The organism is Jiangella anatolica, from assembly GCF_003236295.1.
Taxonomy (GTDB): Bacteria; Actinomycetota; Actinomycetes; order Jiangellales; family Jiangellaceae; genus Jiangella; species Jiangella anatolica.
This window is the reverse complement of record NZ_POTW01000008.1, coordinates 56,362-110,349: the sequence shown is the minus strand read 5'-3', so window position 1 is coordinate 110,349 and position 53,988 is coordinate 56,362. Positions and strand designations below refer to the sequence as shown.

At 72.8% G+C, this 53,988-nt stretch carries 63 protein-coding genes and 1 tRNA gene (2 of these 64 cut by a window edge); 24 read left to right on the top strand and 40 right to left on the bottom strand.

All coding sequences use genetic code 11. The annotated features are described in order from the left end of the window. Nucleotides 1-41, bottom strand: the 5' portion of a protein-coding gene (locus C1I92_RS05190; RefSeq protein WP_199520966.1) for a winged helix-turn-helix transcriptional regulator. 613 nt of this gene lie to the left of the window's left edge; 41 of the gene's 654 nt are visible here — the first part of the coding sequence; its start codon is at nt 39-41; its stop codon lies beyond the left edge, outside the window. A gap of 66 nt (nt 42-107) precedes the next feature. On the opposite strand from C1I92_RS05190, the gene C1I92_RS05185 reads away from it, so the two are divergent. After that, on the top strand, nt 108-965 hold the full coding sequence (locus C1I92_RS05185; protein ID WP_111253602.1) for an alpha/beta fold hydrolase: 858 nt from the start codon (nt 108-110) through the stop codon (nt 963-965). A gap of 43 nt (nt 966-1,008) precedes the next feature. After that, nucleotides 1,009-1,875, top strand: a complete 867-nt coding sequence (locus C1I92_RS05180; RefSeq protein ID WP_111253601.1) for a GNAT family N-acetyltransferase — start codon at nt 1,009-1,011, stop codon at nt 1,873-1,875. 875 nt (nt 1,876-2,750) lie between these two features. Here the strand turns inward: C1I92_RS05180 and C1I92_RS05175 are convergent. After that, the gene (locus tag C1I92_RS05175; protein ID WP_111253600.1) at nt 2,751-3,884 is read right to left on the bottom strand and encodes a glycosyltransferase family 4 protein; all 1,134 of its coding nucleotides are present in this window, start codon (nt 3,882-3,884) and stop codon (nt 2,751-2,753) included. Nucleotides 3,885-3,979: 95 nt separating this feature from the next. On the opposite strand from C1I92_RS05175, the gene C1I92_RS05170 reads away from it, so the two are divergent. The 5 genes from C1I92_RS05170 to trxA all read left to right on the top strand — a co-directional run bounded on the left by C1I92_RS05170 (nt 3,980) and on the right by trxA (nt 8,269). Then, nucleotides 3,980-4,720, top strand: a complete 741-nt coding sequence (locus tag C1I92_RS05170; protein WP_111253599.1) for an FkbM family methyltransferase — start codon at nt 3,980-3,982, stop codon at nt 4,718-4,720. A gap of 72 nt (nt 4,721-4,792) precedes the next feature. Beyond that, nucleotides 4,793-6,742: an ABC transporter ATP-binding protein gene (locus tag C1I92_RS05165; protein WP_111253598.1), complete on the top strand. Its 1,950-nt coding sequence runs from the start codon at nt 4,793-4,795 to the stop codon at nt 6,740-6,742. Between the two features lie 481 nt (nt 6,743-7,223). Further along, nucleotides 7,224-7,553 carry a hypothetical protein gene (locus C1I92_RS05160; protein ID WP_199520965.1) on the top strand — a complete coding sequence of 110 codons (330 nt, stop codon included), beginning with the start codon at nt 7,224-7,226 and terminating at the stop codon, nt 7,551-7,553. 48 nt (nt 7,554-7,601) lie between these two features. Continuing rightward, nucleotides 7,602-7,949, top strand: a complete 348-nt coding sequence (locus C1I92_RS05155; RefSeq protein ID WP_111253597.1) for a MerR family transcriptional regulator — start codon at nt 7,602-7,604, stop codon at nt 7,947-7,949. Next, complete coding sequence (gene trxA / locus C1I92_RS05150; RefSeq protein WP_111253596.1) at nt 7,946-8,269, top strand: thioredoxin; 324 nt, start codon at nt 7,946-7,948, stop codon at nt 8,267-8,269. The genes C1I92_RS05155 and trxA overlap by 4 nt, the downstream gene beginning before the upstream one ends. 10 nt (nt 8,270-8,279) lie before the next feature. Here trxA and C1I92_RS05145 read toward each other — a convergent pair whose 3' ends face one another. Then, nucleotides 8,280-9,062, bottom strand: a complete 783-nt coding sequence (locus C1I92_RS05145) for a class I SAM-dependent methyltransferase (RefSeq protein WP_111253595.1) — start codon at nt 9,060-9,062, stop codon at nt 8,280-8,282. A gap of 70 nt (nt 9,063-9,132) precedes the next feature. On the opposite strand from C1I92_RS05145, the gene C1I92_RS05140 reads away from it, so the two are divergent. Further along, nucleotides 9,133-9,819 (top strand): GH25 family lysozyme, encoded by a 687-nt coding sequence (locus C1I92_RS05140; protein ID WP_111253594.1) that lies wholly within the window; start codon nt 9,133-9,135, stop codon nt 9,817-9,819. Beyond that, nucleotides 9,819-10,061: a class I SAM-dependent methyltransferase gene (locus C1I92_RS34295; RefSeq protein WP_199520964.1), complete on the top strand. Its 243-nt coding sequence runs from the start codon at nt 9,819-9,821 to the stop codon at nt 10,059-10,061. Before C1I92_RS05140 ends, C1I92_RS34295 begins: the two co-directional genes overlap by 1 nt. A 170-nt stretch (nt 10,062-10,231) precedes the next feature. Here the strand turns inward: C1I92_RS34295 and C1I92_RS05130 are convergent, their stop codons facing one another. Further along, nucleotides 10,232-10,762, bottom strand: coding sequence for a pyridoxamine 5'-phosphate oxidase family protein (locus tag C1I92_RS05130; RefSeq protein WP_233506850.1), 531 nt, complete (start codon nt 10,760-10,762; stop codon nt 10,232-10,234). A 148-nt stretch (nt 10,763-10,910) separates the two neighbouring features. On the opposite strand from C1I92_RS05130, the gene C1I92_RS34290 reads away from it, so the two are divergent. Continuing rightward, nucleotides 10,911-11,312: a hypothetical protein gene (locus C1I92_RS34290; protein WP_199520963.1), complete on the top strand. Its 402-nt coding sequence runs from the start codon at nt 10,911-10,913 to the stop codon at nt 11,310-11,312. 5 nt (nt 11,313-11,317) lie between these two features. On the opposite strand, the gene C1I92_RS05120 is transcribed toward C1I92_RS34290, so the two are convergent. The 9 genes from C1I92_RS05120 to C1I92_RS05080 form a co-directional block, all read right to left on the bottom strand. Next, nucleotides 11,318-12,274 (bottom strand): phosphoenolpyruvate carboxykinase (ATP), encoded by a 957-nt coding sequence (locus C1I92_RS05120; protein ID WP_111253592.1) that lies wholly within the window; start codon nt 12,272-12,274, stop codon nt 11,318-11,320. After that, nucleotides 12,271-12,723 carry a lasso peptide biosynthesis B2 protein gene (locus tag C1I92_RS05115; RefSeq protein ID WP_158564002.1) on the bottom strand — a complete coding sequence of 151 codons (453 nt, stop codon included), beginning with the start codon at nt 12,721-12,723 and terminating at the stop codon, nt 12,271-12,273. Before C1I92_RS05115 ends, C1I92_RS05120 begins: the two co-directional genes overlap by 4 nt. Then, nucleotides 12,720-13,901, bottom strand: coding sequence for an asparagine synthase-related protein (locus C1I92_RS05110; protein ID WP_111253590.1), 1,182 nt, complete (start codon nt 13,899-13,901; stop codon nt 12,720-12,722). The genes C1I92_RS05115 and C1I92_RS05110 overlap by 4 nt, the downstream gene beginning before the upstream one ends. A 73-nt stretch (nt 13,902-13,974) precedes the next feature. Beyond that, on the bottom strand, nt 13,975-14,109 hold the full coding sequence (locus C1I92_RS33650) for a lasso RiPP family leader peptide-containing protein (RefSeq protein ID WP_267896708.1): 135 nt from the start codon (nt 14,107-14,109) through the stop codon (nt 13,975-13,977). 130 nt (nt 14,110-14,239) lie between these two features. Next, nucleotides 14,240-14,374 (bottom strand): lasso RiPP family leader peptide-containing protein, encoded by a 135-nt coding sequence (locus C1I92_RS05100; protein WP_146605025.1) that lies wholly within the window; start codon nt 14,372-14,374, stop codon nt 14,240-14,242. A 73-nt stretch (nt 14,375-14,447) separates the two neighbouring features. Beyond that, nucleotides 14,448-14,711 carry a PqqD family protein gene (locus C1I92_RS05095; protein WP_111253587.1) on the bottom strand — a complete coding sequence of 88 codons (264 nt, stop codon included), beginning with the start codon at nt 14,709-14,711 and terminating at the stop codon, nt 14,448-14,450. Nucleotides 14,712-14,757: 46 nt separating this feature from the next. Next, a complete protein-coding gene (locus tag C1I92_RS05090) occupies nt 14,758-15,672 on the bottom strand; it encodes a glycosyltransferase (RefSeq protein ID WP_158563998.1) in 915 nt (304 codons plus the stop codon). 11 nt (nt 15,673-15,683) lie between these two features. Further along, nucleotides 15,684-16,343 (bottom strand): polysaccharide deacetylase family protein, encoded by a 660-nt coding sequence (locus tag C1I92_RS05085; RefSeq protein ID WP_111253585.1) that lies wholly within the window; start codon nt 16,341-16,343, stop codon nt 15,684-15,686. Then, a complete protein-coding gene (locus C1I92_RS05080) occupies nt 16,340-17,209 on the bottom strand; it encodes a glycosyltransferase (protein ID WP_111253584.1) in 870 nt (289 codons plus the stop codon). The genes C1I92_RS05085 and C1I92_RS05080 overlap by 4 nt, the downstream gene beginning before the upstream one ends. Before the next feature lie 41 nt (nt 17,210-17,250). Here C1I92_RS05080 and C1I92_RS05075 point away from each other — a divergent pair, with 41 nt between their 5' ends. Further along, a complete protein-coding gene (locus C1I92_RS05075; protein WP_199520962.1) occupies nt 17,251-18,117 on the top strand; it encodes a hypothetical protein in 867 nt (288 codons plus the stop codon). A gap of 5 nt (nt 18,118-18,122) precedes the next feature. On the opposite strand, the gene C1I92_RS05070 is transcribed toward C1I92_RS05075, so the two are convergent. The 7 genes from C1I92_RS05070 to soxR form a co-directional block, all read right to left on the bottom strand. Then, on the bottom strand, nt 18,123-18,380 hold the full coding sequence (locus C1I92_RS05070) for an acyl carrier protein (protein WP_111253583.1): 258 nt from the start codon (nt 18,378-18,380) through the stop codon (nt 18,123-18,125). A gap of 21 nt (nt 18,381-18,401) precedes the next feature. After that, the gene (locus C1I92_RS05065) at nt 18,402-19,628 is read right to left on the bottom strand and encodes a pyridoxal-dependent decarboxylase, exosortase A system-associated (RefSeq protein ID WP_111253582.1); all 1,227 of its coding nucleotides are present in this window, start codon (nt 19,626-19,628) and stop codon (nt 18,402-18,404) included. Further along, nucleotides 19,625-21,193 (bottom strand): acyl-CoA ligase (AMP-forming), exosortase A system-associated, encoded by a 1,569-nt coding sequence (locus C1I92_RS05060; protein WP_111253581.1) that lies wholly within the window; start codon nt 21,191-21,193, stop codon nt 19,625-19,627. Before C1I92_RS05060 ends, C1I92_RS05065 begins: the two co-directional genes overlap by 4 nt. Nucleotides 21,194-21,361: 168 nt before the next feature. Then, nucleotides 21,362-22,612: a sulfate adenylyltransferase subunit CysN gene (cysN, locus tag C1I92_RS05055; RefSeq protein WP_111253580.1), complete on the bottom strand. Its 1,251-nt coding sequence runs from the start codon at nt 22,610-22,612 to the stop codon at nt 21,362-21,364. A gap of 1 nt (nt 22,613) precedes the next feature. After that, nucleotides 22,614-23,522 carry a sulfate adenylyltransferase subunit CysD gene (cysD, locus tag C1I92_RS05050; protein ID WP_111253579.1) on the bottom strand — a complete coding sequence of 303 codons (909 nt, stop codon included), beginning with the start codon at nt 23,520-23,522 and terminating at the stop codon, nt 22,614-22,616. Beyond that, nucleotides 23,519-24,283 carry a 3'(2'),5'-bisphosphate nucleotidase CysQ gene (locus C1I92_RS05045; RefSeq protein WP_111253578.1) on the bottom strand — a complete coding sequence of 255 codons (765 nt, stop codon included), beginning with the start codon at nt 24,281-24,283 and terminating at the stop codon, nt 23,519-23,521. Before C1I92_RS05045 ends, cysD begins: the two co-directional genes overlap by 4 nt. A gap of 99 nt (nt 24,284-24,382) precedes the next feature. Then, entirely contained in the window at nt 24,383-24,763 is a 381-nt protein-coding gene (gene soxR, locus C1I92_RS05040; RefSeq protein WP_111253577.1) for a redox-sensitive transcriptional activator SoxR, read from the bottom strand. Nucleotides 24,764-24,814: 51 nt separating this feature from the next. On the opposite strand from soxR, the gene C1I92_RS05035 reads away from it, so the two are divergent. Beyond that, nucleotides 24,815-25,675: an SDR family oxidoreductase gene (locus C1I92_RS05035; protein ID WP_111253576.1), complete on the top strand. Its 861-nt coding sequence runs from the start codon at nt 24,815-24,817 to the stop codon at nt 25,673-25,675. On the opposite strand, the gene C1I92_RS05030 is transcribed toward C1I92_RS05035, so the two are convergent. The 8 genes from C1I92_RS05030 to C1I92_RS04995 form a co-directional block, all read right to left on the bottom strand. Further along, the gene (locus C1I92_RS05030) at nt 25,669-27,093 is read right to left on the bottom strand and encodes an exopolysaccharide biosynthesis polyprenyl glycosylphosphotransferase (RefSeq protein ID WP_158563996.1); all 1,425 of its coding nucleotides are present in this window, start codon (nt 27,091-27,093) and stop codon (nt 25,669-25,671) included. The two genes, C1I92_RS05035 and C1I92_RS05030, sit on opposite strands and share 7 nt — an antisense overlap. A gap of 241 nt (nt 27,094-27,334) precedes the next feature. Continuing rightward, complete coding sequence (gene pth / locus C1I92_RS05025; protein WP_111253574.1) at nt 27,335-27,916, bottom strand: aminoacyl-tRNA hydrolase; 582 nt, start codon at nt 27,914-27,916, stop codon at nt 27,335-27,337. 30 nt (nt 27,917-27,946) lie between these two features. After that, complete coding sequence (locus C1I92_RS05020) at nt 27,947-28,597, bottom strand: 50S ribosomal protein L25/general stress protein Ctc (protein ID WP_111253573.1); 651 nt, start codon at nt 28,595-28,597, stop codon at nt 27,947-27,949. 187 nt (nt 28,598-28,784) lie between these two features. Next, the gene (locus C1I92_RS05015; protein WP_111253572.1) at nt 28,785-29,765 is read right to left on the bottom strand and encodes a ribose-phosphate diphosphokinase; all 981 of its coding nucleotides are present in this window, start codon (nt 29,763-29,765) and stop codon (nt 28,785-28,787) included. Continuing rightward, complete coding sequence (gene glmU / locus C1I92_RS05010; RefSeq protein ID WP_111253571.1) at nt 29,762-31,216, bottom strand: bifunctional UDP-N-acetylglucosamine diphosphorylase/glucosamine-1-phosphate N-acetyltransferase GlmU; 1,455 nt, start codon at nt 31,214-31,216, stop codon at nt 29,762-29,764. The genes C1I92_RS05015 and glmU overlap by 4 nt, the downstream gene beginning before the upstream one ends. A gap of 92 nt (nt 31,217-31,308) precedes the next feature. Continuing rightward, a tRNA-Gln gene (locus C1I92_RS05005) sits at nt 31,309-31,379 on the bottom strand. Nucleotides 31,380-31,424: 45 nt separating this feature from the next. Then, a complete protein-coding gene (locus C1I92_RS05000) occupies nt 31,425-32,048 on the bottom strand; it encodes a hypothetical protein (protein WP_146605024.1) in 624 nt (207 codons plus the stop codon). A gap of 261 nt (nt 32,049-32,309) precedes the next feature. Then, nucleotides 32,310-32,717: a DUF1801 domain-containing protein gene (locus C1I92_RS04995; protein WP_111253569.1), complete on the bottom strand. Its 408-nt coding sequence runs from the start codon at nt 32,715-32,717 to the stop codon at nt 32,310-32,312. Between the two features lie 112 nt (nt 32,718-32,829). Here C1I92_RS04995 and C1I92_RS04990 point away from each other — a divergent pair, with 112 nt between their 5' ends. Both C1I92_RS04990 and C1I92_RS04985 read left to right on the top strand, forming a co-directional pair. Continuing rightward, nucleotides 32,830-33,831 carry an acyl-CoA desaturase gene (locus C1I92_RS04990; RefSeq protein ID WP_111253568.1) on the top strand — a complete coding sequence of 334 codons (1,002 nt, stop codon included), beginning with the start codon at nt 32,830-32,832 and terminating at the stop codon, nt 33,829-33,831. A 22-nt stretch (nt 33,832-33,853) separates the two neighbouring features. Beyond that, nucleotides 33,854-34,513: a TetR/AcrR family transcriptional regulator gene (locus tag C1I92_RS04985; RefSeq protein ID WP_111253567.1), complete on the top strand. Its 660-nt coding sequence runs from the start codon at nt 33,854-33,856 to the stop codon at nt 34,511-34,513. Nucleotides 34,514-34,516: 3 nt separating this feature from the next. Here the strand turns inward: C1I92_RS04985 and C1I92_RS04980 are convergent, their stop codons facing one another. Next, complete coding sequence (locus C1I92_RS04980; RefSeq protein ID WP_111253566.1) at nt 34,517-35,128, bottom strand: hypothetical protein; 612 nt, start codon at nt 35,126-35,128, stop codon at nt 34,517-34,519. Between the two features lie 162 nt (nt 35,129-35,290). Further along, nucleotides 35,291-36,055 (bottom strand): trans-aconitate 2-methyltransferase, encoded by a 765-nt coding sequence (locus tag C1I92_RS04975; RefSeq protein WP_111253565.1) that lies wholly within the window; start codon nt 36,053-36,055, stop codon nt 35,291-35,293. A gap of 84 nt (nt 36,056-36,139) precedes the next feature. Between C1I92_RS04975 and C1I92_RS04970 the strand changes: the two genes are divergently transcribed. Together C1I92_RS04970 and C1I92_RS04965 are read left to right on the top strand one after the other, a co-directional pair. Beyond that, nucleotides 36,140-36,640, top strand: coding sequence for a MarR family winged helix-turn-helix transcriptional regulator (locus C1I92_RS04970; RefSeq protein WP_111253564.1), 501 nt, complete (start codon nt 36,140-36,142; stop codon nt 36,638-36,640). Between the two features lie 37 nt (nt 36,641-36,677). Beyond that, nucleotides 36,678-37,922 carry a D-alanyl-D-alanine carboxypeptidase family protein gene (locus tag C1I92_RS04965; protein ID WP_146605023.1) on the top strand — a complete coding sequence of 415 codons (1,245 nt, stop codon included), beginning with the start codon at nt 36,678-36,680 and terminating at the stop codon, nt 37,920-37,922. Here C1I92_RS04965 and C1I92_RS04960 read toward each other — a convergent pair. Genes C1I92_RS04960 through C1I92_RS04945 form a run of 4 tightly spaced genes read right to left on the bottom strand, consistent with a single transcriptional unit; the run spans nt 37,910 to nt 41,876 of the window. Continuing rightward, nucleotides 37,910-38,947, bottom strand: a complete 1,038-nt coding sequence (locus tag C1I92_RS04960; protein ID WP_111253562.1) for a YihY/virulence factor BrkB family protein — start codon at nt 38,945-38,947, stop codon at nt 37,910-37,912. The genes C1I92_RS04965 and C1I92_RS04960 overlap by 13 nt on opposite strands. Continuing rightward, complete coding sequence (locus tag C1I92_RS04955) at nt 38,944-39,492, bottom strand: 2'-5' RNA ligase family protein (protein ID WP_111253612.1); 549 nt, start codon at nt 39,490-39,492, stop codon at nt 38,944-38,946. The genes C1I92_RS04960 and C1I92_RS04955 overlap by 4 nt, the downstream gene beginning before the upstream one ends. A gap of 5 nt (nt 39,493-39,497) precedes the next feature. Beyond that, nucleotides 39,498-40,508: a tryptophan--tRNA ligase gene (gene trpS, locus C1I92_RS04950; protein WP_111253561.1), complete on the bottom strand. Its 1,011-nt coding sequence runs from the start codon at nt 40,506-40,508 to the stop codon at nt 39,498-39,500. 48 nt (nt 40,509-40,556) lie between these two features. Continuing rightward, the gene (locus C1I92_RS04945) at nt 40,557-41,876 is read right to left on the bottom strand and encodes a hemolysin family protein (protein WP_111253560.1); all 1,320 of its coding nucleotides are present in this window, start codon (nt 41,874-41,876) and stop codon (nt 40,557-40,559) included. A 74-nt stretch (nt 41,877-41,950) separates the two neighbouring features. On the opposite strand from C1I92_RS04945, the gene pgm reads away from it, so the two are divergent. Both pgm and C1I92_RS04935 read left to right on the top strand, forming a co-directional pair. Then, nucleotides 41,951-43,606 carry a phosphoglucomutase (alpha-D-glucose-1,6-bisphosphate-dependent) gene (gene pgm, locus C1I92_RS04940; RefSeq protein ID WP_111253559.1) on the top strand — a complete coding sequence of 552 codons (1,656 nt, stop codon included), beginning with the start codon at nt 41,951-41,953 and terminating at the stop codon, nt 43,604-43,606. Continuing rightward, complete coding sequence (locus tag C1I92_RS04935; protein ID WP_111253558.1) at nt 43,603-44,430, top strand: helix-turn-helix domain-containing protein; 828 nt, start codon at nt 43,603-43,605, stop codon at nt 44,428-44,430. The genes pgm and C1I92_RS04935 overlap by 4 nt, the downstream gene beginning before the upstream one ends. Here C1I92_RS04935 and C1I92_RS04930 read toward each other — a convergent pair. From C1I92_RS04930 to C1I92_RS04915, 4 genes are all read right to left on the bottom strand, one after another. Beyond that, nucleotides 44,419-45,279 carry an SDR family NAD(P)-dependent oxidoreductase gene (locus tag C1I92_RS04930; protein ID WP_111253557.1) on the bottom strand — a complete coding sequence of 287 codons (861 nt, stop codon included), beginning with the start codon at nt 45,277-45,279 and terminating at the stop codon, nt 44,419-44,421. The two genes, C1I92_RS04935 and C1I92_RS04930, sit on opposite strands and share 12 nt — an antisense overlap. Nucleotides 45,280-45,395: 116 nt before the next feature. After that, complete coding sequence (locus tag C1I92_RS34285) at nt 45,396-45,914, bottom strand: DUF2087 domain-containing protein (RefSeq protein WP_199520961.1); 519 nt, start codon at nt 45,912-45,914, stop codon at nt 45,396-45,398. A 157-nt stretch (nt 45,915-46,071) separates the two neighbouring features. Continuing rightward, nucleotides 46,072-46,431 carry a hypothetical protein gene (locus tag C1I92_RS04920; RefSeq protein ID WP_146605022.1) on the bottom strand — a complete coding sequence of 120 codons (360 nt, stop codon included), beginning with the start codon at nt 46,429-46,431 and terminating at the stop codon, nt 46,072-46,074. Nucleotides 46,432-46,443: 12 nt separating this feature from the next. After that, nucleotides 46,444-46,710 carry a hypothetical protein gene (locus tag C1I92_RS04915; RefSeq protein WP_111253555.1) on the bottom strand — a complete coding sequence of 89 codons (267 nt, stop codon included), beginning with the start codon at nt 46,708-46,710 and terminating at the stop codon, nt 46,444-46,446. Between the two features lie 102 nt (nt 46,711-46,812). Between C1I92_RS04915 and C1I92_RS04910 the strand changes: the two genes are divergently transcribed. The 5 genes from C1I92_RS04910 to C1I92_RS04890 are packed head-to-tail and all read left to right on the top strand — an operon-like array spanning nt 46,813 to nt 51,626. Next, on the top strand, nt 46,813-47,601 hold the full coding sequence (locus C1I92_RS04910; RefSeq protein WP_111253554.1) for a DeoR/GlpR family DNA-binding transcription regulator: 789 nt from the start codon (nt 46,813-46,815) through the stop codon (nt 47,599-47,601). Beyond that, nucleotides 47,598-48,671 carry a galactose-1-phosphate uridylyltransferase gene (galT, locus tag C1I92_RS04905; protein WP_111253553.1) on the top strand — a complete coding sequence of 358 codons (1,074 nt, stop codon included), beginning with the start codon at nt 47,598-47,600 and terminating at the stop codon, nt 48,669-48,671. The genes C1I92_RS04910 and galT overlap by 4 nt, the downstream gene beginning before the upstream one ends. Then, on the top strand, nt 48,668-49,624 hold the full coding sequence (gene galE / locus C1I92_RS04900) for a UDP-glucose 4-epimerase GalE (RefSeq protein WP_111253552.1): 957 nt from the start codon (nt 48,668-48,670) through the stop codon (nt 49,622-49,624). Before galT ends, galE begins: the two co-directional genes overlap by 4 nt. After that, entirely contained in the window at nt 49,603-50,718 is a 1,116-nt protein-coding gene (galK, locus tag C1I92_RS04895; protein WP_111253551.1) for a galactokinase, read from the top strand. Before galE ends, galK begins: the two co-directional genes overlap by 22 nt. Further along, nucleotides 50,715-51,626, top strand: a complete 912-nt coding sequence (locus C1I92_RS04890; RefSeq protein ID WP_111253550.1) for an aldose 1-epimerase family protein — start codon at nt 50,715-50,717, stop codon at nt 51,624-51,626. The genes galK and C1I92_RS04890 overlap by 4 nt, the downstream gene beginning before the upstream one ends. A gap of 3 nt (nt 51,627-51,629) precedes the next feature. Here the strand turns inward: C1I92_RS04890 and C1I92_RS04885 are convergent, their stop codons facing one another. Continuing rightward, nucleotides 51,630-52,511: a hypothetical protein gene (locus tag C1I92_RS04885; protein WP_111253549.1), complete on the bottom strand. Its 882-nt coding sequence runs from the start codon at nt 52,509-52,511 to the stop codon at nt 51,630-51,632. 60 nt (nt 52,512-52,571) lie between these two features. After that, nucleotides 52,572-53,318, bottom strand: coding sequence for a GNAT family N-acetyltransferase (locus C1I92_RS04880; protein WP_111253548.1), 747 nt, complete (start codon nt 53,316-53,318; stop codon nt 52,572-52,574). A gap of 104 nt (nt 53,319-53,422) precedes the next feature. Between C1I92_RS04880 and C1I92_RS04875 the strand changes: the two genes are divergently transcribed. Then, nucleotides 53,423-53,988 carry the 5' portion of a siderophore-interacting protein gene (locus C1I92_RS04875; RefSeq protein WP_111253547.1) on the top strand. It continues 388 nt past the right edge of the window, so the window shows 566 of its 954 coding nt (coding positions 1-566); its start codon is at nt 53,423-53,425; its stop codon lies off the right edge, out of view.

The window sequence follows — 53,988 nt, the reverse complement described above, 5'->3', positions numbered from 1 at the left end:
GACAGGGCGATCGGACAACCCTCGCCGTACGTCCTGGTCACTTGCGCCTCCTCCGTTTCTATGAAAAGAATAGCACTAGCTATGTTTTTCATATCAAGGAGGAAGCGATGACCGAGCGGATGGTCCCGGCGGGCGACGCCCAGCTGTGCGCGGAGGCGTTCGGTTCGCCGGCCGACCCGACGATCCTGCTGATCGGCGGCGCGGCTGCCTCGATGGACTACTGGGAGGACGAGTTCTGCTCGCGGCTGGCCGCCGCCGGGCGCCACGTCATCCGGTACGACTTCCGCGACACGGGCCGGTCCAGCCACTACCCCGCCGGCGCGCCGGGCTACACCGGCGATGACCTGGTGACCGACGCGCTGGCCGTGCTCGACGGCTACGGCGTCGCGGCCGCGCACCTCTACGGCGTCTCGATGGGCGGCGGCATCGCGCAGGAGCTGGCCGTCGAGTACCCGGAGCGGGTGCTGTCGCTGACGCTTCAGTCGACGAGCCCGGCCGGTCCCGGCGGCCCGGACCGGCCGGACCTGCCGCCGATGTCGCCGCGGCTGGCCGAGCTGTTCGCGTCCGAGCAGCCCGCTCCGGACTGGTCCGACCGCGACGCCGCCATCTCGGCCCTGGTCGACGGGCTCCGTGCGTTCGACGGCACGATCGCACCGGACGCCGAGGAGCGCGCCGTCGCCGCCCGGATGTACGACCGCACGATCGACGTCGCCGCCAGCCAGACCAACCACTGGATCCTCGACGGCGGCGGGCTCGACCGCGGCAAGCTGGCCGAGGTCACCGCGCCGACGCTGGTGCTGCACGGCACCGCCGACCCGCTGCTGCCGTACCCGCACGGCGAGGCGCTGGCCAACGAGATCCCCGGCGCCCGGCTGGTGCCGCTGGCCGGCATGGGCCACCAGTACCCGCTGCGCGCGGTCTGGGACACCGTCGTCGCCGAGGTCGCCGCGCACACCGCCCGCTGAAAACCCGGTGCGCCGGGCGCGGCGCGGTGATAGCACTCGGGGCATGGCGATCGTCATGAGCACACCGGACGTCGACGGGCTGGCCCGCGTGACCGGCGCACTGCGGGACTGGCAGGCCGACGACGCGCCGGCGCACCTGCATCCGGGCGACGTCGGCTGGTTCTGGCGGTACGGCGCCGCGGCGACTGCGGCGGCCGTGCGCACGTGGAGCCGCGACGGGCGGGTCCTCGCCGCCGGGCTGCGGGACGGCGCCACGCTGCTGCGGCTGACGACGGCGCCGGACGCCCGACGGGACGAGGAACTGGCGCTGCGGCTGGCCTCCGACCTGACCGATCCGGACCGCGGCGTCCTGCCCGCGGGACGCGTCAACGTCGAGGCGCCCGCGGACGCGCTGCTGCAGGACCTGCTGGCCGAGCGCGGCTGGGACACCGACGAGCCGTGGCAGCCGTCGAGTCGCGACCTGACCGCGCCGGTGGAGGACCCGGGCCTGCGGGTCGAGGCGATCGGGCCGGACCGAGCGCACGAGCGGACGGCGGTGCAGCGCGCCGCGTTCACTTCGTCGACGTTCACCGACGAGCGCTGGCGGGCGATGGCATCCGGCCCGCTCCACGCCGACGCCCGCTGCCTGGTCGGCTACGACGAGCACGGCGTCCCGGTCGCCGCCGTCACGGTCTGGTCGGCCGGTCCCGGGCGGCCCGGGCTGATCGAGCCGATGGGCGTGCACCGCGACCACCGCGGCCACGGGTACGGCCGGGCGATCACCGTCGCAGCGGCGGCCGCGCTACGGGAGCTGGGCGCCAGCAGCGCGGTCGTCAGCACCCCGAGCGCCAACCACGCCGCCGTCGCCACCTACCGGTCGGCCGGCTTCCGCGACCGCCCCGAGGTGAGGGACCGCTACCGGGCGGGCTGAAGTCGGCTCGAGGGGCTGCTTCTCGTCGGCTCGAGGGGCTTCTACCGTTGGCCGTCACCCTGCTGCCCATTCTCTTGGCCGCGGGACCGCGCCTCAAGTCCGCGGCCTCTGGCTGTTCGCTGTTCGCTGGTGTTGGGGGCCACGTACTTGACCCGCGGTCCCGCGGCCAAGAACGGGCAGCTATCAGGGGGACGGGGGAGTGTGGCGACGCCCGTCGGGGCACGGCGTCGTGTTCGCGGGTCGTCCGGGTCGACTGGCCTCTCCCGACGCCTGGCCGGGCGCCGTGTTGGCGCTTCATCAGGCTCGCTGGCCTCTCCCGGCGACCGGTGGGCTGGATCGATGTGACGTTGCTGTCGCTGGGCGTCCACGTGGTGAGATCTCGCCGCGTTTTTCGGGCCGCCCACCAGGCCTACTCCCACACCCCTAGGCATGCATGGGTGGTAAAGCGGGAGAACGCCTAGTGCGAGACCAAAAGGTTGATGATCATGGGTATCCACAACGTCGCCAACGTCGCAAAACGGGCATACGCGGGCCGCTGAGGCGCGAACGTCGGCCGGAACGGCCGCGAAAGCGAGCCGGAGAGGCCCGAACGCGGGCCGGGAAAGCCAGCGCACGTGGGCCGCCGGCGATGCGGCGTGCCCACACTCCCCCCGTCCCCCTGATAGCTGCCCGTTCTTGGCCGGGACGACGCGGGTCAAGTCCGCGGCCCCCAACCACAACCCCACAATGACCAGCAGAGGCCGCGGACTTGAGGCGCGCCGGCCCGGCTAAGAAAATGGCCAGCAGGGGGACGGCCAACGTTCGCAGCCCCTCAATGCCAACGGCAGCACCGTCGTCAGCCACGGACCGACGACGCCGCCGACACAGTGCCGTTGCTAGGCGACGGCCTCGTCGACGAAGCCGGCGACGCGGGCCGCGACCGTCGGCCAGGTGTAGTTCGCCAGGACGTACGCGCGCCCGGCGGCGCCCATGGCTCGCATGCGGTCCGGGTCGGCGCCGAACTCGAGCAGGGCAGCCGCCAGCCGGTCGGGGTCGCCGTCGGGCAGCACGACGCCGCCGTCGGCCGGGAACAGCGACTCCCGGCCCTGCCCGGCCAGCATGACGACCGGCAGCCCGTACATCGCCGCCTCCATGTAGACGATGCCGGTGCTCTCCCACTCCGAGGGCAGGCAGAACACCGTCGCCCGGCGGATCGCCGCGTCGAGCTTCGCGGCGGCGGCGGGGTCCTCCTTGTCGAGGTAGCCGAGCACGGTGACGCCGGGCTCGTCGAGGCGCGGCTCGGCGCCGACGACGGTCAGCTCGGCCCGCGGGTCGGCAGCCCGGACCTGCCGGAACGCGTCGACCAGCCGCGGCCCGCCCTTGCGCTCCCAGTCCTTGCCGATGAACAGCACCGACAGGCGGTCCCAGTCGCGCTCGATCTCGCCCGGGTCGGCCACCCCGCATCCCGGCGGGTACCACCGGATCTTGCTCTCCGGGCAGTCCTCGGACACCAGCAGCGACGCCGTCCAGGGCGAGTTGGTCCACACGATGGAGCAGGCGCGCAGGAAGGCGCGCTCCCCCGCGATCGCCGCCGCGATCTCGCGGTCGGTGAACCGGTCGAACCCGTAGGAGCGCGCGAACACCCGAGTGGAGACGGCCGCCTCGACCGGGATCTCGACGTGCGCCACCAGTGGCACGCCGTCGGGGATCCCGGCGACGCCGAACTGCAGGACGGCGTCGTGTGCGGGCAGCCGCGGCGTCAGCTCGGCGAACCGGCGGCTCAGCCGTTCGATGTTGCCCGGCAGGTAGCGCCACAGCGCGTTGCGCCGCGGCCGCCGGGCCTGCAGCGTCCGCCGCACGTCGACCACGCCGCGGAACACGTCGCTGATCCGCGTCTGGTTGGCGTCGGCCCGCCCGGCCAGCACCGACATGCGGTCCAGCTCGGCGAACAGGTGCCACGGCACCCCGCTGTAGGTGAACGCCGCGTACGGATCCCCCCAGGTGACGCCGAGCGTCGCCGTGTGTGTCATCTGCCATCCCCCCGCCGTCAGTGTAGGGCCGCCGTCACCCTAGTCATCCGGACCCGGCGGGTTTACGATCTTGCGATCCAGGGCTGGGGGGCTTCATGGCAACGCTCATCGAGCACAAGACCCGCAACGTCCTGCGCCGGCTGGGAATGGAGGTCGTGCCGACCCGCCGCCAGCGCGAGGTCAGCCTGCTGAGCCTGCATCTGAGCCGGCTGTTCGCCCTGCTCGACGTCAACGTCGTGCTCGACGTCGGCGCGCGGCACGGCGAGTACGCCACCCAGCTGCGCCGCAACGGCTACCGCGGCTGGATCGTGTCGTTCGAGCCGGTCAAGGAGAGCCGCGAGGTGCTGACCGGCGTCGCGCGCGCCGACCCGAAGTGGCGGGTGCTGCCGGTCGCGCTCGGGGCCTCCGACACGACGGCCCGCATCAACGTCGCACGCAACACGTCGCTGTCGTCGCTGCGCTCGGCCAGCGAGTACGGCCAGCGCGACTTCGGCGACGTCATCGAGACCGCGCGCATCGAGCACGTCCAGGTGCGGCGCCTGGAGACGATGTGGGAGCGCGCGCTGGAGGGCATCGACGATCGGCGCATCTACCTGAAGCTGGACACCCAGGGCTGGGATCTGGAGGTCCTCGACGGCGCCGGCGACCGGCTCGCGGACGTGCTCGCGCTGCAGACCGAGGCGTCCGTCCAGCCGATCTACGACGGCATGCCGACCCACCTGGAGACGCTGCGGGCGATCGAGGCGGCCGGATTCACCGTCTCCGGCATGTTCCCGGTGACGCTGGACCCGCGGCTGGCGCTGGTCGAGTACGACTGCGTGGCCGTGCGCCGCTGACGCCGCCGGTCTACGATGGGGCCACCGCCGGGGGCTGGGGGGCTGACCGGCGACACTCACGTGGGGGGCCACATGACGACGCCGCGGCATGCCCGAGGTGGCGCGTCCGCCGGCCACGGCGACGATGACGGGCGTCGCGTGGCCGACGACGCGACGCCGGGCGACGACGCGACGCCGAGCGACGACCCGGTCGAGCTGGCGGCGTCGGCGCGACGGCAGCGCAAGTCCGCCGGCCGGCTGCGCGCGCTCGTGCGCCACAGCATCCGGCTCACCTGGGCCGCCGACCGCCGGGCGTTCGTCATCACGACGGTGCTGCAGCTGTTCGGCGCGGCCGTCATCGCCGCCCAGGTGCTGATCGTCAAGTCCGTCCTCGACGCGATCCTCGTGGTCGGCGACGGCGGCGGCGTCGGGCCGGTCGTGCTGCCGGTGGTACTGCTGGCCGCGGTGACGGCGCTGGTGGCGGTGTCGACGGCGATCCAGGCCAACCAGCAGCGGCTGCTCTCGGAGCTGGTGCTGCGCTCCACCTGGCAGCAGCTGCTGGACGTGGCGGGGGCGGTGGGGCTGCGGGCGTTCGAGTCGCCGGACTTCTACGACCGGCTGCAGCGGGTCCAGACCAACGCGCTGAGCCGGCCGTACCAGCTCACCCAGGGCCTGATCGGGCTGGCCGGCGGACTGGCCGGCTGCATCGGGCTGTCGGTCGCGATCGTCAGCTTCGAGCCGGCGCTGCTGCCGATCCTGCTGCTGGCCGGCGTCCCGCTGTTCGTCAGCAGCCGCCGCGAGAGCCGGCTGGAGTTCGACTTCGCCGTCGCGCAGACGCCACGGCTGCGGCTGCGCCAGTACCTCGGCCTGGTGCAGACCGGCCGCGACGAGGCGAAGGAGGTGCGCGCGTACGGACTCACCGGCGCGCTGCGCGAACGCTTCGACGCCGTCTACACCGCCTACGCCGACGACCTGCGCACGCACCTGCGCCGCCGCACCCGGCTCGCCGTCGCCGGGAACCTCGCCTCGGCGGCGTTCCTCGCCGCGACGCTGCTGGCCCTGGTCTGGCTGGTCGGCCAGGGCCGGGTCACGCTGGCCGAGGCCGGCGCCGCCATCGTCGCGATCCGGCTGCTGGCCACGCAGGTCGGCACGCTGTTCAAGGGCGCGCAGCAGATCTTCGAGTCCGGGCTGTTCCTCGACGACCTCGCCGGCTTCGTCGCGATGCGGCCGGAGGCCGAGCAGGCCGAGGCGGGCGCGCCGGCGCCGCCGTCGTTCCGGACGCTGCGGGCCGACGGCCTGACCTTCACCTACCCGGGCAGCACCGCGCCGGCGCTGGACGACGTGTCGATCCGGCTGAACGCGGGCGAGATCGTGGCGCTGGTCGGCGAGAACGGCTCGGGCAAGACCACGCTGGCGAAGCTGCTGGCCACGCTGTACGAGCCGGACGGCGGCGCGATCCACTGGGACGACGTCGACGTCTCCACCTACTCGCGGCCGGGGCTGCGCCGGTCGGTCGCCGTCGTGTTCCAGGACTTCGTCCGCTACCACCTGTCCGCGCGCGAGAACATCGGCCTGGGCGACGCGGACCGGATGGACGACATCGACGCGATCGCCGCGGCCGCCCGCCGGGCCGGCGTCGCCGAGGTCGTCCACGACCTGCCGCACGGCTGGGACACCGCGCTGTCGAAGATGTTCAAGGGCGGCCGCGACCTCTCGCTGGGCCAGTGGCAGCGGGTCGCGCTGGCCCGGGCGTTCTTCCGCGACGCGCCGTTCGTCATCCTCGACGAGCCGTCGGCGTCCCTGGACCCGCGGGCCGAGCACGCGCTGTTCCAGTCGCTGCGTGATCTGCTCGGCGGGCGGACGGTGCTGTTCATCTCGCACCGCTTCTCCACCGTCCGCACCGCCGACCGGATCTACGTCCTCGACGGCGGCCGGGTCACCGAACAGGGCTCGCACGATCAGCTCATGGCGCAGGACGGCCACTACGCGGAGCTGTTCCGGCTGCAGGCGGCCGCCTACCTCGCACCTGAGACGTCGCGCTAAACGCACGCGACTCGTCGCGTCACAGTCGCCCGTCCGATGTCACGGCATCGGCCTTCGGCACGACGGATCGGCGCCGGAACCGATAGACATATGGCCGCGCCGTCGCCGGCCGCGACCGTCGCCGTCACTCATCGGCGCAGCCCAGCACCCGTTTCGATCAGCGAACCGCAGAGCGGCCGGATGCAGTCCTGGATCGTCCCTGCATGGCCGCGAAGGGCACTGGATGTCGCAAATGTCCCTTTCGTTGCGCGTCCTTGTGGCAGCCGATGTTTCAACGTGTCACACGTCACGCGGTGACGCTGCGCGATGGTGCGGCGAGTGTCACCCTGGTGACATCTCCACAAGAGTGCGGAGGGATGGCCATGACGATCGGGGTGCGTCACACAGCCGTCGCCCGCGCACCACAGGCCGGCGTGGCGGCCGGTCGGACCAGCCAGGTCCCGGCCGCCACGCCTGATCAACGAAACGGGGAACGAGTCACGTGAGCCAGCCCGCTCAACTTCCGCGCCGCTTCGGTCTGCACCGCCGCTACGACGTCACCGGCGTCTCCGGCACCGGCCTGGTCGCCTACGGCACGCAGTACCCCACCGGCCGCGTCACCCTCGCCTGGTGCTGCTCCGACATCCAGTCCGTCGCCGTCTACGACGACATCGACGACGTCGAGAGCATCCACGGCCACGGCGGCCTGACGGAGATCCGCTGGATCGACCCGCCGCACGTCCCGGAGCCCAGCGTCGGCGCCCACCCCAGCGCGCTCACCGTCCTCTCCGGCCGGGCCCGCTGCGCCACCGCGACCCAGCACACCGCCTGACCCGTCCGCGCTTGCCTTGACGCGCGCGTCAAGGATTACCGTCGAGGCATGCGAATCGGCGACCTCGCCCGGCGCACCGGCACCACGACGCGCGCGCTGCGGTTCTACGAGTCCCAGGGACTCCTGATGGCGCAGCGCGCCCCGAACGGCTACCGGGAGTACGACGAGGACGACCTGCGGCTGGTCAACGAGATCCAGACGCTGCAGGACATCGGCTTCAGCCTCGACGACACCCGCCCGTTCGTGGAGTGCCTGCGCTCGGGCCACGACTCCGGCGACTCGTGCGCGGACTCCATCGAGACGTACCGGCGCAAGCTCGCCGAGATCGACGGCTACCTGGAGCGGCTGACCGCGATCCGGGCCGACATCCAGGCCCGGCTCGAGGAGCGCCCATGACGCCGGCCGTCACCGACGAGACGTTCGAGCGCGAGGTGCTGCAGAGCGGCATCCCGGTCCTGGTGGACTTCTGGGCCCAGTGGTGCCCGCCGTGCCACATGATCGCGCCGATGCTGGACCAGCTGGCCGGCGAGCTCGAGGGCACCGTCGCGATCCGCAAGATCAACAACGACGAGAACCCGGTGACCGGCGCCCGCTACCGCGTCATGTCACTGCCCACGCTCATGCTGTTCGTCGACGGCGAGCCGGTGCAGGCGCTGGTCGGGGCCCGGCCGAAGGCCCGGCTGCTGAAGGAGCTCGAGGACGCCCTCTCGCGCTGACGTCGAGCCCTCAGCGCCGGCCGCGGACCGCCCAGGCGCGCGCCGTCAGCGCGATGGAGCCGTCGGCCGCGATCGGCAGCCGCGCCCGCACCGCGTCGCGGATCTCGTCGCGCCGTGACGGCGGCAGCGTCGCCAGCCAGCCGGGCGCGGCGCCCTGGCCGGCGAGGAACGGCCGCCAGTAGTCGTCGAACGACGCGAAGCGCGTCGGCACGTCGATCGGCCGCACCGTCACGTCGGCCAGCCCGGCGTCCTCCCACAGCTCGGTCAGCGGCTCCGGCCGGCACAGCGGGAACCGGGTGCCCTCGTCCAGCGCGGCGCCGCCCGGGTCGACGTCGGCCGCGGCGGCCCAGAAGTGCCGCATCAGCTCCATGCCGTCGGCGTAGTCCCACACGTACGCGGCGACGACGGCGCCCCGCGCGGCCACCCGGGCGAACTCCGCGGCGGCGGCCGTCGCGTCCGGGACGAAGTTCAGCATCAGCCCGCCCACGACGGCGTCGGCGGCGCCGTCGGCGACCGGCAGCGCCTCCGCCGAGCCGAGCTCGAACGTCGCCGCCGGGAGCCGCGAGCGGGCGGTGGCGAGGAACCCGCCGGACGGGTCGACGCCGAGCACGGAGGCCGGCGCGGCCAGCGTCAGCACCGCCTCGGTCAGCGCGCCGGTGCCGCAGCCGGCGTCCACCCAGCGAGCGCCGGCGGGCACGCCCAGCCACGGCACGAACTCGGCCGCGACCGCCCGGCTCCACCGCCCGACGTACGCCTCGTATCCGTCGCCCTCGGCCCAGACATCCGTTGTCATGAGCCGACGATACGGCCGGCGGGCCGGTTAGGGTGGCGGACGAAGGCCACGGATCGGGCAGAATCGGGGTATGCGCCGTCGCATCGTCATCACCGTCGCGGTGGTGCTGGTCGCAGCGCTCGGGCTGGGCGCGACGCTCTGGTTCGGCGTCATCCCGCACTGGCGGCCGGCGTTGGAGAGCGGCGAGCGGTACGGCATCGACGTCTCGGCGCACCAGGGCGAGATCGACTGGGACGCGGTCGCCGACGACGGCATCTCGTTCGCCTACATCAAGGCGTCCGAGGGCCAGGGCTGGGTGGACGAGTGGTTCGAGGAGAACTGGGCCGGCGCCGGGCGGGCCGGGCTGGACCGCGGCGCGTACCACTTCTTCACACTCTGCGCGCCGGGCGCGGCGCAGGCGGAGAACTTCCTCGCCGTCGCTCCGCCCGACGACGACGCGTTGCCGCCGGTCATCGACCTGGAGCTGACCGGCAACTGCAGCGAGCGGCCGCCGGCCGACGACGTCGCCGCCGAGGTCGACGCCTTCGTCCGCGCCGTCGAGCGGGCGTGGGGCCGCGACCTGCTGTTCTACGTCCGTCCCGACTGGGACGACGTCTATCCGCTCCGCGAGGGGCTGGACCGGCGGCTGTGGGACTACCGCTTCTTCCGCCGCCCCACCGACGAGCGCTGGCACGTCTGGCAGGTGAACACCCACGCCCGGGTCGACGGCATCGACGGCCCGGTCGACCTCGACATCATGCGCGAGGGCGAGGACTAGTGCCCCCGCATCCACTCGCCGATGGCTGGGACTCGAACGCGCACGACTGGATCGCCTGGACCAGGACCGGCGTCGACAGCTATGAGAGCCACCGGGACTCCTTCCTGCCGCTGATCCCGGCGCCCGGCCGCCTGACGGTGGACGTCGGCAGTGGTGAGGGACGGGTGAGCCGCGAGCTGCAGGCCCTGGGACACCGGGTCCTGGCGATCGTCGCCGATGCCTCCGCGCCCGCGAGGGCCTGACGATGACGTACCACGGCGAGCACCGGCCGCTCCAAGGCCTACACCGATGCCCTGTCCGACGCCGGTTTCGTGATCAACCGGCTCCGTGAACAGGCCCATGCCGACACACGGGACAAGTGGCACCGCATCCCTTTGTTCCTCCACATCGTCGCCTCGCTGCATCCACGGGGCTAGAACGTGTACCGGGTCGCGCCGAACGGGTCCTCAGCGCCCAGTGCGAACACCGTCGACGGCGTCAGCCGGTAGACGTACCACGGCGGCGGGCCTGCGCTCGGCGCGCTGAACGGTGCGGTGAACGCCGCGTCCTCGATGACCGGCTCCCAGCCGCCCTTGTAGGTGTCGCGCACCCGCTCCAGCGTCGGCTCGTCCGTCACCCGCTCCGCCACGCCCTCGACCACCACGTCGAACGGGTCCATGGCGACGGTGATCGAGCAGCGCGGGTCCGCGGCCAGATTGCGGGACTTGCGCGTGCCCGGGCCGGACGTGAAGTAGTACGCGCCGTCGATCCACAGCGCGCCGACCGGCATCACGTGCGGCCGGCCGTCCGGATCGATGGTCGCCAGCCAGCTGGTGTGCCGGTTCGGCCCGCCGGTGCCGGGCGCCTGCGACGCGCCCGCGTCCAGCCGGGCCTGCACCTTCTCCCACGGGATGAGTGGCGCGCCGTAGCCGTCGAGGTTCCGGTCGCTGGTCGGTGTGATCACGGTTCCCGCCTCCTCCGAAGTGCTGTCCGACGGTAGACCCGGCGCGGCGGCCGAACTCATCGCACGGAAGGACGTCCGGGTTTGCCCCTCTGTGTGCACGGGAAGAGATGACTACTGACATGCGGCCCGCCACCCGGAAGGACCCGGCATGATCGTGCTCGGACTGCTCCTGCTCGCCGTCGCCGCGGTGGCGATCGTCGTCGCCGTGATCGCCGGCGGCGACACCGTCGCGCTCAGCGCGTTCGACGTCGACCTCGACTCGCCCGTCTGGGGTGTCTTCGCCGCGGGGGTCGGCGCCGGCCTGCTCCTGCTGCTCGGCATCCTGGCCATCGTCGCCGGCGTGAACCGGGCCCGGGCCCGGCGCGAGGAGATCGACTACCTGCGCGAGCAGGTCGCCCGGCACGAGCGGCAGTCCGGCCGCGACGCCGACGAGCCCGAGGTCGGCGACTGGCTCGGCCAGGCGCACACCCGCACCGCCGGCGGCACCGCCGAGCCGGCCACCAGGTCCGGCGCGACCTCCGGCGCGACCCCGCTCTACCGCCAGGGCTGACGGCGTCAGCCCACCCGCGCGCCCAGGCCGACGGCGTCGGCGATGGCCGGCGCGATCGCCGGCGAGAACGGCGGCCCCCACGGCACGTGCGCCACGAACACCGGCACCCGCTCGACGATCTCGCCGGCCTGCTGGAACTGCCGGTCCAGGATCTCCGAGTCGGACCAGCCGAGCAGCCGCGGGAACCGCAGCAACGTGATCAGCGCGTCCATCGCGCCCATCCGGGTCAGCTCGATCGACGTGCGCTCCCGGTCCGGCAGCGGGAACACGATGCCGGCCAGCGGCAGCCCGTCGACCCGCGCCGGCGCCACGCTCAGCGCGTCGCGGGCGTCGCTGGTGAGCCGGCTGGACGGCGCCACGGCGAACTGCTCGACCAGTTCGGCCGCCGACTTGCGCAGCCGCAGCTCCGTCGCGCCCAGCCGGCAGGCCAGCCCGCCGTCGCCGTCGTCGTCCAGCCGCAGCACGTCGTCGGTGATCAGCGCGCCGCCGGCCGCGCACAGCAGCGTCGCCATCGTGGACTTGCCCATGCCGGACCGGCCGACGAAGGCCACCGCGCCGGATCCGACCTGCACGGCGCTCGCGTGCAGGACCATCTCGCCACGGACGGTGACCAGGAACGACAGCAGCGCGCCGGCGGTGAGGATGCCGGCGACGCCCGGATCGGCGCCCTCGACCACATGCACCCGCACCGATCGGCCGCCGGGTGCCACGACGAAGTCGCAGGTCCGGTAGAAGCGCAGCGTCCAGCCGCCGGCGTCGTCCTGCGTGAACGTGTAGTACGGCTGGTCGGTCTCCACGTGCGCCAGCACCCGGCCGGCCGGCGGCGTCAGCGTCAGCGGCACCGGGTCGCCCCAGCGGATGTCGACGTCGGGCTCGCCGCCGGCCGGCGCGGACCGCTCCTGGTGCAGCGGGACCTCCGAGGCCACCCGCAGCCCGTACAGCAGTTGCCGTTCCGCGCTCATCGCGTCCCGCCCATCGCCTCGAACGTCCGGTACGTGGCCGAGCCCTCCGGGTCCAGACTCACCCCGTCGATCTCCAGCCACGCGTGCGCCTGGATCCGCCCGTCGACCTTGGCCACGCCCACCCGCAGGGCCGGCTTCCGGCGGCGCAACAGGTGCCCGCTGACCAGCGCGCGGCGCAGGCACGTGTCGCCGAAGGGCCAGCGCCGCACGACGCGCTCGCTGATCCCCAGGGCCCGCAGCTCACGCACGTCGAGCAGGCCCGGCGACGGTGCGCCGAGCACCGCCGGCCGGTCGTCCAGCCGCAACGGCACCCCGATGAAGGCCGACAGCCGGGGCAGCGTGGTGACCCGCAGGCCCAGCTCGACCACAACGGTGATCGCGACCGCCCGAGCGGCCACCGGCCAGGCGCGGACCGAGCGCAGACCGCGCCACCACCCCGCCGCGCTCACCGGGCGCCCCCGGCCGCGACCGGCTGCGCCGACAGCCACGCCTGCTGCAGCAGCGTCCCCGAGAGCGTCGACGGACGGTCCGACAGCCAGGCCGAGCGCAGCACGTCCGGGTCGACCAGCGTGGTGTCGACGCCGCTGCCGTCCCAGGTCCGCGCGAACTCACGGGTCGGCTCGCCCAGGTAGGCACGGTCGAAGCTGGCCTTGCTGGCCCGGCTGAGCACCGCCTCGGGCAGCAGGTCGGCGAACAGGACGCGCATCAGGTCGGTCCGGCCCGCGAACCCCCAGCGGCCGCCGAACCCGGCCAGGGCGGCGAGGAAGCGCTCGTCCAGCAGCGGATGTCCCACCCGGACGTCGTGCTCGGCACCCAGCGCGGCGTAGTTGGTCAGCACCGCGTCGACGGCTCGCCGATGCCGCACCCACCAGATCGACCGGCCCCAGGCCAGCGGCTCGGCCGCCTCGTCGGCGGCCAGCAGCCGGCGGTGCGCCCGGGCGACGTCCGCGCGCAGCCACGGCTGCTGGTCGTCGGCGGCCATCTGCCGGCGGACCGCGGCCCGGCGCAGGACAGCCGGACGCAGCGACGACCCGACGGCCGCCAGCAGGATCGGGCGCGGCCGGCGGCGCAGCCGCACGAGCAGGTTGACCGGCGTCACGCGGCGCGGGCCGATCACCTCGTCGCCGCCCTCGCCGGTCAGCATCGAGCCGCCGGCGACGGTGGCGAACAGCGGGTCCTTGACGTGGAACGGCGGCGGCCAGACCACGCCGCGCCGCAGCAGGCTGGCCCGGGCGCCGTCGCCGAGCAGGTCGCTCTCACCGGAGACCGGGAGCCGCACCCACTCGGTCAGCTTCAGGTGGCCGACGACCAGCCGCTGCCACTCGGACTCGTCGGCGTCGGCGACGCCGGGATAGACCTCGGTGACGGGCACCGGGTCGGGCAGGCCGTCGCGCCGGGCCAGCGCGGTGGCGACGGCGAGGACGGCGGACGAGTCGCGCCCGCCGGAGAACGAGACGAAGCACGGCCCGCGCAGCAGGGCGGGCCGGATGGCGTCCTCGAGCGCGACGCGCGGGGACACCGGGACGTGCGGAACGGCCGGCACCGCGCGGACTCCGTGCACCCAGGAGGTGGCGAGCTCGAACGCGGACAGCCGGTAGTAGCGGGGTCGAGGCTGCAGTTCGTCCACGACAGACGTCCTGCGTCACCGGGACCGGGCGGAGCCCGCCGTCAGGCGGGCCCGCCCGATCACGTGGATGACGTCAGGAGATCCCCCCGCCGCCGCCGGGCTTGCTCGTGAACCAGAAGAAATTGTCCGACGAGCCGAAGCCGTTCAGCGCCAGCGTCAGGTCCCGAACGGAACCGACCTCTTCCAACACAGGCGGCTCATAAGCCATACCTCTGCCCCCCTTACTCATGCCCTCGGACGAGAGCGAAATGACAGGGACATCCACCAATGCCCCCCCTTGAACACGTCGGGAGTTTATCGTCTCTTACGCTATTCCGGGCCGACTTCCGGTGATTTGCTCAGGAGAGCACGCCACCGGGGTCGTTGTTGTAACGGAACCACTGGATCTGGTCGGAGCGGCCACGGCCACTCTCGGCCAAGGTGAGATCGCGGACCGAGCCGATCTCCTCGAGCGTCGGCGCTTCATAGGCCATCTGGGCCCCCACTTCCTGTTCTGCGGATGGATGGTGCTTGCCGTGCCGGCGACAGCCGTCGCCACCACGGACACTAGGAATCGGCGGTGTCGAGGAGGTTCCGCTCGCGGAGCATCGCGATGAACGTCTCGGTGTCGACCTTGGCCTGATCGGCCGGAATGCCGTACTCCTCGACGAGGCCGTCGGCGAGCTCGGCGGTGGTGCGTTCCTCGGCCAGCAGCCGCATGATGGTCGAGCCCGCCGCATTGGTCTTCAGATACGTCGACGAGGAGAGGTCCAGAATGACCGTCTCGCCGTCGATCTCGCGCCAGCTGACGCCATTGGTGCGCAGTCTCATCGGCCCCCCAAGAATCCTGCTATGTCGCACTCTAGCGCACCCCGATTCACGGGGGCAGGAACGTGTCGCTCGCACCCAGCATCGGCGGCCGGGTCGACGGCCGCACCAGCGCGCGCAGGCAGGTCCAGGACGCGCGGTGGCCGAGAACGCCGCGGCGGAGCTCGACCAGAAGCGTCAGCGCGAAGTATCCCCAGGCCTTGCCGTTGCCGGCCCGGCGCCGGTAGAGCCGGATCCGGTTGACCATCTGCATCGTGTGCGTGGTCGCGTTCTCGCCCGACCCGCCGCCCACGTGCATGCCGCCGGCCTCCGGGGTGTAGACCGTGGACCAGCCCAGGTCGCGGGCGCGCAGGCAGAAGTCGGTCTCCTCGGAGTAGAGGAAGTACGACTCGTCCAAGCCGCCCAGCGCCTCGAAGCACTCGCGGTCGACCAGCAGGATCGACCCGATGGCCCAGTCGACCTCGTGCTCGGACTCGTACTCGGGTCCGGCCTCGATGCGCTCGGCGAACACCGCGAGCCCGGTGAAGCTGAGCCCGCCGACCCGGGGCAGCGTCGGTGTCCGCCGCAGGGTCGGCGACAGGCTGCCGTCGGCCTCCCGCGTCCGTGGCGCCACGATCCCGACGCCCGGCTTGCGCACGACGTCGAACATGCGTGGCCCCGCCTCGGGGTCGAGGGTCGCGTCGGGGTTGAGCACGAGCACCGCCGACGCGGGCGGGGACGACCGCACCGCTCGGTTGATGCCCGCCGCGTAGCCGTCGTTGACCGAGCGGACCACGACGCAGTCGGTCCGCGCCTCGAGGAGTGCGACGGTGCCGTCCGCCGAGCCGTTGTCGACCACCACGACGGAGTAGCTGAGCTCGCCCATCGCCGCGGGCAGGCTGTCGAGCAGGTCCGCGACATGGCGCTCGCTGTTGTACGTCACGATCGCGACCGCGACGTCGAGCTCGGCCGGCTCCGCACCCATGTGCCACTCCATCAGCGCAGCCTCTTGATCACGCTCACCGCGGCGTTGCGGGCGTCGCGCAGGCCTGGGCGGTGCGTGATGTAGGTCCGGATGGACTCGGCGGTGTCCCCGGCGGTGACGCTGTAGCGCGCCTGCAGCCAGCCCCGGGAGCGGGCCGGGAACCGGTCGCTGGAGTAGACGGCCTCGTAGCCGGCGCGGCGCAGCCGGCCCAGCAGCTGCCGGTCGTACCGGCCGAGCGGCAGGGCCGCCTCCGTGATCGGCCCCCCGCTCGCCTCGGTGAGCGCGGCACGCGCCTCGACCAGCTCGCGGCGGGCGGCGGCGGCCGGCAGCCCGCGCCACTGAACGTGGTCCCAGCCGTGGCTGCCGATCCCCATCCCGGCGTCACGCAGGTCCCGCAGATCCGCCGCGCTCAGGCTGACCGGGTCGTCCAGACGCCCGGCGAGGGCGAAGAAGGTGGCCCGCAGGCCCCGTTCCTTCAGCGCCGGCAGGGCGACCGCGACGTCGGAGGCGTTGCCGTCGTCGAAGCTGAGCCGCACGTGCGGGTGCTTCGCGGCCTCGTCGAGGATCTGCCGGAACACCGGCTCGGTGACCCAGTAGCCGGCCTCGCCGGGCTCGCGCTCGCGCTCGCGCTCGCAGGTCCCGATGCCGTGGAAGCACAGGTGGAGGATCACGTCGGTGTCCCTTCGGCGGACGACGGTGTGCGCGTGCTGTCGTCGCGGCCCCAGGCGTCGCCGGCCTTGGCCGGACGGCGGGCGAGCAACGCGGCCGCGACGGTGATGACGAGGTACGGGACGGCGGCCGGCGCCCGGCGCGGATCGCGCAGGACGACCTCGCGCAGCCAAGCCCAGCGGTCCGCCGGGCGCACCGGCAGGTCCAGTTCGCCCGCGTCCGCCGCTGCGCGCAGCTGGGCGTTGCCGCGCCGGACGCGGACCAGCCGGCGCAGCAGGTCACGGGTGGTACGCGGCGCCTCGACCACGACCTCGACCTCGCTCACCTCGGCCTTCTCCGCGGCGGCGAACCGGGAGTCCAGGAAGAGGTCGTCGGCGATGGCGGCCGGGAACGTGTCGAACCGCCCCCGGCCCAGCTCGGACAGCACGATCATCCCCCGGCCGAACAGCCCGGCCCGGAAGGCGGGGTGCCGCTCGTTGATGGAGAAGTACGCCCGCACCGGCCACGGCCGGCCGGTGGTGGCCACGCGCCGCCGGGGCACGACGGCCAGCGGCCGCGGCAGCACGTCGAACCGGGCCAGCAGCGTGGCGAGGGCGTGCGGCGGCACGACGATGTCGGCGTCGAGGTAGATGCGTGGAAAGCCGGTCGCGACGCGGTCGGCGGCGTCCAGGGCGGCCGCCTTGCCGGCCTCCGGCCGGTCGATCACGGTGACGCCCGGACGCGCCGCGACGACGGCGGTGTCGTCGGTGCAGCCGTTGGCGCTCACGACGATCTCGACGGGGCCGGCGAACCGCTGCGCGGCCAGCGCGTCGAGGCATCGCCCGATGACGTTCGCCTCGTTGTGCGCGGCGATCACGACGCTGGCCATCGTCGCCCCTCTCCCGGGACACGCCGCGATAGCATGCCCGGATGGGAACGCCCGCCGTGGTCGTGCGGCCGATCTCGGCCGGCGACGCGACGGCCGTGGGCCGGTTTCTCCACCAGCAGCTGAACCAGCGGGTGTCCGCCGCCGCGTGGGCCGTGCTGCTCAGCCCGCCCTGGAGGAGCGACGCGCCCAATCACGGCTTCCAGCTGCTCAGCGACGACGCGATCGTCGGCGTGTACGCGGCCGTCTACTCCGAGCGCGACATCGCCGGCGAGCGGGTCGCGTTCTGCAACCTGGCGGCCTTCTGCGTGCTCGAGGAGTACCGCACCCACTCGCTGCGGCTCGTGCGCGCGCTGCTCGGCCAGAAGGGCTACGTCTTCACCGATCTCTCGCCCAGCGGCAACGTCATCGCGCTGAACGAGCGCCTCGGCTTCACCCGGCTCGACACCGCGACCCGGCTGGTCGCCAACCTGCCCCGCATCTCTGGTCGCGGCACCCGCGTGACGACGGACCCGGCGGCGCTGGAGCGGACGCTCACCGGCCGCGACGCCGACGTGTACCGCGACCACCGGGAGGCGCCGGCGGCCCAGCACCTGCTGGTCGAGCGCGACGGCGCCCACGGCTACCTCGTGTATCGACGCGACCGCCGCAAGCGGCTGCCGCTGTTCGCCACGCCGCTGTACGCCGGCGGGGACCGCGGCGTCCTCCGGCAGGCCTGGCCCGCGGTCGGCGCCCACCTGCTCCGGCAGGGGCTCCCGCTGACGCTCGCCGAACGGCGCGTCCTGGGGTTCGCACCCGGCGGTCCGGGCACGGAGCTGTCCCAGCCGCGGCCGAAGATGTTCCGCGCCGCGGACGTCGACCCCGAGTCGATCGATCATCTCTACAGTGAGCTGACGCTGGTCCGCTGGTAGCCCGGTCAGACCGTGGCCAGCTTGGACTCGACGAACCGCGTCAGCGTCCCCAGCGTCTCGAACAGGTCGGCGTCGAACTCGTCGTCGGCGACGGTGATGTCGAACCGGTCCTCCAGCGCCGACACCAGCGCCAGGACACCCAGCGAGTCCAGCTCCGGCAGCGAGCCGAAGAGGGCCGTGTCCTCGTGGAGGTCCTCCGGCCGCTGGCCGAGGTCCAGCGCCTCGATCAGCACCGTGCGGACGGTGTCCAGGGTCTCGGTCATGCGCGCTCCTTGCTCCATGGTTCAGACCAGGACTTCGATCGGGGCCGGGTGCCCGAGGAAGGCCGTCGGGCTGGCGGTGAGGCCGTAGGCGCCGGCCTGGAAGATCACGATGAGGTCGCCGATCTCGGCGGCGGGCAGCTCGACGTCGTCGCCGAGCAGGTCCAGCGGCGTGCAGAGACAGCCGACCACCGTCGCGGTCTCGGCGCCGGGCTTCTCGACGTGGTTGCCGACGACGAGGGGGTAGTTGCGCCGGATGACCTGCCCGAAGTTGCCCGACGCGGCCAACTGGTGGTGCATGCCGCCGTCGACGACGAGGTAGGTCTTGCCGCGCGACACCTTGCGGTCCAGGACGCGGGCGACGTAGACGCCGCACTCGCCGACGATGTACCGGCCCAGCTCGATCACCGGCGTCGCGCCGGGCAGCCGCTGCGCCAGTGCGCCGCCGACCAGCTCGTGCAGGTGGCCGGCGACGACGTCGAGGTCGAGCGGCTGGTCCTTCTCGACGTACGGGATGCCGAACCCGCCGCCGAGGTTGACGTAGCGCACCGGCGCGGGCAGGTGCTCCGCGAGGTCCGCGACGAGGTCGACGGTGCGCCGCTGCGCCTCGGCGATGATCTCGGCGTTGAGGTTCTGCGAGCCGGCGAAGACGTGGAAGCCGAGCCAGTTCACGCCCGCCGCGGCGAACTCGCGCAGCACGGCCGGCACCTGCTCGGCGTCGATGCCGAACTGCTGCGGGCCGCCGCCCATGCGCATGCCCGAGCCCTTGACCGCGAAGTCGGGGTTGACGCGGATGGCGACGTTCGGCGTGAGCCCGAGGTCGTCGCCGGCCGACACCACCCGGGCCAGCTCGGTCGGCGACTCGACCTCGACGATGATGCCGGCGGCGACCGCCTGGCGCAGCTCCGCGGGCGTCTTGCCGGGGCCGGCGAAGCTGACCCGGTCGGCCGCGATCACGGTGTCCAGGGCCGCGTGCAGCTCCAGCGCCGACGCGACGTCGATGCGGTCGACCCGGTGCGCCAGGTGCTGGACCACGGCCGGCATCGGGTTGGCCTTCATGGCGTAGCTGAGCTGCACCGACGTCGGCAACGCCGTGCGCAGCCGGTCGATCCGCGCGTCCAGCAGCCCGCGGTCGTAGGCGAAGAACGGGGTCGAGCCGACCCGCTCGGCGAGGCGGCTCAGGGCCATCCCGCCGACCCGCAGCTCTCCGGCGGCGGTCCCGAACGCGGCGACGTGCTCCTGCGGCTTCATCGGACGCCCTCCGCCTTGATGAGGCCGCGGTCGAACTTGCCGTTGGGCGAGCGCGGCAGCTCAGGCCGGACCTCGACCTCGGACGGCACCATGTACAGCGGCAGCGTCTGGCGCAGCGCGGCCAGCAGCGCCGCAACGTCGAGCTCGGCAGCCTTCGGCGTGGCGACGAGGACGATCCGCTGCCCCAGCGCGTCGTCGTCGACGCCGACGGCGACGGCGTCGCGCACCAGTCCGGTGCCGTACGCCGCCTCCTCCACCTCCGTCGGGCTGACCCGGTAGCCCGACGTCTTGATCATGTCGTCCTTGCGGCCCACGAAGTAGAGGAACCCCTCCTCGTCGACCACGACGGTGTCGCCGGACCACACGGCGAGCTCCGGGGTCCGCCACTCCTCGCCGGGCCGGTGCAGCGGCTTGTACCGCTCGGCCGTCCGGACCGGGTCGTTCCAGTAGCCCAGCGCCACCAGCGCCCCGCGGTGCACCAGCTCGCCCTCCTCGCCCGGCCCGCACGGCGTGCCGTCCGGGCGCACGACCAGGATCTCCGCGTTCGGGATCGCCTTGCCGATGGAGTCCGGGCGCCGGTCGACCTCGGCCGGGTCGAGGTAGGTCGAGCGGAACGCCTCGGTCAGGCCGTACATCAGGAACGGGCTGGCCTCGGTGAAGATGCCGCGCAACCGGTCCAGCGTGACCCGCGGCATCCGGCCGCCGGTGTTCGCCCAGTAGCGCAGCTTCCGCGCCACGTGCTCGGGCCACGGCACCTCGGCCAGCTGCAGCCACAGCGGCGGTACGCAGGTGAGGCCGGTGACGCCGTAGCGCTCACACAGCTTCGGCACCTCGCGCGGCAGCAGGTAGTTCATCAGCACGCAGTGCGCGCCGACCGAGAACGCGGTCGTCACCTGGCTCAGCCCCGCGTCGAAGCTCAGCGGAAGCACGCTGAGGATGACGTCCTGGGCGCTGTTCTCGAGGTAGCTGCTCACGCTCTCCGCGCCCACGATGAGGTTGCGGTGGCTCAGCACGACGCCCTTGGGCTTCCCGGTGCTGCCCGACGTGTACAGGATCGCCGCCGGGTCGACGTCGATGGCCGGCGACGGCTCCGGCTCGCCGCCGGCCTCCTGACCGGCGTCCCAGCGGTGCACGCGGTGGTCCGCGCCGTCCGCAGCCGTCGCGGTCCCGACGGTGACGACGTGCGCGACCGCCGTCTCGCCCAGGACGTCGTCGAGCTGGGCCAGGCGATCGGCCGAGGTGATGAGGATCGACGCGCCGCTGTCGGCGAGGATGTGCCCGACCTGGGTGGCCTTGAGCACGTGGTTGACCGGCACGAACACCCCACCGGCGGCCGAGACGGCGAAGAACGCCGCCACGGTCTCGATGCGCTTCTCCAGGTAGATCGCCACCCGATCGCCGCGCTGCAGCCCGAGCCCGGCCAGCTGGGCCGCGGCGGCCTGCGCCGTCCGCCACACCTCGGCGTAGCTCACCGTCTCGTTCCGGTACGTCAGCGCGGGGGCGTCCGGCCGGGCAGCGGCAGCCTGACCCAGCAGATCGTGGAAACCGGTCCTGATCGCGGTCACAGCACGATCGCCGGTCGAGCAGCACAACGGTGCATCCGCACTTCTCGGCCCCCCCGAGCGAATCACCCCACGCGTCTCGGTGCGACTACGAGACGCGAATCGGGTCGAGCATAGCCCGCGCGGGACGTTCCCGCATCTCCGCCGGTGATCTTGGAGCCCACCGGACGCTCAGCTCGCCGACGTGATCATGCCGGCGCCGACGGTGCGGTTCGTGGCCTCGTCGATGAGGATGAACCCGCCGGTCTGCCGGTTGCGGCGGTACTCGTCGGCGAGCAGCGGCACGGTGGTGCGCAGCCGCACCCGGCCGATGTCGTTGAGGCCGAGCTGGGTCGCGGTGTCGTCGCGGTGCAGCGAGTTGACGTCGAGCCGGTACTGCAGCTCCTTCACCAGTGCCCGGGCCGAGCGCGTCGTGTGCTTGATGGCCAGCTTCTGGCCCGGCACGAGCGGCGTCTCGGCCATCCAGCAGACCATCGCGTCGATGTCCTGCGCGACGGCCGGCTGGTTGTGCGGCCGGCAGATCATGTCGCCGCGGGAGACGTCGATCTCGTCCTCGAGCCGGACCGTCACCGACATCGGCGCGAACGCCTCGCCGACCGGGCCGTCGGCGGTCTCGATGGCGGCGATCCGGGTGGTGAACCCGCTGGGCAGCACCATGACCTCGTCGCCGGCCTTGAGCACGCCGCCGGCCACCTGCCCGGCGTAGGCGCGGTAGTCGGTGCGCTGCAGCGACTGCGGCCGGATCACGTACTGCACCGGGAACCGGACGTCGACGAGGTTGCGGTCGCTGGCGATGTGCACGTGCTCCAGGTGGTGCAGCAGCGACGGGCCCTCGTACCACGGCATGTTCGGCGACCGGCTGACGATGTTGTCGCCGTGCAGCGCGGAGATCGGCACGACGGTGAGATCGGGCACGTCGAGCTTCGTCGCGAACGACGAGAACTCCTTCTCGATGCCCTCGAAGACCTCCTGCGACCAGTCGACGAGGTCCATCTTGTTGACCGCGAGCACCAGGTGCGGCACCCGCAGCAGCGACACCAGGAAGGCGTGCCGGCGGCTCTGCTCGACCATGCCCTTGCGCGCGTCGACCAGCACGATCGCGAGGTCGGCGGTGGAGGCGCCGGTGACCATGTTGCGGGTGTACTGGATGTGCCCCGGGGTGTCGGCGATGATGAACTTGCGCCGCGGCGTGGCGAAGTAGCGGTACGCGACGTCGATGGTGATGCCCTGCTCGCGCTCGGCGCGCAGGCCGTCGGTCAGCAGCGAGAGGTCGGTGTACTCGTCGCCGCGCTGCTGGCTGGTGCGCTCCACGCTCTCCAGCTGGTCGGTGAAGATCGCCTTGGAGTCGTAGAGGAGCCGCCCGATCAGCGTGCTCTTGCCGTCGTCGACGGAGCCGGCGGTGGCGAACCTGAGCAGATCCATCTCAGAAGTAGCCTTCCTTCTTCCGGTCCTCCATCGCGGCCTCGCTGACGCGGTCGTCGCCGCGGGTGGCGCCGCGCTCGGTCAGCCGGGTGGCGGCGATCTCGTCGATCACCTTCTCGACGGTGTCGGCGTCGGAGCGCACGGCCGCTGTCAGCGACGCGTCGCCGACGGTGCGGTAGCGGACCGTCGCGGTGAACGTCGTCTCGCCCTCGCGCGGGCGGCAGAACTCGTTGTTCGCGAACAGCATGCCGTCGCGCTCGAACACCTCGCGCTCGTGCGCGTAGTAGATGGACGGGACGGCGATCTGCTCGCGCTGGATGTAGTGCCAGACGTCGAGCTCGGTCCAGTTCGACAGCGGGAACACCCGGATGCTCTCGCCCAGGTGGATCCGGCCGTTGTACAGGTTCCACAGCTCCGGGCGCTGGTTCTTCGGGTCCCACTGGCCGAAGTCGTCGCGGAAGGAGAACACCCGCTCCTTGGCCCGCGCCTTCTCCTCGTCGCGGCGGGCGCCGCCGAACAGCGCGGTGAAGCGGTGCTTCTCGACCGCCTCCAGCAGCACCGGGGTCTGGATCCGGTTGCGCGAGCCGTTCGGCTCCTCGGCCACCAGCCCGCGCTCGATGGCGTCCGGCACCGACGCGACGACGAGGTTGACGCCCAGCTCGGCCACCCGGCGGTCGCGGAACTCCAGCACCTCGGGGAAGTTGTGCCCGGTGTCGACGTGCATGACGGGGAACGGCATCGGGGCCGGCCAGAACGCCTTCTCGGCCAGCCGCAGCATGACGATGGAGTCCTTGCCGCCGGAGAACAGCAGCACCGGCCGCTCCAGCTCGGCGGCGACCTCGCGGAAGACGTGGACGGCCTCGGCCTCGAGCAGGTCGAGCTGCGAGAGCTGGTACTCGTGGATCGTCATGCTGACCTCGCGGGTTCGGCGACGGCCGCCAGGAGCGCGGCGGCGAGCTCCGGGCGGGCGATGAGCAGGTCGGGCAGGTACGGGTCGGCCTGGTTGTACCGCAGCGGCGACCCGTCCAGCCGGCTGGTGTGCAGGCCTGCGGCGCGGGCGACGGCCACCGGCGCGGCGGAGTCCCACTCGTACTGGCCGCCGGCGTGGACGTAGGCGTCGACCTCGCCGCGCACGACGGCGCCGGCCTTGAAGCCGGCCGACCCGATCGGCACCAGCTCGGCGCCCAGCGCCTCGGCGGCGCGCTCGGCGGCGGCCGGTGGACGGCTGCGGCTGACGGCGATCCGCGGCGCTCCGGTTCGGTCCCGGTTCGGCGTCGGGAGCACGGGGGCCGGGTCGCTGGTCAGCGTGGTGTCGAGGCCGGGCAGCGCGACGGCGCCGGCGGCCAGGTCGCCGTCCTGCCAGAGCGCCACGTGCACCGCCCAGTCGTCGCGGCCCTCGCCGAACTCCCGGGTGCCGTCCAGCGGGTCCACGATCCAGACGCGACGGGCGGCCGGCCGCACGGCGGTGTCCGGCGCCTCCTCGCTCAGGACGGCGTCGCCCGGCCGCTGCGCCGCCAGCGCGCCGGCCAGGAAGCCTTGGGCCGCGCGATCCCCCGCGTCGCGCAGCACTTGGGTGCCCGATGCCGGATCGTGGTCGCGGCGCAGTGCGAGCAGCAGCGCGCCCGCCTCGGTGGCGAGGCGGGCGGCCAGGATCGCATCAGTGGATGCCACGGATCTCCTCGAAGCCGGTCTCGAACGTCCCAGCCTAGGGTGATCCCGTCCGGAATCACGCGCTCGCCCAATATCCGAGACGCTCCGTCCAGCATCCGGTCACGCGACGAGCGCGCACTCGCCGAACGTCAGGCAGCCGCAGCTCGCGCACGCGCTGAACACCTCGCGCCGGCGCTGCAGCGCGGCGATGCGCTCGTCGATGGCCCGGCCCCAGCACTGCGCCGCCCGGGCCCAGAACTGCGGTGTCGGCGCGCCGCCGTCGGGCAGGAACTCCAGCACCTCGCCGATCTCGGCCAGCGGGATGCCGACCCGCTGCGACGCCCGGATGAACGCCACCTGCCGCAGCATCGCCTCGGCGTAGCGGCGCTGGTTGCCGGTCGTGCGGCGGCTGTGCAGCAAACCGTGCCGCTCGTAGTAGCGCAGCGTCGAGGCCGGCACGCCGCTGCGCTCGGCCAGCTCGCCGATGGTCAGTTCGGGCATGCGTCCACCGTAGCTTGACCTGAACCTTGGTTTAAGTCTGAGCCTGGGGACATGGACACCATTCTCGTCATCGGCGGCACCGGCAACGTCGGCCGCCACATCGTTGGCACGCTGGCCGGCCGCGGCCTCCCGATCCGCGTGCTGACTCGCGACCCCGAGAACGCCCGCGCCGTTCTCCCCGCGGGCGTCGAGGTCGTCGCCGGCGACCTCACCCGGCCGGACACCCTGACCGCGGCGCTGGCCGGCGCCGGCCGGGTCTTCCTGCTCTGGCCGTCGTTCTCCCCTGACGGGCTGCAAGAGGTGGCGGCCGCGCTGGCCGCCGCGCCGCGTCACGTCGTCTACCTCTCCGCGCTCAACGTCCGTGACGACCGCCCCGTGGAGGAGAACGGCATCTGGGGCGCGGTCGAGGACGCGCTGCGCCGGTCCGGGGTGAGCTGGACGATGCTGCGCGCCGGTGGGTTCGCCACCAACACGCTGGACTGGGCCGCGCAGGCGCACACCGGCGTGGTCCGGGCCCCGTTCGGCGCGGCCGGACGATCGCTGGTCCACGAGCGCGATCTCGCCGACGCCGCCGTCGCCGCGCTCACCGACCCGGACGCGCACGCCGGAGCCGTCCACGTCCTCACCGGCCCGGAGACGATCACGCAGGCCGAGCAGGCGCGGCTGATCGGCGAGGCGATCGGCCGGCCGGTCCGCTGGGAGGAGCAGCCGCCGGACGAGGCGCGGGCGGAGTTCGCCACGTGGTTCGGCGACCCGGAGTACGCGGCTGCCGCGCTGGCGTACTGGGCGACGCTCGTCGACCGGCCGGAGCCGGTGCTGGACACCGTCGAGGCGATCACCGGCCGCCCAGCCCGCCGATTCCGCGAGTGGGCGGCCGAGCACGCCGCGGACTTCCTGCCCGCGGTTCAGTAGGCGCCGGTGCTGCGCACCACGGCGCCGGCGGTGCGGCGCAGCAGCTGCAGGTCGTCGCCGTAGGACCAGTTGTCGACGTAGCGCAGGTCCAGCCGCACGGTCTCGCCCCACGTGAGGTTGGACCGGCCGCTCACCTGCCACAGCCCGGTCATGCCCGGGATCGCGGCCAGCCGGCGCCGGGCGGTGCCGTCGTACGTCGCGACCTCCTCCGGCAGCGCCGGCCGCGGGCCGACCAGCGACATGTCGCCGCGCAGCACGTTGAGCAGCTGCGGCAGCTCGTCGAGGGAGTACTTGCGCAGCAGCCGGCCGATCCGGGTGATCCGCGGGTCGTGGCGCATCTTGAACATCGGGCCGTCGCCGTCGCCGTCGGCGGAGTCGAGCAGCTCCGCGCGGCGCTGGTCGGCGTCGACGTACATCGTGCGGAACTTGAACATGGTGAAGTACAGCCCGTCGCGGCCGACCCGGTCCTGCCGGTAGATCGCCGGACCGGAGTCGGTGAGCTTCACCGCGAGGCCGATGGTCAGCAGCAGCGGCGAGAGCAGCAGCAGCATCAGTCCGGCCAGCAGGCGGTCGGTGGCGACCTTCGCGGCCAGCCGCAGCCCGGTCGGGCGGACCTGCTTGACGTGCAGCAGCACGCTGGAGCCCATGCTGCCCAGGCCCATGCGGTGCGCCGCGACGTCGGAAAGCCCGAGGTCGGTGACGAGGTCGATGCCGATGTCGCCGAGCATCCAGCTCAGCGCGCGCAGGCGGTCGCCGGTGAACTCCGAGCCGGGCGTGACGCACACCGTGCGGGCCCGCACACGCTGGGCGGCCAGCCGTACCGCGTGCACGATCTCCTCGTCGCGCAGCGCGTCGTCGTGGCCCGGCAGACCACCGACGATCGTGCCGACGACGGGGACCGAGGCCGGCGGCTCGGTGCCGTCGTCCTCGACGCACGCCGCGACGACGGACAGCGGGTGCTCGCCGTCGCTGGTGAAGCGGTCCATGCTGGCGGCGACGCCGCTCGCCGGGCCGACCAGCAGCGTCCGCCGGGTGGCCCGGCCGAGCATGCGCAGCCGGCGCAGCTTGCGCCGCACCACCAGCCGGACGGCGATCGAGCCGCCGGCCAGGATCGCGGCCACCGCCAGGAACGTCGTGCCCAGCAGCGGGATCGAGAGCACCGCACCGGCCACCGCCAGGATCGCGATCAACGCGGCCAGCGACTTCAGCACGTCGCGATAGGTGTTCTTGACGCCGAACAGCCGGTCCGCCCGGCCCGTCTTCGCCGTCAGCACCAGCGGCCAGACGACCGCCATCGCGCCGACCGCGATCTCGATGTCGAGGTGCGACCAGCTCGACGCGACGGTGGCGGCAAGCGCCAGCGCACCCGTCAGCAGGTCACCCGCCGCGGTGACGCGGCGATAACGAAAAGGACGCACCGCAGGCGGCACGAGCGGACCACGCCCGTCGAACTCGGACAGAGTTCTCCGCGGTTGTGTGCGCGCGCCAGCCGACGACAGACCCACCGTAGCCATGGCCCCCCCAGGCTCCGATACCCCCCACCGGCTCATCATCAAGCCGACGAACTGGGACGGACTATACGCTGCGGAACCGGAAGGCGACAGTCGAAACCTCCGATTTCGGACGAGGAGGTCGGCCGGGCCGGATCGGAGGTGCGGTTCAGCCGTTGTAGTGGTTCTGCGCGTAGGTCAGTCCGTCGACCACGACGGCCTCCGCGGCGTCGGCCGCGCGGTCGACCTCGAGATCGATCTCCCGCTTCTCAGCAGTGGAGAAGGGCTTCAGCACGAACGCCGCCGGGTCCATCCGGCCGGGCGGGCGGCCGATGCCGAAGCGCAGCCGGCAGTAGTCGCCGGTGCCGATGCGGGCACGCACGGAACGCAGTCCGTTGTGACCGTTGTCACCCCCGCCGAGCTTCAGCCGGACGGTGCCGAACGGCAGGTCCAGCTCGTCGTGGACGACCAGCAACCGGTCGGGGGTGATCTTGTAGAAGTCGGCGAGCAGCGCGACCGGCCCGCCGGACTCGTTCATGTACGTGTGCGGCTTGGCCAGGACGGCCCGCGCGCCGGGGACGCCGCCGAGGCGCACCTCGGCGACGTCGGCCCGGTGCTTGCGCTGCGACTTGAGCGCGACGCCGGCCCGTTCGGCCAGCAGGTCGACCACCATGGCACCGGCGTTGTGCCGGGTGCCGGCATACGTCGGGCCGGGGTTGCCCAGCCCGACCACCAACCACGCGTCGGACATCGACAGGCTCCCCGGCCCGGCGGACGTGCGTCAGGACTCGTCGGCGGCCTCGTCGGCCGGAGCCTCGTCGGCGGCAGCGGCCTCGTCGGCCGGGGCCTCCTCGGCGGCGGCCTCCTCGGTCTCGCCCTCGAGCTGCTCGGCGGTCGGCGCGGCGGTGACGTTGACGACCAGCTGCTCGGGGTCGCCGCCCAGCGCGGAGCCCTTCGCCAGCACGAGGTCCTTGGCGAGGATCTGGGTGCCCTCCTCCAGGCCTTCGACGGAGACCTCGATGCTCCCGGGCAGGTGGGTCGCCTCGGCCTCGATGGAGACGGTCGGGTGCTCGACGTTGATCAGCGTGCCGGGCGCGGCCTCGCCGGTGACGACGATCGCGACCTCGACGGTGACCTTCTCGCCGCGCTTGACCAGCAGCAGGTCGACGTGCTCGATGAAGCCCTTGAGCGGGTCGCGCTGGACGTGCTTGGGCAGCGCCAGCTCGCTGCCGCGGCCGTCGATGTCGAGCGTGATCAGCACGTTCGGCGTCTTCAGCGCGAGCATGGTGTCGTGGCCCGGCAGCGCCAGGTGGACGGGGTCGGTCCCGTGACCGTAGAGGACCGCGGGAACCTTGGCGGCGCGGCGGAGGCGGCGCGCGGCGCCCTTGCCGAACTCGGTACGCAGCTCGGCGGCGATCTTGACGTCGGACACGGTGAGAACTCCTCGGAAAGCACGGTGGGCGGTCAGCGACACGTCGGGCTCGGGCAAAGGGCGCGCACCGACTGCGCACCGCGTCGATCACGGTGTGGTCAGAGCACACACCCTCGCCGAGGCAACCCTCGAAGTCTAGCCCTGGAGCAGCCCCGATGTGAAACCGGCCCCATACCTCCCCAGGAGGCTACGCGTTGCCGTTGAAGAGGCTGGTGACCGAACCGTCTTCGAACACCTCGTGAATCGCCCGGGCGAGCAGCGGCGCGATCGACAACTCGGTCAGCTTGTCGAACCGGCGGTCCTCCGGGATCGGCAGGGTGTTGGTGACGATGACTTCCTTGATGCCGGCCGAGTTCTTCAGCCGATCGACGGCCGGGCCGGACAGCACGGCGTGCGTCGCGGCGACCACGACACCCTCGGCGCCGGCGTCGATCAGCGCCTCGGCGGCCTGGGTGATGGTGCCGGCCGTGTCGATCATGTCGTCGACCAGCAGGCAGGTGCGGCCCTGGACGTCGCCGACGACCTCGTGCACCTTCACCTCGTTGGCGACTTCGGGGTTGCGCCGCTTGTGGATGATGGCCAGCGGCGTGCCCAGCCGGTCGGCCCACACGTCGGCGACCCGGACCCGGCCGGCGTCGGGCGAGACGACCGTCATGTTCTCGGGCTGGTAGTTCTCCTGCACGTGGCCGGCCAGGATCGGCAGCGCCCACAGGTGGTCGACCGGGCCGTCGAAGAAGCCCTGGATCTGCGCGGTGTGCAGGTCGACGGCCATCAGGCGGTCGGCGCCGGCGGTCTTGAACATGTCCGCGACCAGCCGGGCGGAGATCGGCTCGCGGCCGCGGTGCTTCTTGTCCTGCCGGGCGTACCCGTAGAACGGCATCACGACGGTGATCTGCTTGGCCGACGCCCGCTTCAGCGCGTCGACCATGATCAGCTGCTCCATGATCCACTCGTTGATCGGAGCGGTGTGGCTCTGGATGACGAACGCGTCGCTGCCGCGCACGCTCTCCTCGAACCGCACGTAGATCTCGCCGTTGGCGAAGTTGTAGGTCTTGCTCGGCACCAGGCTGACGCCCAGGTGCTCGGCGACCTCCTCGTTCAGCTGCGGGTGCGCACGGCCCCCGAACAGCATCAACGTCTTCGTGCCTGTGGCGCGGATCCCCGTCACGGCTCGTCCCCCTCGTCGTCGCCCGTGGTGTCCGCCGCGGCGGCCTCGGCCGCGGCGGCGGTCTTGCTGCCCGGACGCTTGCGCGCCACCCAGCCGGCGATGTTGCGCTGCCGGCCCCGCCCGACGGCCAGCTCACCCGGCGCGGTGTCGGACACCACGGTCGAGCCGGCCGCGACGTAGCTGCCGTCGGCCAGCTCGACCGGCGCCACCAGCACCGAGTCGCTGCCGACGAACACGTGCTTGCCGACCGTGGTCGGGTGCTTCGCGACGCCGTCGTAGTTGGCGAAGATCGTGCCGGCGCCGATGTTGGCGCCCTCGCCGATGGTGGCGTCGCCGACGTAGGTCAGGTGCGGCACCTTGGCGCCCGGCCCGACCGTCGACTTCTTGATCTCGACGTACGCGCCGGCCTTGGCCTTCTCTCCCAGGACCGCGCCCGGCCGCAGGTACGTGTACGGGCCGACGGTGGCGTTCGCGCCGATCTGCGCGCCGTCGGCGTGCACGCGCACGACGCTGGCGCCGGGGCCGACGACGGTGTCGACGAGGGTGGTGTCGGGGCCGACCTCCGCGCCCGCCGCGACCTCCGTCGCGCCGCGCAGCTGCACACCGGGCCGCAGCACGACGTCGCGCTCGAGCACGACGGTGACGTCGATGAACGTCGTGGCGGGGTCGATCATGGTGACGCCGGCGCGCATCCACTTCTCGGTGAGGCGCCGGTTCAGCTCGCGGGTCATCGCGGCCAGCTGGACGCGGTCGTTGACGCCCTCGGTCTGCCACGCGTCGGCGGTGACGACGGCGCCCACCCGGCGGCCGTCCTGCCGCGCCAGCCCCAGCACGTCGGTGAGGTACAGCTCGCCCTGCGCGTTCTCGGTAGTGATGCGACCCAGCCCCTGGCGCAGCACGGCGGCGTCGAAGGCGTAGATGCCGGAGTTGATCTCCGTGATCGCGCGGATCGCCTCGTCGGCGTCCTTGTGCTCGACGATGGCGCGTACGCCGCCGTCGGCCTCGCGCACGATGCGCCCGTACCCCGTCGGGTCGGCGACGTTCGCCGTCAGCACGGTGACCGCGTTGCCGTCGGCCACGTGCTGGTCGACCAGCTCGTGCAGTGTGTCGCCGGTCAGCAGCGGCACGTCGCCGTACGTCACCACCACGACGCCGTCGAGCTCGGGCAGCTGGTCCAGCGCGACCCCGACGGCGTGGCCGGTGCCGAGCTGCTGCTCCTGCACCGCCGTGGTGACGCCGGGCGCCACCTCGGCCAGGTGCGCGGCGACGAGATCGCGGCCGTGCCCGATGACCACGCTCAGGTGATCAGGCTTCAGCTCCTGCGCCGCGACGACGGCGTGCCCGACCAGGCTCCGGCCGGCGACCTCGTGCAGGACCTTCGGGATGGACGACTTCATCCGGGTGCCCTCGCCAGCGGCGAGAACGACGACGGCGGCCGGGCGCGTAGTCACGCGTTCGTGCTCCTCGGCTTCGGTGGCGGGCTCGGTTCCGAGGGTACCCGCCCGGCCGGGCCGACGAGAACCCGACCAGGATTCGAACGAAGCTCCGCCGCCAGGACTCGAACCTGGACAGAGTGAGTCAAAGTCACCCGTGCTGCCATTACACCACGGCGGAAAGATTGTCCGACGACTGTCACATCGCCGCCTGCACTCCTCTACGTTATCGCCTCGACCGCACCGCCTTCGCGACAGCAGACCACGTGCCATCCATGATCCGGTACTCCGGCGCGCTCTTGGTCACGGTGATCACGAGGCAGCCGTTATAGGCCTCGCCGGTGTTCTTCCGTACCGTCTTCGGGTTGTGCCGCTTGAGGGTCGCCCGGTCAAGCTGTTCGACCGGAACCCCGACGACGTCGGCCCAGTAGGCCTCGGCAGCCGGGACATCGGCGGACTCGTGGATGTTGACGCGGTACTTGAGCCGGGAGCGATCGACCCCGAGCCTCTCCAGCCAGACGATGAAGAGAAGGATCATGTCGGGGTCACTGTTGATGAAGTTCAGCCGCTCCCGCAGCTTCCAGGGCTTCGACTTGGTCCCCTCCGCCCAGTAGGCGACGGCGCCGGCGATCTGCAGTTCTCGATCCGTCAGCTCGCCGAACGACTCCAGGACGCCGTTCGTCACGCGGTCCCGTTCGGCCTGGCGAAGAGCGTTCTCCTTCGCCCAGTACGCCCGGCCGGCAGCAGCGCGGCGGCTGGCGCCGTCCGGACCCGGCGTCCAGACGATGTCCTTGGTGATCAGCCAGACCGTGCTCTTCGCCAGGCCCAGTTCGCGGGCGATCTCCGGCACCGACCGCCCGTCGGTCCGCAGTGCGCGAGCCCGCCCCCGCAGCGCGTCCGTCACCCGCGGCCGCGCTCGGCCCTTGCCGGCCACGCCGAGCATGCGGCTGATGGTGCCGGCCCCTATGCCCAGCTCCCACCTGATGTCGTCGTAGGTCTTCCCGGCTGCGCGCATCGCGCGCACTCGGTCCGCCAGTTCAGTGTCATCGACCAATCGTCCGACCATGATCAGAGCTTTGCATTGCTACTCATAGTCGTCAATTCGTCGAGGTCAGTCCTCCGTCTCCGTCACCGCGCGCCGGAGCACCGACTCGAGCACGCCTGCGTCCACGTCGGCGAGCCGCTTCACGTAGAGGCAGCCCTTGCCGAGCCGATGCGGCCCCAGCCGGTCCAACAGGTCCGCATACCCCGACAGCTCGCCGGGCAGATAGAGGGTCAGCGCCTGCTTGCGCGGCGAGAGGCCGACGTCGAACCAGTCGAGCTCCCGCCCTGTGTCGTAGCGCAGCCGCCGGGAACCGAAGCCGACGATGCCGACGCCCCACATGGCCGGCGGCGCGCCCGTCACCGCGGCCATCAGGGAGCAGACGGCGACCGCGTCGGCGCGGCGGCCGGGGTCGGGGACGGCGGCGAGGAACTCGTCGACGCTGCCGTCGTTGCGCGTGGTCTTCAGCTCCGCCATGCGCCCCATCATGGCGGTAACCCTGGACACATAGGAAGATCCGGACTATACGACCTACGGCATCGTAGGTTACGGTGCCGTAAGGAAGGTTCCCCTTACACACGGAGACTCCATGGCTTCCACGGACACGGCGAAAGGCCCGCAGTCCCCGACCACGCAGCAGAGCGAGCTCCCCCTCGGGACGCTGTCGGGTGACACTCAGACGCTCGGCGAACGCATCACGATCGGCGTGTTCATCGCCGTGCCGTTCGTCGCAATCCTGGCCGCGATCCCGGTCGCGTGGATGGGCGGCTATCTGAGCTGGCTGGACGTCGTGCTCGCCGTGGCCTTCTACGCGTTCACCGGGCACGGTGTCACCGTCGGCTTCCATCGGCACTTCACGCACAAGTCCTTCAAGCCGAACCGCGCGGTGAAGAACACGCTGGCCATCGCCGGCAGCATGGCCGTCGAGGGCCCGGTGATCCGCTGGGTGGCCGACCACCGCCGGCACCACAAGTTCGCCGACAAAGAGGGCGACCCACACTCCCCGTGGCGCTATGGCGAGACCGTCCCGGCGCTGATCAAGGGCATGTGGTTCGCGCACATGGGCTGGCTGTTCGACGTCGAGCAGACCGACCAGCGCAAGTTCGCGCCGGACCTGATCAAGGACGACGACATCCGCCGGATCAGCAAGCTGTTCCCGCTGTGGGTGGCGCTGTCGATCCTGCTGCCGCCGATCATCGGCGGGCTGGCGACGTGGTCCTGGCACGGCGCGCTGACGGCGTTCTTCTGGGCGACGCTGGTCCGGATCGGCCTGCTGCACCACGTCACCTGGTCGATCAACTCGATCTGCCACGCCATCGGCGAGCGGCCGTTCGAGAGCCGCGACAAGTCGGGCAACGTGTGGTGGCTGGCGTTCCTGTCGATGGGCGAGTCCTGGCACAACCTGCACCACGCCGACCCGACCTGTGCGCGGCACGGCGTCCTCAAGGGCCAGATCGACTCCAGTGCGCGGGTGATCTGGGCGATGGAGAAGGCCGGCTGGGTGTGGGACGTGCGCTGGCCGAGCCCGGAACGGATCAGGTCCAAGCGCGTCGACGACTACGGCGGCGAAGCCACTCTCATCGCGGAGTGAGATTCTGTCGCACCACGGGAGCATGATGGGGCGCGTGACCGACGACGTCGCGACAAGGCCACGGGCCACACCCAGCAGAGTCCGGATGACGGGGAAGCAGCGGCGCGAGCAGTTGCTCGACGTGGGCCGCGCGCTGTTCGCGGAGCGCGGCTTCGACGGCACCTCGATCGAGGAGATCTCGGCCCGGGCCGGCGTCTCGAAGCCGGTCGTCTACGAGCACTTCGGCGGCAAGGAAGGGCTCTACGCCGTCGTCGTCGACCGCGAGATGGAGCTGCTGCTCGACCGCATCACGACGGCGCTCGGCTCGGCCACGCACCCGCGGGTGATCCTGGAGCGCGCCGCGCTGGCACTGCTGGACTACATCGAGGCGTCCACCGACGGTTTCCGCATCCTGGTCCGCGACTCGCCGGTCGCGCACTCCACCGGCGGGTTCGCCAGCCTCATCTCAGACGCGGCGAGCCAGGTCGAGCACATCCTGGCTGCGGAGTTCAAGTCCCGTGGCTTCGCCACCAAGCACGCGCCGATGTACGCGCAGATGCTCGTCGGCATGGTCGCCCTGACCGGCCAGTGGTGGCTGGAGGTGCGCTCGCCGAAGAAGGCAGACGTCGCGGCGCACCTGGTGAACCTGGCCTGGAACGGGCTGTCCGGACTGGAGCACAAGCCCCGGCTCACCGCCGACTGACCGTCACAGACAGATCTCGATCCCCAGCACGTCCACGCAGATCAGCGACCCGTCGTCCTCGTCATCCGGCGGCTCCGGCGGGTCGGACGGCTTCGGCGTCTCGACCGGCGGCTTCGGGGTCGGCGACGGCTTCGGCTGCTCCACCGGGGGCTTCGGCGTCGGCGACGGCTGCGGGGTCTCGGCCGGCTGCTCCGGCGGCGGCGGTGCGGGCGGGGACGGCGGCGGCTCCTCGGTCTCATCGTCCGGCGGCGACGGCGGCGCCTGCGTGGCGTCCGGCCGGTCCGGCGGCGCGCTGGACGGGGCGTCGGCCGACGGCTCGTCGGAGGAGCCGTGCGCCGGCGTCGAGCCCGTCCCGGTGTCGCTGCCGGGTCCCGGCGTGGGGCCCGGCAGCGGGCCGCCCTGGTCCTGGCGGCCCGCTGTGGGCTGCGGTGACGGGGTGACCGACGCGGATCGCGGTGCCGGTTGCGTCGGCGTGCCCGAGGACTCGCGCGAGTCGCGGAACTCCGGATACTGCCCCTCCGAGTCATCCGGAGCCCGGTCACGCCAACCGGCCACCGGCTCACCCTGGCTCGCTACGACGGCGACGACCGGGATGGTGAGCGCGGCGAGCGCCATGACCCGCAAGGTATTGCGACGGACGTGGCGCAGCGCCTGGGCGGCGCCACCGGGCGCTCGTTTGTGTCCCCCCACGAGGGAAGAAGTTAGCGCCTGGCGATCACTCTGCGTGGCGATTTGGCGGAACTCGTGCCGATGCGCCGCCGTTTGGCCCGGTCGGCGTCACTGTGCGTGCTTGTGGGCGACGGCGAAGATGCGGCGATAGGGCAGCACCGTCCCGTACCGGCCCGGCGGATACGCGGCGCGCAGCAGGTCGCGGTACTCGGCGACGAACACCTCGCGGTCCGCGTCGCCGAGGGCCGCGAGGTAGGGCCGCAGCCCCGTCCCGCTCATCCACTCCAGCACGGCGTCGTCACCCTGCAGCAGCTGGACGTACGTCGTCTCCCAGACGTCGGCGGCCAGGCCGAGATCCAGCAGCGCGTCGAGGTACGCGGCGGGCTCGTGCGCGGCCGGCCGCTCCAGGTCGCGCAGCGCCGGCCAACGGTCATCGGCGGCCAGTTCGCGCAGCAGGACGTGCGTGGGCTCGGCGAAGTTGCCGGGGAGCTGGAACGCCAGCCAGCCGCCGGCGGCGACGTGGCCGGCCAGCCGCGGCAGCAGGTCGAGGTGGCCGGGCACCCACTGCAGCGTCGCATTGCTGATCAGCACGTCGACCGGCCGCTGCGGCGCCCACTCGCGGAGGTCGGCGTGGACGAACTCGACGCCGGCCGGCGGCGGGTCCGGCGTCGCCGCGATCATCTCCGCGGACGAGTCGACGCCGACGACGTGCGCGCCCGGCCAGCGCTGCGCCAGGCCGACGGTGAGCGTGCCCGGCCCGCAGCCGAGATCGGCGACCTCCCCGGCGGACGTGGCCGGCACCTGGGCCAGCAGGTCGGCGAACGGCCTGGCCCGCTGGCCTGCGAACGTCAGATAGCGATCCGGATCCCACATCACGCTCACCTCTCTTGACGTCAAGATAAATCACATAGCTCTCTCGACGTCAAGAAGCTTGGCCGACACCGTAGAGTCGGATCCATGGCGCAGGACGAGGTCGACCGGCTGACCGAGGCGTGGCGGCACGAGCGGCCCGACCTCGACGTCGGCCCGATGGAGGTGCTGTCGCGCGTCAGCCGGCTGGCCCGGCATCTCGACCGCGAGCGGCGCTCCGCGTTCGCCGAGCACGGGCTGGAGCCGTGGGAGTTCGACGTGCTCGCCGCGCTGCGCCGGGCCGGCGAACCGTACGAGCTGTCGCCGGGCGTGCTGCTCGCGCAGACGCTGGTCACCAGCGGCACGATGACCGCGCGGGTCGACAAGCTCACCGCGCGCGGGCTGGTCAGCCGGCGCCGCGACGAGGACGACCGGCGCGCGGTGCGGGTCCGGCTCACCGAGTTCGGCAAGAAGTCCGTGGACGCCGCGTTGGAGGGGCTGCTGGCGAACGAGCGCCGGCTGCTGGTCGGCCTCGACGAGCAGGAGCGCAAGCGACTGGCCGACCTGCTCCGGACCCTCGTGCTCCCGTTCGACGACGCACCGAGCTGACCGCTCGTGCCGGTCACTGGTTAGTCTGACCTCGACCATGGGCTCCGCAGCGCGCTACCGCCGCAGCCACCGCGCCTGGATCGTGCCGGTGGCGACGCTCGTCGTGCTCGGCCCGGGCGCGCTGCTGCCGGCCCACGCCGAGACGCCGGCCGCCACGCCGACGCCGTCCGGCACCGCGCCGGCCACGCCGTCGCCCACCGTCCTGCCGCCGCCGGCCGACTCGCCCGTCGACGAGATCGTCGGCGGCGAGGAGCTGGCCGCCACCGGTGTGCCGCTCGTGTCGTCGACGGCGCCGCCGCTGCCGGTCGTCGACGCGCAGTCCTGGCTGATCGCCGACGCCGGGACCGGCGACGTGCTGGCCGCCTACAGCCCGCACGAGCGCCGTCCGCCGGCCAGCACGATCAAGCTGCTGACGGCGCTGGCCACGGGCGCCGGCCTGGACCCGGACCAGACCTACGTCGCCACCGAGGAGGACGCCTCGGTCGAGGGCAGCCGCGTCGGCATCGTCGCCAGCCAGACCTACACCGTCGACCAGCTGCTGCACGGGCTGATCCTCGCCTCCGGCAACGACGCCGCGCACGCGATCGCCGAGGTGGCCGGCGGCCAGGACGTCACAGTCGACAAGATGAACGACGAGGCCCGGCGGCTCGGCGCGTTCGACACCAAGGCCGTCACCCCGCACGGCCTGGACTCACCCGGCCAGCTGTCGTCGGCCTACGACCTCGCGCTGATCGGGCGCGAGGCGCTCGACGACGAGACCATCGCCCGGCTGGCCGGCACGGCGGTCTACGACTTCCCGGGCTCGGACGGCGCGACGTTCCAGATCCAGAACCAGAACCGGCTGCTCGGCTCCTACGACGGCGCGATCGGCCTGAAGACCGGGTACACGACGCTGGCCGGGCACACGTTCGTCGGCGCCGTCGAGCGCGACGGCCGCGTTCTCATCGCGACGGTCCTCGGGTCGGAGGGCCGCGCCGAGGACGCGGCCGCCGCGCTGTTCGACTGGGCCTTCGCCACACCGGACGCCCAGCCGGTGGGCCACCTCGTCGCGCCGGACGAGGTCGAGGCGATGGTGACCGAGGCCGTCGACGAGGCCGACGGCGACATCCTCGGCCGCAACCCGCTCGAGGACTACGGCGACGCGCTGACCAGCCCGGGCGGCAGCTCCGACGATGTGCCGCTGGTCGTGTGGCTCAGCCTCGCCGCGGCGGCGCTGGCCGGTGGGCTGGGCTTTGCGCTGCGGCGTCGCCGGCCGAAGTCGTCGGGCCGCTACTCGCGCTGACGGCGGAACGCGCCACGCGCCGTGCTCGCGGCCCGGGCCGCGAGCACCGCCAGCGCCACCCCGGCCGCGCCGAGCACCGCGCCGGCCGCCACCTCCGTCGCCCGGACCTGACCCGGTGAGAGCACTGCGGCCGGGGCCGGGCCCTGGCCGCGGGTCTGCGACTGCATTCCACCGGCGGCCTCGGCCCGTTCGCCGGCCTCGAGCTCGTCGATGGCGCTCTCCGCCGTCAGCGCCGCCGCGACCATGAGCAGCCGCGTCACGAGGTAGATCCAGGCCAGCAGGGCCAGCGGCGCGGCGAACGCGGCATAGGAGTTCTGCGACGCGGTCCCGACGACGTACTGGACCAGGAACTGCTTCAGGACCTCGAAGACGACGGCGCTGAGCAGCGACACGACCACGAGGTTGCGCCACGGCACCACGATCCGCGGCAGCCCGGACAGCATGTAGGCGAACAGCGCCATGCTGCCGCCCACCGAGACCAGGCCGCCGATCAGCCGCAGCAGCCAGCCGCCGGTGCCGAAGCCGAGCCAGTCGAGCACGTCGCCGGCGTAGGAGATGACGAGGACACTGGCGCCGGACGACACGAGGATGAGCACGCCGAGCCCGGCCAGCGCCACGATGTCCAGGCCCTTGCGCACGACGATGTTGCCGGGCTGGTCGTCCAGCCCCCACATGGACCGGACCGCGGCCCGGACGGAGTCGACCCAGCCGAGCCCGGTGAACAGGAGGACGCCGGCGCCGATCACTCCGAGGGTGCCCGCGTTCCGATGGAACGACGCGATGTCGATCTGCAGGCCGGGCAGGTTGTCGTCGACGATCTCCTGCACGGTCGCGACGCCGGACGGGCCGGCGATCGCGCTGACGATCGCGGCGGCCAGCACCAGCAGCGGGAACAGCGACACGAACCCGTAGAAGCTGGAGGCGCCGGCCAGCCGGTTGCCGCGGAGGTCGCCGTAGCGCTTCCAGGCCCGCAACGGCAGCGTCTGCTGGAGCCGCTCCCACACCGCGCGGAGCCTGCCGATCACACGCGGGCTGCCTCTCCCGTCAGGACGAAGTCGCGCTCGCGCCGCCAGTAGCCGTCGTCCCCGTGCTCGTAGAGGCTGAACGCGGCGACGTCGAAGCCGGCGTCGTAGCCGGCCAGCGTGTCGAAGGCGTTGTCCATCGCCTCCTCGGACACGTGGTGGGCGACGGTGACATGCGGGTGGTACGGGAACGACAGCTCGACCTCGAGCGGGCCGGTGCGTATCGCGTCGGACAGCCGTTCACAGGCGGAGATGCCCTGCGCCAGCGCCACGAACACCACCGGCGACACCGGCAGGAACGTCGCCGTGCCGCGCAGGTGCACCCGGAACGGCGCGAACCTGGCCGCGACCTTGTCCAGGTGCTCGTAGACCCCGGCGCGGTCGGCGTCGGTGACCACGGTCGGCGGCAGCAGCGTGATGTGCGCCGGGATCGCGTCGGCGAGCGGGTCGCCGAACGAGCGGCGCCAGTCCTGCAGCTCGCTGCCGTAGGGCTCGGGGATCGGGACGGCCAGGCCGATGGTCTGGCCGGGCCGCGGCGCGTGTGTCACCCGGGTCACCGCGCGGCGAGGAACCCGACGCGCTCGTACACCGTTGCGAGCGTCGGCGCGGCCACCTCACGGGCCTTCTGCGCGCCTCGGGCGAGGACGGCGTCCAGCTCCGCCGGATCGTCGAGGAGCTCCTGGACCCGCTGCTGGAACGGAACGACGACATCGAGCACCGCCGCTGCCACCTCCTTCTTCAGGTCGCCGTACCCCCGCCCGGCGAAGTCCTGCTCGATCTGCGGGACCGAGCGACCGCTGAACGCAGACAGGATAGTGATGAGGTTGGTGACACCGGGCTTGTTCTGCGCATCGGCGACCACCTCGCGCCCGGTGTCGGTGACCGCGCTCTTGATCCGCTTCTCGATCGTCTTGGGCGGGTCGAGCAGCTCGATCAGCCCCGAGCCGGCGACGCTCTTGCTCATCTTCGCCGTGGGCTCCTGCAGGTCGTAGATCTTCGCCGTCGCCTTCGGGATGTAGGCCTGTGGCAGCACGAACGTCTCGCCGAAGCGGGTGTTGAACCGGCCGGCGAGGTCGCGGGTGAGCTCGATGTGCTGGCGCTGGTCCTCGCCGACGGGCACCTGGTCGGCGTGGTAGAGCAGGATGTCCGCGGCCTGCAGGACCGGGTAGGTGAACAGCCCGACGGTGGTGCTGTCGGCGCCGGCCCGGGCGGACTTGTCCTTGAACTGAGTCATCCGGCTGGCCTCGCCGAAGCCGGTGATGCAGCTCAGCACCCAGGCCAGCTGTGGATGCTCGGGCACGTGGCTCTGCACGAACAGGGTGCTGCGCTCCGGGTCGACGCCGCCGGCGAGGTACTGGGCCGCGGTGACGCGGGTGCGTTCGCGCAGCTGGGCGGGGTCGTGGCCGGCGGTGATGGCGTGCAGGTCGACGACGCAGTAGAACGCGTCGTGATCGTCCTGCAGGGCCACCCACTGCCGCAGCGCACCGAGGTAGTTGCCCAGGTGCAGCGACGCGTTGGTCGGCTGCATCCCGGAGAGCACACGCGGGCGGCCACTGTTCGTCATACCGTCATTCTGTCAGTCACTGCGCCGCGGGACACGCCGGTGCGCCGTTCAGCCGTTCACCGGCGGGACGAGCTCGGGCGACGGCGGCTCCGGGCGGGGGTGGACCCGCAGCCGGGCGGCCCGCCGTCCGTCCAGCGCCAGCACCTCCAGCCGCACACCGTCGTACTCGACGACGTCGCCGACGGAGGGGAGCCGGCCGAGGTGGGCGACGACGAAGCCGGCGACGGTCTCGTACGGGCCGTCGGGCAGCCGCAGGCCGGTGCGGTCGGCGAAGTCGCCGAGGTTGAGCATCCCGTCGACGTCGGCCACGCCACCGACGACGGCGGACAGGGGCAGCTCGTCGGTGTCGTACTCGTCGCGGATCTCGCCGACCAGCTCCTCGACCAGGTCCTCCAGCGTGACGATGCCGGCGGTGCCGCCGTACTCGTCGACGACGACGGCCAGGTGCGAGCCGTCGCGGCGCATCTCCGTCATCGCCGGCAGCACCCGCTTGGTGCCGGGCAGCACGAGCACGTCGCGCACCAGCTCGCCGACCCGGATGCTGCGCCCGGACACCTCCGGGTCGAACAGGTCGCGCACGTGCACGAAGCCGACGACGTCGTCGGTGGACGTGCCGACCACCGGGTAGCGGGAGTGCGGCATCGTCGAGGCCAGCTTGACCGCCTTGAACACCGGCATGTCCGCGTCGAGGAAGTCGACCTCGGTGCGCGGGCGCATCACCTCGCGGACCTGCCGGTCGCCGACGTCGAGCACGTCGCCGACGATGCGCCGCTCCTCCTCGCTCAGGCCCTCATGACCGGAGACCAGCTCGCGCAGCTCGTCCTCGCTCATCTCCTCGCGCTGCGCCGACGGGTCGCCGCCGAGCCCGCGGACCACGACGTCGGTGGATCTGGAGAGGAACCAGATGACCGGGCGCATCAGCGTCGCGAACCGGTCCAGCGGCGGCGCGACCGCCAGCGAGACGCCGGCCGCCCGCTGCAGCGCGATCCGCTTCGGCACCAGCTCGCCGAGCACCAGCGACAGGTAGGCGATGAACAGCGTCAGCGCGATGAACGAGAGCGTGTCGGCGGCGCCGCCGGGCAGCCCCCAGTCCTCCAGGACCGGCGCGAGGTCCGGCGCCAGCGTCGACGCGCCGTACGCGGCGGAGAAGAAGCCGGCGACGGTGACGCCGATCTGCACGGCGGACAGGAACCGGTTGGGGTTGCGGGCCAGGCCGGCGACCCGCTCGCCGCGGCGGCCCTGCTGGGCCATTTGAGCCAGCTGGCTCTCCCGCAGCGACACCAGCGCCAGCTCGGTCGCCGCGAAGAGCCCGCCGATCAGGATGAAGATCAGCACGAGGCCGAAGTTGAGCAGCGTTCCCTGGTTCACGAGCCCGGTCCCGCCGACGTATGTCGATCGCTCACCCAAGAATCCTAGAGCGGTTCCGGAGCTAGGGTGGCACGGTGACGAACCACCCGCGCGCAGGCCTGCCCGCCGCCCCCGAGGACCTCGTCGACGTCGCCCAGCTGGTCCGGGCGTACTACACCACGCATCCCGATCCGGCCGACGTCGGCCAGCGGGTCGCGTTCGGCACGTCCGGCCATCGCGGCTCGTCGCTGGCCGCGGCGTTCAACGACGACCACATCGCCGCGACGTCGCAGGCGATCTGCGACTACCGGGCCGCGAAAGGCATCGACGGGCCGCTGTTCCTGGGCAAGGACACGCACGCGCTGTCCGAGCCGGCCTGGGCGACGGCGGTCGAGGTGTTCGCCGCGAACGAGGTGACGCTGCTGGTCGACGGCGACGAGCGGTACACGCCGACGCCGGCGGTGTCGCACGCGATCCTGACCTACAACGCCGTGCCGGGCGCGCGGCGGGCCGACGGCGTCGTCGTCACCCCGTCGCACAACCCGCCCTGGGACGGCGGCTTCAAGTACAACCCGCCGGACGGCGGACCGGCCGGCTCGCAGATCACCGGCGCGATCCAGGACGCCGCCAACCGGTACCTGGAGCGCGGCCTGCACGGCGTGCGGCGCATGCATCTGGCCTCGGCGCGGGCCGCCGACACCACGTCGACGTACGACTTCCTCGGCGCCTACGTCGACGATCTGCCGTCGGTCGTCGACGTGGCGGCCATCAGGGACGCCGGGGTCCGGATCGGCGCGGACCCGCTGGGCGGCGCGTCGGTCGACTACTGGGCGGCGATCGCCGAGCGGCACGGCCTGGACCTCACCGTCGTCAACCCGCTGGTGGACCCGACCTGGCGGTTCATGACGCTGGACTGGGACGGCAAGATCCGGATGGACTGCTCGTCGCCGTACGCGATGGCGTCGCTGATCTCGCGGCTGGCCGAGGAGTCGGAGTTCGCGGTCGCGACCGGCAACGACGCCGACGCCGACCGGCACGGCATCGTCACGCCCGACGGCGGGCTGCTGAACCCGAACCACTACCTCGCCGTCGCCATCGACTACCTCTTCCGGCACCGCGCCGACTGGCCGTCGACCGCCGCCGTCGGCAAGACGCTGGTCAGCTCGTCGATGATCGACCGGGTGGCGGCGTCGCTGGGCCGGCCGCTGCTGGAGGTGCCGGTCGGGTTCAAGTGGTTCGTACCGGGGCTGGTCGACGCGTCGGTCGGCTTCGGCGGGGAGGAGTCCGCGGGCGCGTCGTTCCTGCGCCGCGACGGGCGGGTCTGGACGACGGACAAGGACGGCATCATCGCCTGCCTGCTGGCCGCCGAGATCATCGCCGTCACAGACTCGTCGCCGAGCGAGCACTACCGCCGGCTGACCTCGTCGTTCGGCGACCCGGTGTACGCGCGGGTGGACGCGCCGGCGTCGCGGGAGCAGAAGGCGGTGCTCGGCAAGCTGTCCCCCGACCAGGTGACGGCGACGGAGCTGGCCGGCGAGCCGATCACCGCCAAGCTGACGTCGGCCCGGGGCAACGACGCGCCGATCGGCGGACTGAAGGTGACGACGGCGTCCGGCTGGTTCGCCGCCCGCCCGTCCGGCACCGAGGACGTCTACAAGATCTACGCCGAGAGCTTCCAGGGGCCGGACCATCTGGCCCGCATCCAGGACGAGGCCCGCTCCGTCGTCGACGACGTGCTCGCGTCGGCGTGACCGAGGCGGGGCTCGCCCAGGCGCTGCGGTCGTGGCGGCAGCGGGTGACCCCGGCCGCCGCCGGGCTGCCCGACGCCGGGCCGCGTCGCCTGCCGGGGCTGCGCCGCGAGGAGCTGGCCGTGCTGGCCGACATCTCCGTCGACTACCTGGTCCAGCTCGAGCAGGGCCGTGCGCGGAACCCGTCGCCGCAGGTCCTCGGCGCACTGGCGCGGGCGCTGCGGCTCAACGCCGGCGAGAGCGCGACGCTGTTCCGGCTGGCCGGCGTCCAGGCGCCGCCGTCGGGCGGTACCGTCCCGCGGGAGATCGGCCCGGGCACCGGACGCGTCCTCGACCGGCTGCACGACACGCCGACGGCCGTCTTCACCGCGAGCTGGGACCTCGTCGTCGCCAACCCGCTGTGGGTCGCGCTCATCGGCATCTCGGCGGCCCCGCGCGGGCGCGAGGCGAATCTCGCGTGGCATCACTTCACCGGCCGGCCCAGCCCCGTGCGGCACACGGCCGAGGAGCACGACCGGCTCGGCCGCGAACTGGTCGCCGACCTGCGGCGCGCGGTCGCGACCTATCCGGACGACGCCGGCCTCGCCCGGCTGGTGGCCGACCTGCGTTCCGTCAGCCCCGCGTTCGCGCGGCAGTGGCACGACTTCGCGCTGCCGCACCGGGTGGCCGAGCGCAAGACCGTCGACCATCCGGAGATCGGCCCGATCACGCTGGACTGCGACGTGTTCTCCGCCCTGGACTCGGACCTGCGCATCGTCGTGTACAGCGCTCCGCCCGGCAGCGCCGACGCCGACCGGCTGGAGCTGCTGCGCGGGTCACTCGGGTAGGCCGACCAGCCGGGCGCTCTCGCGCCACAGCCGCTCGACGCGCTCGGGGTCGGTGGTGTGGCCCGCGGTCTGGACCGCACGGCGCTTGACGTAGAACCGCCCGGACACGCCGTCGACCTCGGCCGCCGTCGCCAGCCAGAGCGGCGTGTCCGCGCCGGTCTCCGTCCCCGGTGAGAAGGCGCCGAGCACCGAGCCGAACACCCGCAGCGCGCCGCGGTCGTGCCGGTTCAGACGGCCGCCGCTGATGATCCCCGGGTGCGCGCCGTTGACCGTCGTGCTCGTGCCGCGCAGCCGTCCGGCGAGGCCGTACACGAACATCGCGTTCATGTTCTTCGTCCGCGCGTACGCGGCGAACGGGCGGAAGCTGGGCGGCCAGCCGAGCCCACGGCCGGTCTCGGCGTTGAGGTCGTCGAGGTCGACGGGGACGCGTCGCAGCCCGCGCGGCGAGCCGCCGACGACGACGAACCGCCGCGGCCGCGGGCTGGGCCGCTCGGCGAGCGTGCGCAGCAGCAGGTACGGCGCGAGGTGGTTCGTCGCCAGCGACCGATGCAGGCCGGCCGGGGTCCGGTCGTCCAGCGGTGCGATCACCGCGGCGTTGCTCACCACGATCGACGGGTCCCGCCCGGCCAGCCGCTCGGCCAGGCCGCGGACCTCGTCCAGCTCGGCGAGGTCGACCGGCTCGACGGTCAGGTCGACGCCGGGCGCGATCGCCGCGATGCGCCGTCGCGTCGCCTCCAGCCGGTCACGGTTGCGTGCGACGAGGACCACCGACGCGCCGTGCCGGGCGAGGCCGGTCGCGATCTGTTCGCCGATGCCCGAGTTCGCACCGGTGACGACAGCAAGCTCCATGCGTCCAGGCTCCGTCGCCGCCCGGCCACGACCCAGGTACCGCCAGTACCACCGAGCGACCGACCCCCATGATCATCAATGATCCAACCACTCATAGGGGGTTGGATCATTGATGATCATGGGGCGGGCCAGTAGCGCGAGCCGTCGGGATCGCGCTCCATGAGGCCGAGGTCGACCACCAGGCGGCGCAGCGCGACCGGCTCGTCGGCCAGCTCGCGCAGCTCGGTGGTCAGCTCCCGCTCGGTGTAGGCGTCGCGGCGCGGCAGCGCGGCCATGACCAGCCGGCCGAGCTCGGCCTTCAGCCCGTCGTCGGCCGGGATGGTGGCGATGCGGCCGTTCTTCAGGCAGCCGTCCAGCCGCGGGAAGTCCGCCGCGACCCGGCCCACCGGCGTCGCCGACACCCCGGCGGCGGCCGCGGCCCGGATCGGCTCCAGGTCGGCGCTCAGCCCGGTGGCGTCGCGGCGAACCAGGCCGGCGCCGCCGAGCACGGCCAGCGCCCGCTGCAGGTCCCGGTCGGACAACCCGGTGCGCTCGCCCAGCTCGGCGACAGTCGGTGCGCCCGCGCCGGTGCAGAGGGCGCCGAGGACGGCCAGCCGCTTCCGGTCCCCCAGCGTGCTGAGCAGTTCGATGTTCACCCCGGCACCGTAGGCGGCCGACGACCTCCGGCGCACCACAGTTTCCGCCGGCTCGGCACGCTCCGGTGTCGCGCTTGGCACGCTTTAGGTCACCCGTCGCGCCTGCAATGTCGCGTGTGTGGAACGTCCCGGCGTGCCAAGGCCGGCACCGGCCGGCTCAGCCGCGGCAGTCCAGCGTCACATACTCGCCCGGCAGCTCGGGGATCCGCACGTGGGCGACGTCCTCGCCCGGCTCGCACTCCTCCGGCGGCGGCCGGTCCCGCTCGCAGAGGTAGGCGACGAGCGTGGCACCGGTCCGCTCCGCGTCACGCAGCGCCGCCTCGTGCTCGTCCCGGCACTCCGGCGACACCGCCTGGCCGACCGGCAGCGACGGCGCCGTGGGCTCGATCGACGGTCCGGCCGGGTCATAGCCGTCCCAGCCGGACCCCGTGGGCGCCCACGAGCCCACCATGACCAGCACCGCGGCGACGACGCCGGCGCCGACCACCGCGCCCAGAACCGCCCGGCCTCGATGCATTGCCGAAGACTATCAACCGGCCGGGCACTCGACCATGACGCCGCCGGGGGCGTTGGCGGCGTCCGACGGCGACATCCACTGCCAGCCGTCCGGGCACTGCTCGCCCTCGACCGGCCCGTACGACCCAGGCGAGCCGGAGGCGCCGGACCCGCTGATCCCGCTGTCGGCCGGCTCGCCGCCGGCGTCGTCGACCGGCGACCACGAGGACACCAACTGGACGACAAGCACGACGAGCGCACCGCACACCAGCGTGCCCACGAGGAAGCGCCCCCACTGCATTGCCCCACGGTAGCGACCGATTCTAAGAGGGCTGTGAAGATCCTGTTCGAACATCCGGTACCATGAATCGACAGAATCAAACAGACTCGAACAGGGAGCCTCATGCTGGCGGCGGAACGGCAGGCGCTGATCCTGGACGAGGTCCAGCGCCGCGGCGCCGCCACCGTCAGCGAGCTGGCCGCCCGGTTCGGCGTCTCGGACATGACGATCCGCCGCGACCTGGACACCCTCGTCGCCCGCGGCACGCTGGACAAGGTGCACGGCGGAGCCACGTCGAAGCGCTCGGCCAGCACCGAGGAGCCGGGGTTCCGCGCCAAGCAGCTGCGCCAGCGGGCGGAGAAGGAGGCCATCGCGCAAGCCGCCGCCGACCTCGTCCGGCCCGGTTCGGCGGTCGGGCTGTCCGCCGGCACCACGACGTGGACGCTGGCCCGCCGGCTGCGCGCGATCCCGCGGCTCACCGTCGTCACGAACTCGATCCGCATCGCCGACGAGCTCTACGACGACGACCGCACCGACCTCGACGTCGTGCTGACGGGCGGGGTGCGGACGCCGTCGGACGCGCTGGTCGGGCCGGTCGCCGTCGGGTCGCTGCGGCACCTGCACCTCGACGTGGTGTTCCTGGGCGTGCACGGCGTGGACGCCGAGGCCGGGTTCACCACCCCCAACCTGCTCGAGGCCGACACCGACCGCGCGCTGGTCGCGGCCGGGCGCCGGCTGGTCGTCGTCGCCGACCACACGAAGTGGGGGACGGTGGGCATCAGCACCATCGCCCGCCTCGACGACGCCGACATGCTGGTCACCGACGCCGGCCTGCCCGGCGACGCCCGCGACACGCTGGCCGAACGGGTCGGCGAGCTGGTCATCGCTCCCCCGACGAACGGAACGGAATGAAACGCACGACGGCGCGGCTGGCCGACGGCCGCGAGATCATCTACTTCGACCGGCGCGACGACGCCGCCCATCGGCTCGACGACCCGCGGGACCTGCCGCCGGTGAGCACGACGTCGCAGCTGCGCTACGACCCGATCCTGGCCGAGTGGGTGGCGATGGCCGGGCACCGGCAGACCCGCACCTTCCTGCCGCCGGCCGACCTCTGCCCGCTGTGCCCGTCGACGCCGGACCGCCCGACGGAGATCCCGTCGGCGACCTACGACGTCGTCGCGTTCGAGAACCGCTTCCCCAGCCTGTCGACGCACGCCACGACGGCGGAGACCGGCACCGAGCTGGTCCCCGTCCGCCCCGGCATCGGCCGCTGCGAGGTGCTGGTGTTCAGCAGCGACCACACCGCCTCGTTCGCGACGCTGGCGCCGGACCACGCGCGGCTGGTGGTCGAGGCGTGGGCCGACCGCACCGCCGAGCTGTCCGCCGTCCCCGGCGTGGAGCAGGTGTTCTGCTTCGAGAACCGCGGCGCGGAGATCGGCGTGACGCTCTCACACCCGCACGGCCAGATCTACGCCTACCCATACGTCACGCCGCGGACGGCCCGGATGATGCGGTCGGCGCACGAGCATCAGCAGAGGACGGGCCGCAACCTCTTCGCCGACGTGCTCGCCGAGGAGCGCGCGGCGGGCACCCGCGTCGTCGCACAGACCGAGCACTGGACGGCGTTCGTGCCGGCCGCGGCGCGCTGGCCGGTCGAGGTGCACCTGTATCCGCATCGTCAGCTGGCCGGGATCGGCGACCTCGACGACGCCGAGCGGGACGAGTTCGTCGCGCTCTACCTCGACGTGCTGCGCCGGTTCGACGCGCTCTACGACGCGCCGCTGCCCTACATCGCCGCCTGGCACCAGGCGCCGGTGCGCATCGACCGCGACCTCGGCTACCTGCACCTGCAGGTGTTCTCGGTCAAGCGGGCCGCGGACAAGCTGAAGTACCTGGCCGGCTCGGAGTCGGGCATGGGCGCGTTCATCACCGACGTGCTGCCCGAGGACGTCGCGGCGCGACTGCGGGAGGTCCGATGAAACTGCTGGTCACCGGCGGCGCCGGGTACATCGGCTCGGTGGTGGGGTCGCAGCTGGTCGCGGCCGGCCACGAGGTGGTCGTGCTCGACGACCTGCTGACGGGGCACGACGACGCGGTGCCCGACGGCGCCCGGTTCGTACGCGCCGGTCTCGACGCCGCAGGCGACGTGCTGGACGGCAGCTTCGACGCGGTCCTGCACTTCGCCGCCCGGTCGCTGGTCGGGCAGTCGGTCGCCGAGCCGCAGCTGTACTGGTGGAACAACGTCGTCGGCACGCTGCGGCTGCTCGACGCGATGCGCGCGGCCGGCGTGCGGCGGCTGGTGTTCTCGTCGACGGCGGCGGCGTACGGCCAGCCCGGCGTCAGCCCGATCACCGAGGACACCCCGGCGGTGCCGATCAACCCGTACGGCCAGAGCAAGCTCGCCGTCGACCACATGCTGGCCGGCGAGGCGCGGGCGCACGGGCTGGCCGCGGTCAGCCTGCGCTATTTCAACGTCGGCGGGGCGCTGGGCCGGCACGGCGAGCGGCATGACCCGGAGACGCACCTGATCCCCAACGTGCTGATGGTGCCGGCCGGCCGCCGCGACGCGGTCGACGTGTTCGGCAGCGACTACCCGACGCCCGACGGGACCGCCGTCCGCGACTACCTGCACGTCGAGGATCTCGGCCGGGCGCATCTGCTGGCGCTGGACTGGACCGGGTCGGCCGAGGCGGCGGGCGAGCACCGCGTGTACAACCTGGGCTCGGGGACCGGCTACTCGGTTCGCGAGGTGGTCGAGGCCGTACGGCGGGTCACCGGCCACCCGGTGCCCACCCGCGACAGGGAGCGCCGGCCCGGTGACCCGCCGGTGCTGGTCGCGTCGGCGGAGCGGATCGCCGCCGACCTCGGTTGGCGGCCGGAGCACGCCCTGGAGACGATCGTGGAGGACGCATGGCGATTCCTGCGCAGCTGACGGGGTCGGCGCCCGGCCGGGTCAACCTCATCGGCGAGCACACCGACTACAACGGCGGCTTCGCGCTGCCGCTGGCCATCCCGGCACGGACGACGGCGAGCCTGCGCGTGCGCGACGACGGCCTGGTCGTCGCCGAGTCCACCGCGCCGGGCACGGAGCCGGCCCGGTTCACCGTCGACAGCTCCCCCGGCGACGTCACCGGCTGGGCCGCGTACGTGGCCGGGGTGTTCTGGGCGCTGCGCGACGCCGGGCACGATATCCCGGGCGCCGATGTCTCGATCCACAGCACCGTGCCGTCCGGCGCCGGGCTCTCCTCGTCGCACGCGCTGGAGTGCGCCGTCGCCGTCACGTTGAACGAGCTGCACGGTCTCGGGCTGGACCGCACCGAGCTGGCGCTGCTCGTGCAGCGGGCCGAGAACCACTACGTCGGCGCGCCCACCGGCGCGATGGACCAGATGGCGTCGCTGTACGGGCAGGACGGCCACGTCATCCTGTTCGACGCGCGCGCGATGACGGCCGAGCCGGTGCCGTGCGACCTGGCCGGCGCCGGGCTGAGCCTGGTCGTCGTCGACACCCGGGTGCACCACGAGCACGTCGACGGCGGCTACGGCGCCCGGCGGGCCAGCTGCGAGGAGGCCGCGGCGCTGCTCGGCGTCGAGACGCTGCGCGAGGTGCAGGACACGCCACTGGCCGAGGTCCTCGGAAAGCTCGACGACGACGTCATGGTCCGGCGGGTCCGGCACGTGCTGACGGAGAACGCGCGGGTGCTCGACACCGTCGCGCTGCTGCGGGCCGGCCGGGCGGGCGAGATCGGGCCGCTGCTGACCGCGTCGCACGCCTCGATGCGCGACGACTACGAGATCACCGTCGCCGAGATCGACGTCGCCGTGGACGCGGCGCTCGCCGCGGGGGCGCTGGGTGCGAGGATGACCGGCGGCGGCTTCGGCGGCTCGGTCATCGCGCTGACCGCCACGGCCGACGCGGAGCGGGTCGGCGCCGCCGTCAGCTCCGCGTTCGACCAGCACGGCTACGCGTCACCGTCCGTCTTCACCGTCCGCCCGGCCGCGGGCGCCGGCATCGAGGAGAGCCAGTGATCCCCAGCGGATTCCAGGTCGAGCTGTCGCACGGCCGCTACACCGCCGTCGTCACCGAGGTCGGCGCCACCCTGCGCGAGCTGCGCCACGACGGCCGGCCGCTGGTGGCCGGCTTCGACGCCGACGAGATCCGGCCCAACTTCCGCGGCGCGGTGCTGGCCCCGTGGCCGAACCGGATCGCCGACGGCCGCTACACGTTCGGCGGCCAGGAGTGGCAGCTGCCGCTCACCGAGCCGGCCCGCGGCAACGCGCTGCACGGCCTGGTCGCCTGGGTCCGCTGGGAGGTCGCGGCGCAGTCGGACTCCACCGTCGAGCTCGTTCATTCGCTGGTGCCGTTCAGCGGCTACCCGCACGCGCTGGACCTGCGGGTGCGCTACGAGCTCGACGACGCCGGCCTGCACTGGACCGTCGCGGCCACGAACACCGGCGACGCGCCCGCGCCCTACGGCACCGCGCCGCACCCGTACCTCGTCGCCGGCGCCGGCCGGGTCGACGACTGGTCGCTGGAGCTGCCCGCCGCGGAGTACCTCGAGGTCACCGACGACCGGCTGCTGCCGGTGTCGGTCGACAAGGTCGAGTCGGCCGGGTTCGACTTCCGCACCCCGCGGCCGCTGGGCGACATCTTCATCGACCACGCCTTCACCGCGCTGACGGCCGGCGACGACGGCGTCGCGCGGGTGAACGTGCGCGCGGCCGACGGCGGCGGCGTCGTCTGCTCGTGGACGGCCGCGGAGTGCCCGTGGGTGCAGATCCACACCGCCGACCGGCCCGGCGAGCCCGGTCACCGCATCGGCCTCGCGGTCGAGCCGATGACCTGCCCGCCCGACGCGTTCAACTCCGGCACCGACCTGATCGTGCTGGCGCCCGGCCAGCAGCACGCGACCACCTGGACGATCGCGGCGCTCTGACGATCAGCCGCAGGCCGGCGCGAACGTGAAGTCGTTGGTCACGACGCGCTGGCCGCGGTCCTTCAGCGTGTGGTCGGCGTCGATCTCGAACACGTCCAGCAGCGGGTTCGTGTTGAGGTCGAACTGCAGCCGCTGGATATCAGTCGTCCAGGAGAAGTCGCCGTAGCGGCCGTCGGACACGTCGACCCGGCGGACGTCGTCGACGTACTCGCGGCCGGTCGGGCTGGCCATCGTGAACGTACGGGTGACCCTCGAGCCATCGGCCAGCGTCAGGCCGACGGTCGTCGCCGGGTCCTTGGACGGCAGGACGTAGTGCAGGCCGGTCGTGTGCGCCCGCAGCCGGCCGTCCTCGACGGTGAAGGTCGCGTCCATGTACAGCGGCTCGGCGCCGGCGCCCGGCTCGACCAGGTCGTAGGCGCCGCCGGCCATCCGCACCCGGATCTCGGCGCCGTCCATCGCGATCGTCACGTCCTCGATGACGTGGGTGTCCGGCTCGAGGATCGGGTAGAGCAGCGGCGTCGTCGAGCCCCAGAACCGGCCCTCCATCGGGCCGCATCCGGTGTCGGGTGCGATGCCGGCGGCGTGCCGGTCGTCGGCGGGGTCGTCGTAGTCGATCGCGAGCGAGATGCCGCTCGGCACGTGGGTGGCCAGGATCGCGTTCCCAGCGCGGTCGAACTGCGTCAACTGCCACTCTGATCGGGCCTGCCGGGAGTACGTCAGCTCGGCCGGCGCGACGTCGACGACGATCGGCCGCGGCACGACGGCGGTCGGCGTGATGCGCCGGTCCAGCGGGCCGGCCTGCGCGGACGTGGTGGCGGCGGTCGCGGCCAGGACGGCGACGGCGGCGATGGTGCGGCGCGCGATCGGGAGCGCACGGGTCCTCATGCCGGCGACGCTAGGGTCGCCGGGCGAACCGGACGTGACCGTCCGATGACCAGTCGCGGGTCAGCGGGCGACGGCGCGGGTGGCGAACGCCTGGCCGACGGTGAAGCCGAGACGCTCGTAGAGGCGGCGGGCGACGTGGTTGTCGGCGTACATGCCGAGGGTGACGGCGTGCGCGCCGGCGCTCGCCAGTCCGGCGCGCGTGGCGGCGGCCGTGACGTCGGCGCCGTAGCCACGGCCGCGGTGGGAGGGGTGGGTGGCGATCGCCCGCAGGTGGCGGACGCCCGGCGCCTGCTCGTGCTCCGCGGCGCACGCCACGAGTGCGCCGGACGGGTCGCGCAGGCCGAGCCACGTCCGCACCGTCGGGTCATCGGCCTGGGCCGACGTCCGCGGCGAGGACGCGTGGAGCAGGGCGGCCAGCTCTTCGTGGTCCGACAGCCCCAGCGCGGCGACGGCGGCCTCGCCCGGCCGCGGCGGCGGCGCCGACGTCGTCCAGAACCAGTCCCAGTCGTCCCCGTCGCCGAGCGGCGCCTCGACGTGCGGCAGCGCGGCCGCCGTCATGACGACGCGTGCCACCGACGGCAGGCCGGACAGCGCCAGCGTCACCAGCCGGCCCGCGTCGGCGCCGGCGCCGAGCGCCACCAGCACGGGCCCGTACCGACCCGTCACCGTCCAGCCGGTCGCGTCGCCGAACGCCCAGGCCCGCTCGAAGTCCGCCGGCGAGTGGTGCCAGCGGGCGAACGGGTGGCCGCCACTGCGCTCGACGAGCGTGGCGTAATCGGGCAGCTCCACGAGCGCGGACGTCAGCACCGACTCAGGGTAACGAGACTGATCGCGGGGTCGGGGGTGCGATCAAGGAACCCATCGGTTAGCCTCCCCTAAGTAAGGCTAAGCATTCTTCACACGGGGACTCGATGACCACCGCGACCACCGAGCGTGCCGTCCGGCGCGCCGCCGACGTGCCGGCCTGGCGCCCGTTCCGGGTGACCGTGGCGCGCGTCCAGCAGCTCACGCCGTCCTTCCTGCGCATCACGTTCACCGGCGGCGACCTCGACGAGTTCGGTCACGACGGCCCTGATCAGCGCATCAAGCTCTACCTGCCGCGGCCCGGGCACGGTCTGCCCGACGCCGGCGACGGCGACTGGTTCGCGCGGTACCGGGCGATGGACCCGGACGTGCGCGGCACGCTGCGCACCTACACGATCCGCGCGGTCCGGCCGGCGCAGCGCGAGGTGGACGTCGACTTCGCCCTGCACGGCGACGCCGGCCCGGCCTCGGCGTGGGCGGTCCGCGCGACGATCGGCCAGGAGGTCGCGCTGATCGGGCCGAACCGGCTCTACGGCGCGGACTGCCAGGGCCACGAGTGGAGCCCGCCGATCGACGTCCGCGACGTGCTGATCGCCGGCGACGAGACCGCGGTCCCGGCCGTGTGCGGAATCCTCGAGCGGCTGAGGGGCACGCTCGATCCCGGCGCACGGAT

Excerpts from the sequence above, each read along its gene's own strand:
- C1I92_RS05185 (WP_111253602.1), top strand. The coding sequence starts at position 108 with ATGACCGAGCGGATGGTCCCGGCGGGCGACGCCCAGCTGTGCGCGGAG.
- C1I92_RS05180 (WP_111253601.1), top strand. The coding sequence starts at position 1,009 with ATGGCGATCGTCATGAGCACACCGGACGTCGACGGGCTGGCCCGCGTG.
- C1I92_RS05175 (WP_111253600.1), bottom strand. The coding sequence starts at position 3,884 with ATGACACACACGGCGACGCTCGGCGTCACCTGGGGGGATCCGTACGCG.
- C1I92_RS05170 (WP_111253599.1), top strand. The coding sequence starts at position 3,980 with ATGGCAACGCTCATCGAGCACAAGACCCGCAACGTCCTGCGCCGGCTG.
- C1I92_RS05165 (WP_111253598.1), top strand. The coding sequence starts at position 4,793 with ATGACGACGCCGCGGCATGCCCGAGGTGGCGCGTCCGCCGGCCACGGC.
- C1I92_RS05155 (WP_111253597.1), top strand. The coding sequence starts at position 7,602 with ATGCGAATCGGCGACCTCGCCCGGCGCACCGGCACCACGACGCGCGCG.
- trxA (WP_111253596.1), top strand. The coding sequence starts at position 7,946 with ATGACGCCGGCCGTCACCGACGAGACGTTCGAGCGCGAGGTGCTGCAG.
- C1I92_RS05145 (WP_111253595.1), bottom strand. The coding sequence starts at position 9,062 with ATGACAACGGATGTCTGGGCCGAGGGCGACGGATACGAGGCGTACGTC.
- C1I92_RS05140 (WP_111253594.1), top strand. The coding sequence starts at position 9,133 with ATGCGCCGTCGCATCGTCATCACCGTCGCGGTGGTGCTGGTCGCAGCG.
- C1I92_RS34290 (WP_199520963.1), top strand. The coding sequence starts at position 10,911 with ATGATCGTGCTCGGACTGCTCCTGCTCGCCGTCGCCGCGGTGGCGATC.
- C1I92_RS05120 (WP_111253592.1), bottom strand. The coding sequence starts at position 12,274 with ATGAGCGCGGAACGGCAACTGCTGTACGGGCTGCGGGTGGCCTCGGAG.
- C1I92_RS33650 (WP_267896708.1), bottom strand. The coding sequence starts at position 14,109 with ATGGCTTATGAGCCGCCTGTGTTGGAAGAGGTCGGTTCCGTTCGGGAC.
- C1I92_RS05100 (WP_146605025.1), bottom strand. The coding sequence starts at position 14,374 with ATGGCCTATGAAGCGCCGACGCTCGAGGAGATCGGCTCGGTCCGCGAT.
- C1I92_RS05095 (WP_111253587.1), bottom strand. The coding sequence starts at position 14,711 with ATGAGACTGCGCACCAATGGCGTCAGCTGGCGCGAGATCGACGGCGAG.
- C1I92_RS05090 (WP_158563998.1), bottom strand. The coding sequence starts at position 15,672 with ATGGGTGCGGAGCCGGCCGAGCTCGACGTCGCGGTCGCGATCGTGACG.
- C1I92_RS05080 (WP_111253584.1), bottom strand. The coding sequence starts at position 17,209 with ATGGCCAGCGTCGTGATCGCCGCGCACAACGAGGCGAACGTCATCGGG.
- C1I92_RS05075 (WP_199520962.1), top strand. The coding sequence starts at position 17,251 with ATGGGAACGCCCGCCGTGGTCGTGCGGCCGATCTCGGCCGGCGACGCG.
- C1I92_RS05070 (WP_111253583.1), bottom strand. The coding sequence starts at position 18,380 with ATGACCGAGACCCTGGACACCGTCCGCACGGTGCTGATCGAGGCGCTG.
- C1I92_RS05065 (WP_111253582.1), bottom strand. The coding sequence starts at position 19,628 with ATGAAGCCGCAGGAGCACGTCGCCGCGTTCGGGACCGCCGCCGGAGAG.
- cysN (WP_111253580.1), bottom strand. The coding sequence starts at position 22,612 with ATGGATCTGCTCAGGTTCGCCACCGCCGGCTCCGTCGACGACGGCAAG.
- cysD (WP_111253579.1), bottom strand. The coding sequence starts at position 23,522 with ATGACGATCCACGAGTACCAGCTCTCGCAGCTCGACCTGCTCGAGGCC.
- soxR (WP_111253577.1), bottom strand. The coding sequence starts at position 24,763 with ATGCCCGAACTGACCATCGGCGAGCTGGCCGAGCGCAGCGGCGTGCCG.
- C1I92_RS05035 (WP_111253576.1), top strand. The coding sequence starts at position 24,815 with ATGGACACCATTCTCGTCATCGGCGGCACCGGCAACGTCGGCCGCCAC.
- pth (WP_111253574.1), bottom strand. The coding sequence starts at position 27,916 with ATGTCCGACGCGTGGTTGGTGGTCGGGCTGGGCAACCCCGGCCCGACG.
- C1I92_RS04995 (WP_111253569.1), bottom strand. The coding sequence starts at position 32,717 with ATGGCGGAGCTGAAGACCACGCGCAACGACGGCAGCGTCGACGAGTTC.
- C1I92_RS04990 (WP_111253568.1), top strand. The coding sequence starts at position 32,830 with ATGGCTTCCACGGACACGGCGAAAGGCCCGCAGTCCCCGACCACGCAG.
- C1I92_RS04985 (WP_111253567.1), top strand. The coding sequence starts at position 33,854 with ATGATGGGGCGCGTGACCGACGACGTCGCGACAAGGCCACGGGCCACA.
- C1I92_RS04980 (WP_111253566.1), bottom strand. The coding sequence starts at position 35,128 with ATGGCGCTCGCCGCGCTCACCATCCCGGTCGTCGCCGTCGTAGCGAGC.
- C1I92_RS04975 (WP_111253565.1), bottom strand. The coding sequence starts at position 36,055 with ATGTGGGATCCGGATCGCTATCTGACGTTCGCAGGCCAGCGGGCCAGG.
- C1I92_RS04970 (WP_111253564.1), top strand. The coding sequence starts at position 36,140 with ATGGCGCAGGACGAGGTCGACCGGCTGACCGAGGCGTGGCGGCACGAG.
- C1I92_RS04965 (WP_146605023.1), top strand. The coding sequence starts at position 36,678 with ATGGGCTCCGCAGCGCGCTACCGCCGCAGCCACCGCGCCTGGATCGTG.
- trpS (WP_111253561.1), bottom strand. The coding sequence starts at position 40,508 with ATGACGAACAGTGGCCGCCCGCGTGTGCTCTCCGGGATGCAGCCGACC.
- C1I92_RS04930 (WP_111253557.1), bottom strand. The coding sequence starts at position 45,279 with ATGGAGCTTGCTGTCGTCACCGGTGCGAACTCGGGCATCGGCGAACAG.
- C1I92_RS04920 (WP_146605022.1), bottom strand. The coding sequence starts at position 46,431 with ATGCATCGAGGCCGGGCGGTTCTGGGCGCGGTGGTCGGCGCCGGCGTC.
- C1I92_RS04915 (WP_111253555.1), bottom strand. The coding sequence starts at position 46,710 with ATGCAGTGGGGGCGCTTCCTCGTGGGCACGCTGGTGTGCGGTGCGCTC.
- C1I92_RS04910 (WP_111253554.1), top strand. The coding sequence starts at position 46,813 with ATGCTGGCGGCGGAACGGCAGGCGCTGATCCTGGACGAGGTCCAGCGC.
- galT (WP_111253553.1), top strand. The coding sequence starts at position 47,598 with ATGAAACGCACGACGGCGCGGCTGGCCGACGGCCGCGAGATCATCTAC.
- galE (WP_111253552.1), top strand. The coding sequence starts at position 48,668 with ATGAAACTGCTGGTCACCGGCGGCGCCGGGTACATCGGCTCGGTGGTG.
- galK (WP_111253551.1), top strand. The coding sequence starts at position 49,603 with ATGGCGATTCCTGCGCAGCTGACGGGGTCGGCGCCCGGCCGGGTCAAC.
- C1I92_RS04885 (WP_111253549.1), bottom strand. The coding sequence starts at position 52,511 with ATGAGGACCCGTGCGCTCCCGATCGCGCGCCGCACCATCGCCGCCGTC.